Raw genomic sequence first — 57,671 nt, 5'->3', positions numbered from 1 at the left:
ATCTAAGCTTGGTTTTCAGAGATCATTTCACTAAATAATTGCTGAGATTCCTCCGGAATGACAAGTGCTGTAAAAATAAAAATAAATATTCAGTATATACTATTCAGGAATCCAAACACTTACATTACCAGCCGGAGCAGGAAAATCTGCCCAGCCGTCTTCTCTTATAATTATCTTTTCTTCAGATCTTCCTAAAACATCATAAAAAGTCTTACCGATATATTTTTCACCCATTTCCATAGGTTTTTCGTAAGCATCTTTATTGCTTAATACAACGGCACAACCCTGATGTTCATCATCCCCTTCACGGGTCCAGCCAAGACAATTGGCATCTTCAAAATAATCTTTTTGCACACCATAAGCATTTTCTTTTCTTGCTTTTAAAAGTTCTTCAATACCATCTACTTTGTCTAAAAATATTTCCTGCTCGTTGCCTTCGCGGTCATTGTCTTTGTAATGAGCACCAAATAAATCCGGATAAAAAACACAAGGGTAACCTTTTTCTCTCAGTAAAATCAAAGCATAAGCAATAGGTTTAAACCAATGTTCAACAGGTGCTTCCAGATCCTGTAAAGGCTGAGTATCATGGTTGTCGACAAGGCTTACAGAATGTTCGGGATCGGCTTCAGTTAAGGTCATATCAAATATTCTCCTCAGATCATAAGAACCGCCCTCTTTCGAAGCAGTATGGAAGTTATTTTGCAGCGAACTGTCAAAAAGACTCATGCAGCCTTCCGTTGCTTCAATATATTTCTGCAACAAATTTAATTGTCCGGGAGCCCAATATTCACCGACTGCAAAAATATTTTTCCCTGAATTGGATCGCAGGAGAGTCAGCCATTCTTTATAAAAGTCAAATGAAATATGCTTTAAAGCGTCTAATCGTACACCGTCAAAATTGGTTTCATCAAAATACCATTTTGCCCAGTTGTTGAGTTCTTCTCGTACGTGTGGATTTCTGTGTTCGACATCATTAAACATCAGGTAATCGTAATTTCCTTTTTCATCGTCGATCATTTCTTCCCAGTCGTTTCCGTATTCAGACTGTATTTTGTAGATGTGAGATTCTTTTCCTTCGGCATAATCTACACCGCTGAAACACGTAAAATTCCACTCAAAATCTGAATATTTTTTTCCTCTTCCCGGAAAAGTAAATTTTGTGTAAGATTGAATATCGGTGAATTCTGAGATGATTTTCTCACGGTTGTTTTCATCTACTTTTGCGGCTTTGAATGTTTCCAGTTCATCACCGCCAGCTTTGTGTCCCAAAACGACATCTACAATTACTTCGATATTTTGATTTTGTAAAGCTTTGATGGCATTCTTGTACTCTTCTTTGGTTCCGTATTTTGTGGGGATGCTGTTTTTCTGGTCAAATTCTCCTAAATCGTAGATATCATATGCATCATATCCTACGGAAGAAGCTCCGTCTGTTCCCTTGTAAGCCGGTGGAAACCAAACCGATGTTATTCCTAATTCTGATAAATATTTTGCCTGTTTTTCGGCTTCTTTCCATAGTTTCCCGTTTCCTTCGGTGTACCAGTGGAAATACTGAATCATTGTCTGGTTCATAGTTTATTGATTTAGTGTATACAATTTAATGAAAAATTGGCAAAGAATCATTCAAATTCCTGAAACGGGATTTTTAGTTGAACCGATACCTGCTTTTTTTCTTCTGTATTGAGATGAGAAAGTGATAATCCCAATAATCGTACCGCTTTATCAAAAGGACGGAGTTCCCAAAGTTTTTTTGAAGCCTTGAAAAACTCTTCCGGTGAAGCAAAATACTCTTCTTTTGTACTGCTCCGTGTGTATAGTGAAAAATCTTTGTATTTGATTTTTAAAGTTAAAGATCTTCCTGAAATGTTGTTTTTTTGAAGCCGCTGATGAAGTTCTTCGCTCAGACTGCTCAGTTTTTCATCGATCTGCTGCTCATCAGAAAGATCTTCGAAAAAAGTTCTTTCTACTGCAACACTTTTTTGAATTCTGTGAGGCTTCACTTCAGAATTGTGGATTCCGCGAACGACATTGTAATAATATCCTCCAGATTTTCCGAATAATCGGGTAAGATCTTCCAAGGTTCTTTTCTTTAAATCTTTTCCTTTGAAAATTCCAAAAGTGAACATCTTGTTGGCGGTCACTTTTCCGACTCCGTAGAATTTTTCTACCGGAAGTTCCTCCAGGAACTTTTCCATTTTGTCTGGATGAATGGTTTTCTGTCCGTTAGGTTTATTGATGTCAGAAGCGACTTTTGCCAAAAATTTATTGACGGCAATTCCCGCAGAAGCCGTCAAACCGGTCTGTTCAAAAATTTTCTGACGGATTTCTTTGGCAATCTGATTGGCAGATTCTATTCCTTTTTTGTTTTCGGTAACGTCGAGATAGGCTTCATCTAAAGAAAGCGGTTCTACAAGATCTGTGTATTCATAAAATATCTCCCTGATTTTTCTTGAAATTTCTTTGTAACGCGCAAATCGGGGAGGAACGAAAATAAGATGCGGACATTTTTCTCTTGCAGTTTTGCTGGGCATTGCAGAACGCACGCCAAATTTTCTGGCTTCATAACTTGCCGCTGAAACCACACCACGATGTCCGCCACCAACTGCAATTGCTTTTCCTTTCAGGTCTGGATTGTCGTGCTGTTCTACGGAAGCATAGAATGCATCCATATCGACATGAATTATTTTGCGAACCGGAAAAGAAGAATCCATATCACAAAGATATGGATTCTGTTATTTCTGTTTAAAATTTAATATTCAAGGTTTGAAGTTTTTAATCTAAAACTTATCTTCAGCCTACTTCAAAAGCTTGTTAATTGTTGCCTGAATTTCAGGGTCTTCCGGAGTAATGGCGTAGTATTTTGCAATTTTAGATTGTTGATCGATCACCATATATCTCGGAATCCAATTGAGTTCGATGTAATCGTTGAAATCGTTTTTCCAGCCTGTAGAGAACCAATAGTTTTCTTTTTCTTTCATGTTAAATTTCTCAAGACTTCTGTCAAAACCTTCCTTTGAACGGTCAAGAGAGAAGAACACAAAATCTACATTGGGATTATTTTTTTCCAGTTCAATAGCTTTTGGAAATGCTTTTAGACAATCTCTGCACCATCCCGCCCAAAAATCAATTACAACAACTTTTCCTTTATGCTGATTCAGAATTTCCTGAACGGTAATGGTTTTTCCCTCTTCATTTTCTAATTTCTGACTCAACGCTTCTTTTGAAAACTGACTTTTTGAGACTGCAGGAACTTCTTGTGAACATCCTAAAGTAAAAATACTCATCATAAGTATAGCAAATAGCTGTTTCATTTTCATTTTTTTACAAATTTAGACAATGGAACGTGATTTTAGGTTGAAATTATACAAATTAGAACAAATTTATCATATTGAAAAATTCTATCCTTTAGTATTAAGAAAAAAAATCCGCAGTTATCTGCGGATTCTGTTTTTATTTTTTGTTGACGTAGTCTAAAATCATCTGATTAAATTCTTCCTTTCTATCAATAATCACATTGATTGGCCAGTAATAAACCAAGTCACGCAGATAATCAAATGTTTTCAATCTTACGTAATCTTTTTCAGTCGTTAAGATCAGTTTGTATTCGCCTAATTTTTTGTATTCTGCAACGATATTTTTAATATCCGCATCTGAAAAATTATGATGATCTCTGAATTTTAAATGTTTTACTTTTTGGGAAAACTTCGCCAGGTGATCCAATAAAGGTTTAGGATTGGCAATTCCGGTAATCAGAAGAATGTCATAGTAATTCAGATTATTATCCGGAAGCATTTTGTCTCTTGCATACACATTTTCGTCATATCCGATTGATGAGAAAAATACCTTTTGCTTATAAGAAGGTTTGATTCTTGAAATGTAATATTGCTTGGTTTCTTCAGTCAGTTCATCCGGACATTTGCTAACCATGATAATGTCTGCACGGCTTGATCCCGCTCTGGATTCCCTCAAATCACCCGCTGGAAGCAGATGATCTTTAAAGTAAGGATCATTAAAGTCAGTCATCAAAATATTGAATCCTGCTTTTATTGCTCTGTGCTGCATCGCATCATCCAAAACCAAAACATCAAGATCCATATCATCAATTACTTTTCTGGCTCCGGGAACTCTTTGTTCGGAAACTGCAATAACAAAACGGTTTTTGAAACGCTCAAACAACTGCATTGCTTCATCACCTACAGTTTTATAATTACTGTCGTAGTTGGTTACATCATATCCCTTTGTCAATCTTCCGTAACCGCGGGAAAGTACTCCCGTTCTATAATATTTTGACAGAAAAGTTGCCAGATACATGACCATCGGAGATTTTCCGCTGCCGCCCACAGAGAGATTACCGACGTTGATGATCGGAGTTTTGAATTTTGTAGATTTAAAAATTCCCAGATCATACATACTGTTCCGGATGCCCGTAACCATGTGATAACCTAAAGAAAAAGGATAGAGATACCATCTTTTCATACGTTTGCAAAAATAGCAATTTTCATGTGTATTTTCCTGCATTTTAGGATGACTTTTCAACATTTATTGTTAAAATATCATTCTGTGGTATCATCAAATTAAAGTATTTTTGTAGGGAAATTTTACAATTTTGAGATATTTTATAGAGTTTTCGTATAACGGTAAAAATTATTTTGGTTATCAGATTCAGCCAAAAGATATTTCTGTACAGGAAGAACTGGAAAAAGCACTTTCCACAATTTTAAGAGAACAAATTAAGACAACCGGAGCGGGAAGAACCGATACTGGAGTTCACGCCAAAAAAATGTTTGCTCATTTTGAGACTGAGCAGGACTTGAGTGATCAGCTTACTTATAAAATGAACAGTTTTTTACCTTCAGATATTTCTATTAAAAGGATTTTTCCTGTTAAAAATGATTTTCATGCAAGATTTGATGCAACATTCAGGACTTATGAATATTATATTTCTTTAGAAAAAAATCCGTTTACAGAAGATTCTGCTTGGCAACTTTGGAAAAGAAATATTGACTTGAATAAAATGAACGAAGCCTGTAAAATTCTTTTTGAATATGAAGATTTTACAAGTTTTGCGAAACTCCATACCGACAACAAAACCAATCTCTGCAAAATGTACAAAGCTGAGTGGCAACAGATCGGAAGCGAACTGAAATTCACTATTTCAGCCAATCGGTTTTTACGAAATATGGTTAGAGCAATCGTAGGAACAATGGTTGAGGTTGGTTCAGGAAAAATACAACCTGAAGATCTCAGAAAAGTCATTGAAAATAAAAACAGAAACTCAGCCGGAACTTCAGCTCCCGCTCACGGACTTTTTTTGGTGGATGTGGGATATGAATTTTAATAAAACTAATTTAAAAACTAATAATTATGATAGGAATTTTTATTTTAATCGGAGCTTACAGATATTTCGCAGGTCTTGCTGAAAGGTATAGAAAAACAAAATGGCATTACGGAGTTTTAGCAATAGTGGTTTATTTTGGAACTCAATTGCTTTTCGGATTTTGTTATGGTATTTATGAAGCTATTTATAATCCTGATTCCTTGGAACGTCTCAGTTACACAGGATTTTCAGGAGTAAATATGATTGGTTGGCTATTATCGATTGCCGCAGTGTATGGCGTTTATAAACTTCTTGAAATGAAATTTTCAAAGGAGGATCTCAAAAAAACCTTCCCCGAAATTGAAGATATTGGAAATAAAGAATTGTGAAAATTTGCTGGTTATGCGTTCAGCATATCCCTTTCAAATAAAACTAAACAATGACTGAAATCGAAAAATTAGCTTTTGCTCTGAACCAATTTGCTGGTCTTACTGAAGAAGATTTTAAATTATCTTCAGATTTTTGGTTACCCAAAGAATACAGTAAAGGAGATTTTTTCAATCTTCGAGCCACGGTTTGTACCTATTTCGGGTTTATTGTAGACGGAGTTTTCCGTTCTTACACGATTGATGAAAAAACTGGAGAGGAAAAGAATGTTTTTCTGTATTCTGCAAACGGTTTCGTCGTTTCTTTTAAAAGTTTTATCAATCAGATTCCCTGTGATTATCATACTCAGGCTTTGACAGATGCTTCGATCATTTACATCCGATATACAGATTTGCATTCTCTGTATCGGCAATCGCATCAGTGGGAGAAGTTCGGGAGACTTTTGGCGCAGGAAGCTTTTAATGTAACGATGAGCAGAATCGAAGGTTTTATTTTAAAATCTCCGGAAGAACGATATTTAGATTTAATCAAACAGCATCCTGATATTTTTAATAACGTTCCTCTGTATCATATTTCTTCTTATCTGGGAATTCAGGGACCATCTTTGAGCAGGATAAGAAAAAGAATTTCAGGGAAGTAATTAAACTTTTTTAATATCTCGCAGATTTAGCTGATTATGCAGATTTATTTGGTGCAAAAAATCTGATAAATTTTTCAAATTTGCGAGAGAAATATCGTATTCTTCATTAGCCAAAATCTTTTTGAATAATACAATCTTAGCGCACTTTGCGTTAAAAATTCACATGCAGATAAATGATAAAATTTACATCAGTTTCTTACGATTTTAACCCAAGTTAAAATTATCCTCAATTTATCTGCGCAACTTTGTCTCATAATTTAAAACAATATTTATTATGAAAACAAAAACGATCGTATTGATTCACGGATTATTCGTTAACAATACAAGCTGGAAAAACTGGAAAACTTATTTTGAAGCTCAAGGTTATACCGTTCACACACCGTCAAACCCTGGACACGATGGGAATCCGATTGATTTAAAGAAAAACATTCCTTCAGAGCTGAAAAATGTAGGTTTTGATGACGCGGTAGAAAATTTAGTAAAATTCATCGACACGCTTCCTGAAAAACCCATCGTGATCGGACATTCATTTGGTGGATTGATGGTACAGAAACTGATTGACATGGGAAAAGCAGTTGCAGGAGTGAGTATCGATGGCGCACCTCCAAAAAATGTGATGGCTCCTTTTTCTACCGTGAAAATTGTTTGGCCTGTAGTGAATTTCTTTAAAGGAAACTCTGCATTTTTAGGAACCAAAGAATGGTATCATAAAGCATTTTTTAATAATTATTCTAAAGCCGAAAGTGATAAATTGTACGAAACTGTTGCCGCTCCTGAAAGCAGAAAATTAGCCAGAGATCCGCTTTTCAAATCTTCCGCAAAATTAGATTTAAACAAACCTCACGAACCGTTATTGTTTATCGCAGGCTCCAATGACCATATTTTTCCTGCAGCATTTTCAAGAAAAATTGCCAATGCTTATAAAGACAAAGATAGTATTGTTGATTTTAAAGAATTTGAAGGCAGAAGCCATTTTATTGCCGGTGAAAAAGGGTGGGAAGAAGTTGCAGGATATGTTTTAAACTGGTTACAAAAACTGCAATAATTTATTCTGTAAATAACAGGAATCAGAAACTTTCTATGACTATTTGATGGAGTTGTAAAGGCTGTAAAATTTTAAAGTCTTATTTTTGCAGAGAATTTTTTCAAATTAATTCTTTACGTCAATTTCGATAATGAAAAAACAAGATACTTGGGCAATAGTAAAGAGACTTTTCTTCATCGGCATGAAGTTTCGCTCCTGGTTTATTTTTACCCTGATTATTTCCATCATACTGTCCATAGTTTCTACTTACAGACCTTATCTTACCATGCAGATTGTAGATAATGATATTACGAAGCTGAAGGATAAAGCCTTGATGATGAAGCATATTTATGCTTTGGTAGGTTTGGTTTTTGCCGAAACGATATTAAATTTCTTTTTGGTTTATTTTTCGAATTATATTTCGCAGAATGTGATCAGAGATATTCGTGAAAGGCTTTACAATAAATTAATTTATTTCAGAACAGCTTTCTTTGATAAAACTCCAATCGGACAATTGGTAACTCGTGCCGTTGGTGATGTTGAAACCATTGCAACAGTTTACACGGACGGTTTTCTGATGGTTTTCGGTGATGTTTTGAGAATTATTTTTGTTCTGTTCATGATGTTTCAGGTGGATGTGCATCTGAGTTATATTTCTCTTGCTATTTTACCTTTGATGGTGGTGATTACAAGATTTTTCCAGAAAAGACTCAAAAAAGCTTTTGGTGATGAAAGATCATGGACTTCCAATCAAAACTCATTTGTGCAGGAAAGACTTGCCGGAATGCCGATTATTCAGGTTTTCAACAGACAACAGGCAGAATTTAAAAAATTTGACGACATCAATATTACTTTGAAAAGCGCTTTGCTGAGGACGGTTTTCATCTTCTCTCTGTTTTTTCCTGTTGTTGAATTGATTTCTTCACTTTTTATTGGTTTTGTCCTTTTCTATGGGGGTTACATTACGATCAGTGCGGGAGTTGTGATTGCTTTTATTCAGTTTATTTCAATGCTGATTCGTCCTTTGCGACAGATTGCAGATCGTTTTAATAATATTCAACGCGGAATTGTTGGTGCTGAAAGGGTTTTAGGCATTATGGATGAAGATTATGCCATGCCGAATAATGGAAAAGTTTCTAAAGATCATTTTGACGGAAAAATAGAATTTAAAAATGTGCGTTTTGCGTATGACGATAAGCAGGAAGTTTTAAAAGGAATTAATTTTAAAGTAAATCCCGGAGAAACTGTCGCAATTGTAGGAGCAACGGGAGCCGGAAAATCTACAATTATCAGTTTGATTACGAGATTATATGATATCAATTCAGGAGAAATTTTCATTGATGACGTTGAGTTGAAAGATTACGAACTGTATAATCTGAGAAGTCATATCGGAGTTGTTTTACAGGATGTTTTCCTTTTCCACGGTAGCATTTATGAAAACCTTGCTTTCGGAGATGACAGTGTGACTTTAGAAAAAATAAAAGCTGGAGCAAAAGAAATTGAAGTTGATGATTTCATTGAAAGTCTTCCAGGTGGATACGAATATGTGGTGAGTGAAAGAGGTTCTTCCATTTCACTTGGGCAAAGACAATTGCTGTCTTTTCTGAGAGCTTATCTGTCTGATCCTAAAATTCTTATTTTGGATGAAGCAACCTCATCAATCGATCACGAAAGTGAAAAACTAATTCAGAGGGCAACTGAAAAAATTACTAAAAACAGAACTTCAATCATTATTGCACACCGACTTTCAACTATTGAAAAGGCCGACAAAATCATTGTGATGGAACATGGTAAAATCGTTGAAGAAGGAAAGCACCTTGAACTTCTTGATAAAAACGGTTATTATGCGACTCTGTACAAAGCACAGTTGCGCCATGAGATCGAAGTGGAGGAAGAATTATAATCCGTAAGGGATAAATCCGAGATCTTTTTTCCAAACATCTCCATATTTTTCGGTGAGTTCTTTGGCAACCAATATATTGTTCTCTTTTGCTTTTTGGGATAGAAACTGACTGATTACACAGTTTTGGTAAATGACAGCAATCCCGTATTTTTTTCTGAATTCTTCATGATTTCTAGACATGATTCCGAATTGCATAAAGTGTGGAGAGTTTTCATCTGCCAAAACTATTGCATTGTTTTCTATACTTGGTTTGATTTTAAAAGATTTGTCTTTTGTGTTTTTTTGAGCGAAAATCAACGCTGAAATTGTCAATAAGGTCAAAATCAGAAGTGAGTTGAACGATTTCATGGCTTAAATATTTAATTATTTGATACTCATTTTTCACAAGAGTTAAATGCGGAAATCACTTTTAGTGGATTTTTATTTAATTTAAAAAGAAATTGTGACTAATTAATCTTGAGTCATTTATTCAATATCATATTCTTTTTCCAGTATTTTTTTTAATTCTTCTTTTGTAACACCTTGTTTTGAAGAAAAATCCAGGTCAATTAAATATTCGTCTACATAGTATTTTTCTTTGCCATAAACAACATCAAGAATGTCCTGAAGGTAAAATTGCTCTGCCTCAATTTTGTATACTTTATTGTCTTTAATATTCAATGAAATTTTTTGAGGCTCGCTCTGATAGAACAATATATTTTCCTCAATTTTCAAATTATAATTTTTAGTTTGATCTATAAATGGGTTGCTGAAAAGTAAAACGACGGAAGGTATTATCAGAACGGCAGTAAAATTCCATAATGCATGATAGAAAAATGCGTAATAGAAATTGATTCTTACACGAATGTAGCTCAGTAAAAACCCGCCCGACAACTGGCTTAACAGTATTAGCGGTGACAATATATAAAAAAGATAAGAGTCATTATAGTAATTGCTTGCATGTACGAGACCAAATAAAATACTCGTCGAATAAACCAAAAAAGGGAAATATTGATCCCATTTTTTTCGACTGATATATTTAGAAAATGTTGAATTATATCTTAGTACAGATCTGAAGATAATTTCTTCCAAAAAGGGAACCAGAAGTACCATCAATAATATAACTGCATAAATCGTATTGAATTCATAACCCAAGCTTTCACTTTTTACCGTCATCAAGCTACCAATTAAATGATCAACCGGTAAAACAATGATTACTGTAAATAACAATTCTAAAATCAAAAGCTTTATAATAACTAGAAGTCTGTCTTTTGTTGACAGGTTAACCTGTTGATCGTTGGGTTTCTTTAAAAAACTAAAAAAGTCTGATAAAATTGATTTCGTATTTACACTATACATTATTATTGTTTCTGACGAATTAGTGGTATAAATTCAAATTTTGTTACATTAAAAACTGTCTACTTCAAAGGGTTTGTTAACATTTAGTTCATATTAAATTCACTTTTAATTCATAACTATACGATTAGGTATAGTTTTTGTTATTTAGATTAATTGTAAAAAATATGGTAAACCCTATGGTTATTTCAAATGAAATTACTAAATTTATTAAAAATTCAACCATATGTTGAAATTAACAGGGGCTAAACAGAGAATTATTGATAAATTTTAACTTAAACCTAAAAATAAAGATGAATAATATCCAAGACGAATTTCAGGTCTTAAAAGAAGAATTGAAGAAACTAAACATTGACGTACAGAAAGTAGTAAAAGTAGGAAACGGAAGTATGGATTTCCATGAGGTCTTTTACAAATCTCCAAGATATGATGACGTAAGGACGGTATATGTACAGCGCCACACGCTCGATCATCTTATTGAGAAATTTAAAGATGCCTATAAATAAAACATACCGTTCACAAACCGTGAACGGTATGTTTTTTATGATAGAAAGATTAAAATCTGTAACCCAGTGAGAATCCGCTCCGGAAACCTGCCCAGGGTCCGTCAACCTTTATCCTAGCACCGTTAGAATTTGTCTCAACAGTGTAATCAACAAACGGAATATCTAAATTTTCAATCTCTCTTTTTAGCTCAGCCTGCATTTCAGGGGTGAGAATGATGTTGCTTGTCAAGTCAAAATCTCCTCTTGCTGAGCCGTAATGCGCTCCTGCAATCCAAAAATCTAAGATAAAACTGTGTTGTTTATTAAGGAAAAACTGTGCTCCCACCATCAGTCCGCCACTGTTTCCGTTTGCATCTCCCAAACCTTTTAGCGGAATAGGAATGGTAGTTCCGAATGCGCTGTAATCATAAGTGTAATCAAAAGTATTGGTAGAAACTTTTGAATATCGGTAATAAGGGGCAAAATAAAACCCTTTTCCGTAACCCTGACCGATGTAAAACCTGGGCTCGATGGTAAAGTTGGTTGCTTTTATTTTAAGATTCTGAAAATCTTTCTCATCTTCCTCACTCAAAAAAGCATTCATAAAAGGAACTTTTCCTTCAGCGACTGTTCCAAATCCTACATTGATGGCAAACCATCGGTTGATGGATCTTTCGTAAGAGAGATTGATGTTTCGGAATGCATAACCGGTAATATTGGTTTTAATGATATTCATTTTATCTTCAGGAACGGTATTCACTTCTGAAGTTGTTATTTCCTGTGCGTTGATTCCCGAAATTAGAAAGTACGGGACAAGGAAAAGTAGTTTTTTCATGGCGTAATATTTTGATTAAATTAATAAAAAAAGGTATTTGGTGTGATGAAATTTAAAAGAACAATAAATTACAATTCTGTTAAATCAAAAACCGTTCTAAAAACTTAAAACGGCTGGAAATATTTTTAAATAATTAAAGATAATTACTTTTTGATAAATTTTATGCTTTCAGATTGGGATTTGTTTCCAGAAACTTCAATAAAGTAAGTAGAGGGTGACAATTCTGAAACCTGTACTTTTCCGGACTTCAAATCTGATGTTTTAACTAGTTTTCCATCCAAGCTGTAGATATTAGCTTTAGAATATTTAGATAAGTCTCCTTTAAATTCTATAAAATCCTGTGCCGGATTTGGATAAATTTTAAATGCATCTTTTTTAACTAAATCGGATGCCGCCAAAAAAGTTTCACTCAGAGCTTGAGCGACATTGGTTGTCTGTGCAGTTCCCTGAACAGTAATCACGGCATTCGTTGTATTCAATAATGGGAATTTGTGAGCACTGTCATAATATGTATATGATGTATTGACTACAGTTCCTACAGGAAAGCCAAATACAGTTAAAGAAAAATTCTGTACAGATTTTACTCTTAAAACATTGGTATAGGTTTTTGGTCCGATAAGAAGTGTTCCCGATGCGTCTGCCGTAATGGCAATTGTACCACTGAAATTTCCTGAACCTGCCGTTGCAGAAAATGTACCTGATGCGGTATCATTTTCAGAATATCCGAATGCTGCAGGATAGCTGATGAATGTTCCGTTGTTGGTAGAAAAATTGAGGGTAGCATCGGGAGTTACCAATCCTGTGATTTCAAGTTTTGTAGCGGTTTGTTTATAATAAACCGTATTACTTCCTCCCACCATTTTGATTGTGGTTCCGGGAAAAGTTGAAATTTCGCTTGTCGTAGGAGCGGAGTAGGTAGTGACTGATGCAGAGCCTTGTGTCAAACTACTGTTGGAAAAGGTAGTATTGGCTCCGGTTGCTGAGTTATCAACTGTTCCGTTGACGTTTACGTTATTTACTGTTTCACCAGTGACTGGATCATTAAACGCTTTAGTAATGGTGGTCTGCGCTGAAAATGTTGTGGCAGATACAATTAAAAAGAATAAAGTTGTTTTCATATTTACTTTTTTGATAAAGATAATTAAAAAGTAAATTGCTTTATTTTATTTATTTGATAATGAGAAAAACGATTTATCTATCCCATATTTTTCGCATCAATTTTAATAATGGAAATTCGGACACTTCGCTCTTATTTTTCAAAGGGTTTTTATTATTTTGAGTCTCTTCAAGATTTGTTAAAGAATCACTTTTGCTCTTTTCATAGTGCTCCACCCCTAAATCAAATAGTTCGTCTTCACCAAATTGGTATACAAATGCTGAACTGCCTTTATGAGGGAATCGGAGATAATCTTTTGGGGGAATTGGTAATTTGCTTTCACATTCTTTTGAACAGAGATTTGTCAAAAGAGGTAAAATATCAGTTCCTACTAATAAAGAAATCCATAACTGGTTTGTCTGATCATAAGTGATTGCCTTATTGCAAACACTACAATTTACAGTGTCGCCAAAATATCTTACGGGATTATGAGCTAAATCTGGAAACCCCATTCTATTCTTATAATTGCCGTACAAAATTCTTGTGCTTACTCTGCTGTCTTTAAGATTTTTGCATTTTGTAATTTCATAAGGAAACCAATGTAAATTGTATGAAGTATAGGGATCAAAATATTCAAGTGCTTCCATTTCTCCGATTTCTGGAGGAATGCGTTTCAGTTTGCTTCCGTAAAGCCAAACTTTCTTAACCTTTTTTAATTTTGAAATTGTTTCCGGTAAGGTGTATATTTGAGAAAACAATTCTAATCCAAGCTCTTCTAAAGGTAAAAATTCATCAAGATTTTCGTTCGCAACTTTATCAATATACTCACAAAGTTTTTTCCAGGCAATAGAAGTTCTGTCTTGTACATCATTTTCTATTTTTGATATTCTTTTATTCATTTTATAGATTCCCCGTGCTATTATTTAAGAAATTTTATTCTTCTCTGCAGGCACATTCGTGATGCTTATTGATATATTCGATGGTAGTTTTACAAAGCTTTTCCAAAGTATCTAAATTAATATCAGACAACTTTTTTACATAAATACAAGCTTTGCCCATTTTGAATTTTCCTAATTCACCCAACAACGGTTTGCTTTCTTCGGTTGGTGAATAAACATAGAGAGAAAACTCTGCTTTACGTGGTGAAAAACCAATGAGGGGCATATCACCTTCGTGTCCGCTTGCATATTTGTAATGGTAACTGCCAAATCCGATGATTGTTGGTCCCCACATTTTTGGTTCAAATCCTGACCATTCACTCATCAATTTTATGAGCTGATAACTGTCTGCTTTCTTTTGTTCGTTCTCAACATAAGAATTGATGAAATCAGTAACGTTGACTTCTGTTTCTTTGGTTTTATTTGCTTTAGCCATAGTATTAAATTTCTTTAAAAATAATAAAATTACTATACTACTTTGATGACAAAATCAAGAGATCTTATTTTGGGATTTTTTTATTTAATTTTTTCTTAGCGATCATTTTGCCATTCTGATCCCACCTCAAATATTCTCCCGTAAAAATAAATGGATATGTTTTATCACTTAAATCGGAGTCATAAATATTACCATTTTCATTAAACAATAATTCGTGACTCTCTTTCTTTTTTAATTTTGGTATGTTTGGATTGTTTTCTACAAATTCTTTATTGTCATAATAAGTAATCAGTTTTACGGCAGTTCCATTTTTGTACTGTATCGAATAAATTTCGCCAGAGTCATTAGAATAAATTATTCCGTCAATTGGAACGATCTTCTCAATGCCGTTTTCCACGTCAGTATGATAATAATTCATGATCCGTTTTGTAACCAGCGTTGCTGAATCTGTAATTTTTTTATCAAAAAACTCACTTATGCCAAGGTTTACAGAATCATTTTCGTAAATTATTATTTGATTATTATTTTTGTCAAAGGTGTATTTTCCTCTGTATAAAAGTTCATTTTTCAAACTAAATACTTCTAATAAAGTTCGATTACAGCCATTTTCTATTTTATTGTATTGAAATTCGCCAGGAGTGTTCCCTTTAAATTTTACATAACCATTAAATGGCTTCATATCAGGTTTTGTATATAAACAATGGTTTGAGCTAAGCATATTTCGATACTCACGAGTAAACAGCTTATCCTGCGAAAAAGAAAATATCCAACAGGTACTTAATATCAAAGTGATTATAGATTTCATAATAATAAAGATTGACAATTAATCTTCAATGGCTTCAATGCCCTGTTCTTTCAGTTTTTCCAGATGATCCTTCATTGTTTTGAGCTGTTCAGGTGAATGTCCTTGCCAATCGGTAACTTCTCCTACTACCTTGAAAGGATGTTGCGAACGGTAAGATTTTGTAGGATTTCCGGGAAACTTTTTATCGGTTACATTGGGATCGTCTTCGATTTTGCCTGTTGGTTCTACAATGTATATTCTTTCTTTTCCGTCTCCGAATGCCAATTCTGCGCCCCACGTTGCCGCATCCAAAGTCTCAGACAGATAAATGTATTTAGATTTTCTCTTTGTCCCATAGTTTGAGACAAAGCCGACTTCGATGAGGTCGCCGGTTTTTAAATCTGCTTTCGTACCGTGGTAGTAGATTGGGGGTTGTTTTGGGCTCATTGTTTTAATTCATTTAAATAGTTGTCATTCATTTATGAACATTTAGTAAAAGTAATAAAAAAACCACTCTGCAAAAACAAAACGGTTTGTATTATAATTAAGATACTTTCTCTACACGATGGTGATCTTCAAGATCTTTCATTAATGAAAGCACTTCTTTTTTGATCAGAAAATATTTTCTGTGAAGGAAATAGGGTAAAGTATTGATTGCTTTCATCAGCAACTGTAAATTGGCTTCAAAATACTCTTCGTTGCGGAAATAGATATGCTCTTTCTCTATGTAATCTTTTAAATCTTTTACATCTTTCTCACTCAATTCTGAAATGAGACGAGGATTCTGAAGATGAAATCTTAATTCTTGTTTTAATTGGTCTTCAAGAGATTTAAGGGTAGTGAAATTATGTCTGATCTGCTCAAAAGGAGTTCGCGCACTGATAAAAGCTGTGGCATTTATAAGATCTGTATAAAGTTTGAATTTACCTTCATACTGCTTATCATAATCACAGAATGATTGATAAAGACCTGCAAATCCTGCTTTTCTTCCCTGCTTTTCTGAAATTTTAAGGAAATAATTATAGATATCAGAGTCGTTTTTTACAATCTGATTTTTAATTTCTACTATAGACTGATCAATTTCCGGGATGAGTTTTTTGGCTTCGGCAGCTTTATATTTTCTTCCGTCGTAATCGAAGGTTTTTAAGATAAATTCTTTATTGGCAATGGCTTCAACGGTTTTTTTATCACTTTCCAAAGCGATTAATGTATAAACAAGCTCCACTTTTTCGTTGTCAAAAAGATGATCGAATTGTATGTCTTCTGACAACAGATTTTCCTGAACTTCAGAATCAGGATTTTTATTATCGTAATAATTATTAAAAATTTTATCAAATGAATCTTTCTGATATTGCGTTTCAAATTCAGTTTTAAAAGTGTCGAATTCTAAATCTGTTCTGCCGTGTTCGTATTTTACATTTGAGAAAAGCTTAGCAGTTAGTTTTTCCTGTGTTTTTTCAAAATCTTTAAATAAATCTTTTGCAGGTTGATTGTCAGTATCTTTTACAATATTGAGATGTCTTAGTTTTGCCACCCGATCTTCAGTAGAAGGATGTGATGCCCATTGATTTTCTATATTCAATTTTGATTTGTTAAACAATCCCGATTCTGCAAGTTTTACGTACGGAAGATCATATTTGGTTTCCAATTCACTTTGTTCTGCAAGAAAATTCATCACAAAAAACTGTTCTCTGTAAATATTTTTGCTCGATTGGTTTTTTGAAATTCTCGCTTCATAAAAATTAAGAACATTATTGTAAGAATTGTTGGCAAGCTCTAATCTTAAAAGCGATTCTTCCAGAGAAATTGAACCCGCAATATTCGCAGCAACTTCATCAGCATGAAATTCCATTTCTCTGGAAAGTGCCATATGACGGATGTTTACGTAAGAATACATCTTTGCGAGAACCCATTGTATTTTTGAAGTAATAAAAATCGCAAGTGATGCGAAAATTGAAAAATAACCGCTGAAACTTGCAAACTTTTCAATAGAATTTCTATAAGACGCATCGTCATTCACCAGATTAAAAATAATCTGATTCACATTATACACATAGCTTCCGACCTTCATCGAGCGTTGTGAGAAATGCCCGAATTCGTGGGATAATATGGCTTTCAACTCCTGCTTTGTGGTTGTGTTGATAAGTCCGACTCCAATCGTAAGATTTTTCTGAATCGGGAAAAACATACTCCAGAAACTCGAATCGTAGAATACACTTGCGTTGACATCTGACGAGAGATACACTTTTTTCGGAAAGTTGGTTTCGGCTTCTTTTACGATTTCGTCGATCATTTTAAAAAGTTCAGGTTCGTCTGATCTTTTGATTTCGGTGAGATAACTTCTGTCGTTGATATGTTTTTTAAATAAAAATTTAATGATAAAAAAGAAAACAAAAATGCCTGTTCCAGCCAAACCAACTCCCAACATCAGTGTCAGAAACATCGGTTTTGCTACAATGAGCCAGATCCCACCACCAATACAAGCTAAAGCTAAAATGATAGTAAAAAGAAAAATAAGAATGTAGACAAAAATAAAAGTGACGATAGAAGAGACTGCTGCCTTGGTCTTTTTTCTAAAATCCTGTGAAATCTGAATGTGCATGGTTATATTTTTTTACAATAATACATACATCCTATTAATCGGGCAAGAAAAATCCTGTGGTACGGAGTTAAATTGTGTTGATCTTAAAAATTAAAATAACATAAGCTATACACATTTAATAACCGATTATTAAATTAACCTTGTCAAGGTTTTAAGCCTTGACAAGGTTAGCTCCTAGAATATAGAACTTACTTAGCAACCGCCTTTACGAGCAATTCTTTTAAAAATTACTTTGCCATCTCGTTGCAGATATCCGCAAGATATGATAGGATATGAGTACTTCGGCGCGTGAGCTACGTAATGGCTTTTTATCATTATTCTGTCGTTAATTTTCAGGCTTTTCAATTGCTCAAGTTGAGATTTTTCAGCGTCAAATGTTACGATATAATCGTCACCATTAATTCTCACCATTACTCCGTAACCTAATCTTGATCCTGGCGGAAGAGAAAGAGAGGTGACCACTCCTTCCATATTGGTGTAATCTGTAATGTGCTTCCAAATTTTAGCTTCGGCGGCATACACTTTTTTACCTCGGGGTGATTCTTCCCATTCTTTGAACTTTTTACCATCGGGGGTAGCTTCCCATTTCTTTTTTTCGGCATTCTTTTCAGCGGCAGAAAGTTGCTTTTGAACCGGCTTCTTAATAGTTTCATTTTTGATTTCTCGATTGGCAAATAATAGTCCGCTCACCACAATTAGTGGTAAAATCAGTGCATAAATTAATTTTCTCATAATTTTTTGGATTTTAAATTAAATATAAATTCTTTTGCTCGATCAAATCTGATAAGACCTGTTTTTTTATAGGCTATCAAAGTTGACTCAGCGAAAGTACTTTGATATTTTTCTGATTTTGGGATTTAGATTGTAAATAAAATTGTAAACTTTGTAAATAATAACTTGACATTATGCATCTTAGCCAAAATCTCCTCTCAGGAAAGCGTAAATACCTTTTAGGAATCATTTTGCTCTCATTAATCTTTGTCATCTTTGCTGCTTTCAGCACTGAGGATAAGGATGATTTTGATTTTGCCAAAAGGGAAGTGTTACTTCGCAGAATAGGACATGAACTGCTTTTACAATCAGGCGACCGTACATCAAGAGTGCTTCCGGTAAAAAAGATTGCAGATAATGAATATCAGATTAGTTTTGAGAATAACCTTACTTTTCAACCGGACTCTTTGGTGAATCTTACAAAGCGAGTGTTGGCAAAAGATCCGCTGGCAAGTGATTATATTGTTAATGTTCTGAATTGTGGCAACTCCAGTGTAGCTTACGGATATTCGGTTTCGAAGAGTAAAAAAGATGATATTGTAGCCTGTATAGGAAGAAAACAACCCAAAGCTTGCTACATGATCAACATCAAATTCAAACCAACTGGGATCAACACTACAAAGACTGCATATCTATTAGGGGGGCTTTCATTTTTAGCATTTGTCGGTTTTGTTTTTTTGAGGTCTAAATCTGTAAAATCACAAAAAGTTTTACCTGAAAATCAGGAAGCTGATCTTTTTACTTTGGGCTCTGTATTGTTTGATTCTAAAAACAGAAAGCTCATCATTGATGAAAAAACCATAGACCTTACCGCAACAGAAAGCCGAGTATTACTCATTTTCGCATCGTCTCCCAACGAAATCATCGAGAGAAGCCGACTGCAAAAAGAAATCTGGGAAGATGACGGTGTGATTGTAGGAAGAAGTCTGGATATGTTCATCTCAAAACTCAGAAAAAAACTGGAAATCGATCCAAATATTAATATTGTGGTGATCCGTGGGAAAGGATATAGGCTTGAAATTAATTCTTAAGAAAGCTTTTGTCAGCAAAGTGATTTTATTAGATGTCACTTTTTGGATGGGAATATTTTTTAACCTTGACAAGGTTAACCGCAGAAAATAGATTCTCAAAATGAGATTTTTCCGAAGATTGAAGATTTACTCTACAACACCCTCTCCTGTGATAATTGCTTCCTCCATCGAATCCACAATTTCAGAGACTGAAATTGAAAATACTCCCGCAATTCCCTGATCAAATTCTTTTTTCCAATACTCGTAGCCGTCAATTTTAGTGTGAAGTTTTACTTTATTGTTTTTCAAAACGGTAACACTTTTATCTAATGCTTCTTCAGTAATCGGAATGTGTGTCAATTCATTTGCAAAACCTTTTTCTACATCAGGATTTCCCACTTTTAAATTGCCAATCGATATATGAATGACCTTTCCCTCTTTTGGATACTCTTCTATTTTTAAAATTTTCAGGGTAGAGTTTTCTTCGCCTTTGCGGGTTTTGTAATTCCATTCCTGACCGACTTTGTATTTCATGGTTTCTGGGTTTTTGCAGTTGGTGAGGAAGAGAGATAGAAAGAGTGTTGTGAAAATTTGAAGTTTGGTCATAGGTAGAAATATTACTTTATGGAAGCCAGATGAAAGGATTCGTGCGGCAGCGAGGGGAAACCATCTCTGTGGGCATTGGTATAAGCTTTTGATTTAAATACATCTTCATTTGTTTATTTAGCGGAAAGTACTTCTTCGTTAATATCTGCAACCTGAATGCTTTTAATAGCTGATTTGGTTGAGGATGCTGTACTTCCACCCATGATGTATAATTTATTGTTATATATTTCTGCAGCAGCATGTCGTCTGGGAATCATATTGGATGATAACTGATGCAACGTATTGGTTTCTGTATCAAAGTAGGCTAAAAAATTTTGATTATTATAACCGCCTGCAATAAAAATCTTATTACCGGATACCGCTAATGAATGACCCGATATCGCAGCAGGCATGGTATATTGCTCAGTCCAAAGATTTTTGTTGAGATCATACACGTTAACCAGACGGGATGACGTACCGTTAAAACCTCCAATGACATAGAGCTTATTATTCACAATTTTGCCCCTTGCTTCTCTGGCATTAGGCATATTTGGTAACGGATGCCATGTATCTGAAGCAATGTCATAGTATTGGAATCTGTCAGAAAATACAGTGATTGCAGCATTGTTTAGTCCGCTGCCTCCGAACGTATATATTTTTCCGTTATGAATGGCAGAACCGGCATTTCCTGTGTAGGCACGATTAACAGCTCCTTTCGTTTTTTTATGAGTTTCAAGGTCTATAATTTCAAGATGGCTGTTTCCCCACCCGTTAAAAATATAAATTTTATTACCGTAAGTCTCCGAATTGGCGAATCTTTTAGGAACCAGATTAGAGTTGATGATACTCCAGCGGTTATCTTTAATACTGTATTTCTCAATAAAATTTGCATAACCATCCGTATCTTTATACCCATTGCTCACATAGATATTGTCACCTGCAATAGCACTGCTTATCGCTCCTCTGCGAACAGACATATCCGCAAGATATTTAAAATTTAAGGTTTGTGCACTGGCTAAACAAAAACCGAAAAGTGAAAGGAGTAATAATTTTGTTTTCAATGACGTTGAGGTTTGGTTTAATTGATTTTCTGTGTAGAAAAATATGTTTTAAATATAGGGAAAAGTGATGGGTTGGAAATTTGCGACATCGGATAATTCCTCAACACCATTTTCTTTGAGGATTGTTTCTTCCAATGAGTTTACAATTTTAGATACTGAGATTGAAAATAATGCTAGACATAGCCTTTTATCTTTTCAATTAATATTTTACTGATAAAAATTCGACTTGGTTGCCCACTTCTCTTATCAATTGGGATATTTAAATCTTTAAAAAGATATTCAATTTCTTCACCGTATGTAGAGTGTTTATTATATAATTTTTCAAATTGTTTAAAAGTTCTTGCAATATTTGTACTTTCAATTAATTTAATGAATGTAGTTAATGAATTTTCATCCCTATTTTTATTTATATAAATAAAGAAAAAGAGAAGAGCAAAATGACTATTATCAAAATCAGGTTTTTCATCAACTAATCTTGTAAAGAAAATATCCCAGAATCTAGAATCGAATTTCATATATGATGTAATGAAATATTCAAAATAAATATTTGGTTGGGATGACAAACTAACACAAATTGCTAATTCATTAGGTAAGTTTTTTATTACATCAAAATCTGGTATTTTAGGAGTTTGAGAAATATATTTAGCAGTTAAATATTCTTGTAAAGATTTGTGAGAAAATTGAAAATAATCATAACCAACTTGAGCTAATAACCCTGTGTGATTTTCGAGCTCTAATACAACTTTTTTTGCCTGTGATTTTGGTAAATCATGAGATATATATATGTTATTATAGCATTTTCTTATGTCATCGCTATTAAAAACATTTTTATTAAGATGGTAAGTCAGCCAAAAAGAAAGATGAGATAAAAAATCTTTCTTTTTTTCTATATAAAAGTTTGCGTAATTTGATGGTCTTGTAATATTTCTTTCTTGATCCCAATCCTCTAATAATAATTTAACTACAAAATCATAAACATATTTTGGTTTATCAGGAATATTTTTTTTCCTCTCATAGATAGCGCATAGATGTGATAATGTTAATGGTCGAATTGATGTATCATAGAATGGGGAAGATTTTATTTTTTGGAATAAATCATCAGCCTTAAGATTATTATTTAACCATTTTTTAATTAAAGATTTAATTTGTCTATCGTTCAAAGGACATATTTCAAAAGTATCAGTATTATTTAACTTCAAATTGAAATCATTACTTCTTGAAGTCATTATAAATTTTGAATTATTTAGAGATAATGATAGCTCTTCGAATTCTTTTTCAATCCTTTTCTTTAAATCTAAATCAGGAATTTCGTCAAATCCATCTGCTATCAGAAGAATATTAGTGTTGTTGAAAAAATTTAGAATTGTTTGTTTTAAACTATTATAATATTCGTATGGAAATGATTCAGTATATTTATTTGGAAAATTAACTTCTATTCCTAATATATCAATCAATATTTTGTATAGTCCAAAACTTTCATCTTTATAATGTTTATCATAATCAATTTCTCTAAATCGGATCATTAATGGACAAGAGAAATTATTACTATTTTTCGAATTCAAAAATTCAAGATAAAAGTTTTTTAATAATGTTGTTTTTCCTGCACCAGCACCGCCATAAATTATAATATTTTTGTAGATATTTTCGAAAATCTTCTTTGAACTAATCGTTTGTGTTTTTTCTTCTACGTCAAAACGATTTTTTAAAGGTGATAAATATAAATCAATATCTACAAATACCTTTTTTAAAGATTTAGATTTTAATGCAGTTCCAAAATTTATTTCGCTTGCCCAGTTTAAACTAGTTTCAATATTATATTTTATTTGATTAAGAACTTTTTCTTCTTCAATTTGAAAGTTATATATTTCTTTGAATTCTTCAAATTCATCATTTTTAAGCTTTTTTTTTGCGGCTTTCATTGTGGAACTATACAAAGTGTCAAATACTTTGCTAACATTTTTAATTCCATTTTCAATAATTATTTCAACAGTTTTTTCTGTAATAATATCAGTTAAATCCATAATTAAAATTCAAAATCTGGTTTTTAAGATTACGCCTGACTCCCAAATACGCATTGCATCAATATATAATATGTTTAATTGTGCTAATATTACTTTGGTTTTTAGCTATCTAATTGTCAATCAGTAAATATAAAACATAAATATACTATTTTCCTACAGAAAACCATATTCAAACAAAAACCGTCCTGCAAAAGCAGAACGGTTTTAAAAAATATTGTCTCAGCAACACGCTGTTACATCATTCCTGGCATTCCACCTCCCATTGGCATAGCAGGTTCTGTGCTCTTAATTTCAGTGATTACACATTCAGTTGTTAATAGCATTCCAGAAACTGAAGCTGCGTTTTCAAGAGCAACTCTTGTTACTTTCGTAGGGTCGATGATACCTGCTTCAAGCATGTTTACATACTCGTCAGTTTTAGCATTGTATCCGAAGTCTCCGCTGCCTTCAGCAACTTTAGCTACGATTACAGAACCTTCACCTCCTGCGTTGGCAACGATTTGTCTCAATGGCTCTTCGATCGCTCTTTTTACGATTTTGATACCGGTAGTTTCGTCAGCATTGATTCCTGTAAGATTTTTTAAAGCATCAATAGCTCTTACCAAAGCAACACCACCACCTGCAACGATACCTTCTTCAACAGCTGCTCTTGTAGCGTTTAATGCATCATCAACTCTGTCTTTTTTCTCTTTCATTTCAACCTCAGAAGCTGCACCTACGTACAATACGGCAACACCACCGGCTAATTTAGCCAATCTTTCCTGTAGTTTTTCTCTGTCGTAGTCAGAAGTTGTGGTTTCCATCTGAGCTTTGATCTGGTTTACTCTGCCTTTGATCTTGCTTTCTTCACCACCACCGTTTACAACTGTTGTGTTGTCTTTGTCGATAGATACTTTCTCAGCAGTTCCCAACATATCCAGAGAGATATTTTCCATTGTGAAACCTTGCTCTTCAGAAATTACCTGTCCACCAGTCAGGATAGCGATATCTTCCAACATTGCTTTTCTTCTGTCACCAAATCCTGGAGCTTTTACTGCAGCAATTTTAAGAGAACCTCTTAATTTGTTGACTACCAAAGTTGCCAAAGCTTCACCTTCAACTTCTTCAGAGATGATCAATAAAGATTTTCCGCTCTGTGCGATAGGCTCAAGAACAGGAAGCAATTCTTTCATTGAAGAGATTTTTTTCTCAACTAAAAGAATGTAAGGATTTTCCAATTCAGTAAGCATTTTCTCAGGATTTGTCACGAAGTAAGGTGACTGGTATCCTCTGTCAAACTGCATACCTTCTACAACATCTACTGTTGTATCGATACCTTTAGCTTCTTCTACAGTGATTACTCCTTCTTTACCTACTTTTCCGAAAGCTTCAGCGATCAAAGATCCGATTGTTTCATCGTTGTTTGCAGAAACTGAAGCAACCTGCTTCACCATTTCTGTAGAATCTCCAACTTCTTTAGACTGCTCTTTAAGGTTGGCAACAACAGCAGTTACTGCTTTGTCGATCCCTCTTTTCAAGTCCATTGGGTTTGCACCTGCAGCTACGTTCTTAAGACCTTCTCTTACGATAGCCTGTGCCAAAACAGTAGCGGTAGTAGTACCGTCTCCTGCGATATCATTGGTTTTGGAAGCCACTTCTTTTACCATTTGTGCTCCCATGTTTTCTACTCTGTCTTCAAGTTCGATTTCTTTTGCTACAGAAACACCATCTTTAGTAACGTGAGGTGCACCGAAAGATTTTTCGATTACTACGTTTCTACCTTTTGGTCCTAAAGTTACTTTTACTGCATTAGCCAATGCATCAACTCCTCTTTTTAGAGCGTCTCTTGACTCGATATCGAATTTTATTTCTTTTGCCATTTTGATTAGATATTAGATGTTAAATGTCAGAAGTTAGACATGTAACACTTGTTTTAATTTAATTTGAATTTGAATAGTCTGAAATCTGATGTCTTGTATCTGGAATCTTATCCGATTACACCCAATAAATCCCCCTCTTTTACGATTAAGAAATCTTTTCCGTCTAATTTTAATTCAGAACCTGAATATTTTCCATAAAGAACTTTGTCACCTACTTTTACAGTTGTAGGCTCGTCTACTTTACCGGGACCTACTGCTACTACTGTACCTTCCTGAGGTTTTTCTTTTGCAGTGTCCGGAATAATAATACCTGAAGCTGTTTTAGTTTCTGCAGCGATGGGCTCGATAAGCACTCTGTCTGCTAAGGGTTTAAAGTTTACTGACATAATATTTTTATTTTTTAATTATTTCTGTTTCGTAAATCTCTAAATGTGTGCCAATAGGTTTAATCGAGATTTTTGGCAGACTTTTTTTGAAGATGTGAAATTTTGGCAGAAAAAAAAGCTTCCAGATTTCAGGAAGCTTATCATTTATTTTTTGCATTTTTGCTCATATTCGTCCAAAAGATCTTTATAAGGCATACTTGCATATTCATAGTCAATTTTCATGGCGTCAAAACCTTCACCTCTGCTTTTAGCTAATTTTCTCAATTCTTTTTTCTTTTCATAGCCTTCTTTTCTTGAAGCTTTTACATCATCTTCGAATTGCTTTATTCTATCATCCAAATTATCAGCAAATGGAGCGCAGTCTTTAGTGACTTCATAGATCGCCATCTTCAGTTTGTCATCAATTTTACCTAAATTAAAAAAGTTAACTCTATTGAGATCTATTACTATATATCCATATTCTTCATCAGCCTTTTTCATGTAAGGAAGATAAATATTGTTGGTGTATCTATTGTTTTGTCTAAAAACAATGTTGATTCCATAAAGATTGGTTTTGCCTTCCTGTTCTAAAGGCAAAACAACGGTTTTTTTAACATCTATAATTTCACCTTTTACATTGATGGTTTTTAGCTTCATTTTATCATAAGCAAGCTTTTCTGAGCCATCTTTCCCGAGGATGATAATTCTTTTGAGATCATTGATGCTTATTTTTTCAACGGCAGATGATTGTTCTTCTTTAAATTTAAATTCATCAATCTCAAACCTTAGTTTTTTCTCAATATTTCCCAACAATAACATATCTGCATCGACGAATTTCGGATTCTGAAAATTTTGTAAAAATCCGGTTTTAATGTCTCCGTTCTCCATAATGATTTCGGCAGGAATAGATGCTTTTCTACCAAAGTATACCTCTTCCTGAGAGAATGCTAAAGAGAATAAAAATATAAATAGTAATGCAGAATTTTTTTTCATGTTTATTTTAATAGATGATTAGTTTTTCTTTCCTGCAGCCTGCATCGGATTTACTTTTCCTGTTCCGCCGCCTCTTACCGGGCCGTCTTGTTTCTGTTTAAATACCTGGAATTTTGAAGTCTCCGAAGAACTTCCGTCATTGCTCCAGAAATTGTTTGAAGTGTCGATATCTGCCGTTTCTTTCAACGGATCTAGCTGAATTGATTTTATTTTTTTGTCAAAATAAAACGTCTTCGAAACTTTCTTTTCGTTGTGTCTCCAGATCTGAGCAGAAGATTTGTCTTTTAATTTTGAGCCGTCTTCGAATGTAAACTCAAGAATAATCGGCATTACCAAACCGCCTTTGTTGAGGAAATCAATCTGATATGCAGTTATATTTTTCAGTCTGTCCTGATCTTTTTTATCTAAAGGGATACTTCCTTCAGTTTTAACAGTGTATTCTTTATTGACATCCACTTTTTCCTGACCTCTGTCGTACCGGTAATAAAAATCCTGAAGATCTTTATCTTTTTCTACTTCAAATGTGATGGTTTTATCTTCTTTATTTCTGATTTTTGAAATGTCTTCAAACTCGTTTTGTAAAGGTTTTTCAACTTTATATTTAGTTTCGCCTGCCTCTTTTGATGCATTAAAATCCGGAGTTGCCATTGTCACTTTATCAATGGCAATATCTACAGGATCGGTTCCGTAAAACCAGCCTCTCCAGAACCAATCTAAGTCTTCACCGCTTGCATCTTCCATTGTTCTGAAAAAATCTGCAGGTTCCGGATGCTTAAATGCCCATCTTTTCGAATAAGTTTTAAAAGCTTTATCAAAGAGATCTCTTCCCATAATGGTTTCACGAAGAATATTAAGACCTGTCGCAGGCTTAGAATAGGCATTTGGCCCAAACTGAATAATGTTTTCAGAATTACTCATAATCGGTTCCAGCTGATCTTTCGGAAGTTTCATGTAATCAACGATCGTCCACGCCGGACCACGTTTTGAAGGAAATTTATTATCCCATTTTTCTTCCGTTAAATATTCGGTAAATGTGTTTAAGCCTTCATCCATCCAGCTCCATTGTCTTTCGTCTGAATTGATGATCATCGGGAAAAAATTGTGTCCCACTTCATGGATGATAACACCGATCATTCCGTTTTTTGTTCCTTCAGAATAGGTTCCGTCTTTTTCTGTTCTTCCGAAGTTGAAACAGATCATCGGATATTCCATTCCGTTTGCAGCTTCCACAGATTGTGCGACCGGATAAGGATACGGAATCGTAAATTCCGAATAGGTTTTTATGGTATGTGCAACCGCTTTTGTTGAAAATTTTCTGTAAAGACCATAAGCTTCTTTCGGGTAGAAACTCATTGCCATTACTTTATTATTGTTTTCAGGAATTGTAACGCCCATTCCGTCCCAAACGAATTTTCTTGAAGAAGTCCACGCAAAATCTCTTACGTCTTTTGCTTCAAAAATCCACGTTTTTCTTTGCTTTGAATGATTTTTTTCTGCTTTTTTAGCTTCATCTAAAGTGACGATCTCTACAGGCTCGTTTGAAGTCTGGGCTTTCTTATATCTCAGTAATTGTTCGGAAGTTAAAACCTGTTCATAATTTTTACATTCCCCGGTTCCGCCGATAACATGATCTGCCGGAACATTCATAGAAACTTTATAATTTCCGAAAACCAAAGCAAATTCGCCTCTTCCTGTAAACTGGTGGTTTTGCCACCCTTGGAAATCGCTGTAAACACACATTCTCGGAAACCATTGTGTAATAGTGTAGAGGTCATTTCCATCTTCCGCAAAGTTTTCATAACCGCCGCGACCGCCCATTTTCATTCTGTTCGGAATATTATAATTCCAGTCAATTTTAAAGATGAATTTTTCTCCTTTTTTTAAGATTTTAGGAAGATCAATACGCATCATGGTTTTGTTGACGGTATATTTCAAAGGATTTCCTGAGGCATCGGTTACTTTTTCAAGATTCACACCGTAACCATTGTCTTTTACCGGAAGATCTGTAATCTTTAGCTGCTGGTCATTCAAAGATTTTGGCAGGGTAGAAGAAAACTGGTAATCAGCCTTTTTTACGGTGGATTGTTGATTTTCATCCAATTGAAGCCAGATGTAATCCAGGTCATCGGGTGAATTATTATAATAGGTAACGGTTTCCGAACCTTTTAGATTTCTTTTGTCTTCATCAAGATAGGCAGAAATGTCATAATCGGCTCTGTTTTGCCAATATGCCTGTCCCGGTGCTCCCGAAGCAGCTCTGTAAACGTTTGGTGTCGGTAAAATCGTTCCCAATTGCTCAAACCTGTTCCCGTGATTGCTTCCTGGGTTATTTTGAATGTTTTGAGCCGACAGACCCATATATAGAAGTACCGAAAGTGCTGTTACTTTAAGTTTCATACAATGATATTTATTTTAATGGTCAAATGCAATCACTTTTACTTTTTTAAGTATTATGCTTTCAGTGATGGTGATTTCATTTGAAAAAATTTAAGAATTATCAAATATAATAATAAGTAGTTGAAAATTTAGAAATGTTTCAGCCTAGAACGGAATTCTTTCTAAAGTCATTTTTAACGATAATGCGAAAACTCCGGAAGAAACAAAAAGAATCCAGTCTTTTTTGTTGATTTTGAATAAATTAAGTAAAATAAAAAGAACAATAAGTATTGCAAAAACAATCACAATCTGTCCCAGCTCCAGACCAATATTAAAGCCTAAAAGCGGAACGGCAATGCTCTGGCTTTTTGCAATCATTACTCTTGCTGTATTTGCAAAGCCAAGTCCGTGAATCAGTCCGAAGAATAAAGCCAGATAGTAATGTGTTTTATCGTGTGTTTGTTTTTTATTTTTCATTAAAATATTTCCCAAGGCGGTCAAAACAATCGTCAACGGAATTAAAAATTCAATCCAATTTGAAGGTAATCTTACAATATCTAAGATGCTTAAAGCCAAAGTTACAGAATGACCAATGGTAAATGCAGTAACAAGGATCAGAATTTTTTTCCATTCTTTAAACGTGTAAACAGCAATCAATGCCAGAACAAAAAGCTGATGATCAAGTGCATCCAACGAAATAATATGTTCCCAGCCGAGTTTTAGATAGAAAAGAAAATCCTGCATTTTTTAAAATTTTTTTGAAATGCGATGATACAAAATTTATTTTAACTTTGTTGAAAATTCAATGTCATGATTGTTAATATAGAATTAGAGAGCGGGGAAGAAACTTTATCCGAAAACATTTTAAAATGAAAAAAATATTTTTTCTTCTGATTTTTTCTCTGATTTGCTCATCTTTCAACAAAGATAAACATCCATATCACGTTGGTTCAGTAGAAATAAACTACAATTCAAAATCAAAAACGTTTGAAGTTACCGGACGTTTTTTTCTAGACGATCTTGAAAATGGTTTAGCCGAAAAATATAAAAAACCTTTTCATTTTAATGATGAAAAATATAAAACTCAACTTAATACAGCTTTAAAAAATTATTGTACAGAATATTTTAAACTAAAGACAAATAATCAGTTTTTACAGGTGAATTATGTCGGTTATGAAGAAGACAGCGAGTCTGTAAATGTTTTTCTTGAATCTGAAACGGTAAACAATCCTAAAAAAGTAGAAGCTGCGGTGAGTTTTCTGTATAATTTATTTGACGATCAGATCAATATTGTTCATATCATTGTCGATGGAAACCGCAAAAGTGAAAAGCTGAATTATCCGAACCGATATTTGTTTCAGCAATTTTAATCTGACTTATTTCTGAAGCTGTAAAAGGGCATTTTCTGCCTTTGTATGTGCTAAAAGATCTGGAAAAAAATCATCATAACATTTTTGCAAAACATCTTTATTATCCAAAAAAGCCTTAAAAACTGGAATATCTTTATTTAAATATTTCGCTTTATTCAAAACATTCTGGATGCTGAATTTGATACCCCAATCTTCACGGTAATTGTATAACCAGTCGTCATGCTCCATTTTCACAAGCATTTTTTTGAAATTTTCAGATAGAAATCTTTCATTTTCATTGAGAACTCTGTACACTTTCTGTGAATGTTCCTTCCAGCCTTGTAATGAGTTTAAAGAGAAGTCGGTAGCCAGAAAATAATCCATCGAAACATCTACGAAGGCTCCTGCATATAGTCTTACAAGCGGACTGAAAACCTTTTTCGCCTCATGAATTGCGGGATGCGAATCTGTAAACGTGTCAATCGCACGGTGAAGAGTAATCCCATCCTGAATATCTTTAGGAAAAGAGTATCGGTCTTTGTTCCTGATGAAATCTTCAAGAAACTGCCCGACAATTTGTCCGTCATTGAAAGTGAGAAAAGAGTGAGCAAGAAAGTTCATACTGCAAGTTAAGGCTATAAAATTAAAATCCTCCGAATAAATTTAAATTATCCGAAGGACTTTGATGTTATTTAGTGAAAATTATTTAATGATAAACTTTTTACTTCCCACCAGAGAACTTTTCTCTGTATAAATATTCAGGAAGTAATCACCTGAAGGTAAACCACGAAGATTAATGGTTTTTTTATCAGATGTCAGAACGATCTGACCTACGGTATTAATCACTTTAAAAGTGTATTGTTCATCATTTTTGATCCAGATATTGATCTCATCTTTAGCCGGATTTGGGAAAATAGTGAAATCTTTCACCTCACTGTAAAAATTTTCTGTTGTAGACAATAAAGCAGTCGGAGCAAATTGTGAAATGATGCATGCAAAACGTGCAAAACCAAAAGCTTCGTTAGAAGGATTTGGGTTTCCAATAGCAATTCCGGTGGGTTCAGAATTATAATTCACATTAGGATTTGCCCATCGGTTAATTCTTGAGCAGCCAATTCCTACAGAGGCGCACTCATCGTTATAAGCCATTATCGTTCTCCAACGCTGAGAATTGGTACTTAAAGTTCCTAAAGTCACAGCTGTCTGATTGCTATACCCATGATGATGACTGCAGGGAGCAGTTGACTGACTTACAAACCAATCGTGGTTTAGCCCCATATTATGACCCATCTCGTGAGCCAAAGTATAGTTGGAAACGACACAACTGTAAATTGAGACCGTAAACGCTGAATTTGCCGAGTAGTTAGTGGGATTTGAATTCAAATACCCAAGTCCGCACGTATTTGTGGGAGTTGAAGTAATAAGTGCACAAAGATCTGCACCATAAGTTGATCTCAGTACATGAACGTCGTCCATGACGCCGTCGCTGCTGTTTCTGAAGCTGGCAAGATCTGTATTTATATTTCCGGTTTCTGTATAAAGAATTTCACCAGCATATACTAAATTGATAGTAACATTTGAAACTCCTGAATTTTGAAGAGAGTTGTTAAAATTGGTGATCGCCGTTGCAACAAAAGAATTACTTTGTGCGATACCTCCCCAAGCAATTCTTGCTGCATTGGTGTAAACAACCAAAACATCAATCGTAGTTGCCGGACAAACGGGTGTGCTGTCTAAACAGATATTGGCATTTACTTTCTGGCTGATTGCCGATTCATTTAAAATAAAATCATTTTTAGAATCCTGATTTACCAGATTGCCCTCATTGACAAGAGAAACTGCAAAGATGCCGTTACTTGTCTGATGAAAAATTATTTTCTCACCATTATTCGAAGCATACATTCCCGTTATGATGTTGTCATATTTAGAAAATACAAGTTCAGATTTTGGTTCGTTTTCTATAGTGTATGAAGATGATTCGCTTTTATTACCGTAAGAAAATGATTTTGAGAATTTGGCTTTGATCTCTTTATTGTTTGGCAAAAGGATCTTAAAATCAGATTTCAGGTCAAAAGAAGACTGCGAATAATATTTGGTAAGTACATAAGTAGAAGCAAGATTTGCACTTATTTTTTGTTGATTATTTAGATTGTTTTCATTGATTGTATGTTCAAAAATTCTGTTCTGAGCCGACAAAAATGCAATACAAAAAATGAGAAGAAAGGTAAATCTTTTTTTCACGTTAGATTGGTTGAGGTTATTGATACACAAATATATACATTTGTCACTGATATTTTAAGATTTTTTTAAGACTAAAACAGTCTTTCGTGAAAATCCTCAACTTTGCTCACTTCTTCAATTTTAATTCCGAATTTTTTCTTTGGAAGCTTATTTAAATTTGAAATAAAAATCTTTTCGTAACCCAATTTTTCAGCTTCGGTAATCCGTTGCTCTGCCTGTGCGATCGGACGGATTTCTCCACTCAGCCCAATTTCTCCTGCAAAACAGTAATGTTCAGAAATTGCAATATCTTCGTTTGATGAAAGAATAGATGCTACAACCGCCAGATCTAAAGCGGGATCATCGGTTTTTATTCCTCCCGTAATATTAAGAAAAACATCTTTTGCGCCTAACTGGAAACCTGCTCTTTTTTCTAAAACTGCCAAAAGCATATTGAGTCTTTTTGAATCAAAACCTGTACAGCTTCTTTGCGGAGTTCCGTAAACTGCGGTACTTACCAAAGCCTGAATTTCCAAAAGCATCGGTCGGTTTCCTTCCAGAGTTACTGCAACAGAATTCCCTGACAGTTCTTCAAATTTTTTGGTGATTAAAATTTCTGAAGGATTTTTTATTTCTTTTAAACCTTGAGAAACCATTTCGTAAATTCCAATTTCTGCCGTTGAACCAAAACGGTTTTTATTGGCTCTCAATAATCTGAAAAGGTGATTTCTGTCGCCATCAAAGTTGAGAACTACGTCAACCATATGTTCCAAAACTTTCGGCCCTGCAATCTGACCGTCTTTGGTAATATGACCTACCAAGAAAACAGGAACATTGTATTCTTTAGCATATTTAATGATTTCATTGGAGCATTCTCTGATCTGGGAAACTGTTCCCGGCGAACTTTCAATTAATTGCGACTGCAAAGTTTGGATAGAATCAATGATGACAAAATCCGGCTCGAGTTTTTTAGCTTCGTGCAGGATTTTTTCTAAAGAAGTTTCGGTATACAAAAAACAGTTCGGGTTCTTTACATCTGCCAAACGGTCGGCTCTCATTTTAATTTGAGAAGCACTTTCTTCCCCTGAAACGTAGAAGATTTTTTTCTTCATCTTTAATGCAAGTTGAAGGAGTAGAGTAGATTTCCCGATTCCTGGTTCTCCACCAATCAAAGTGACCGAGCCTAAAACGATCCCGCCTCCTAAAACCCGGTTGAGCTCATCTGAAGGTGTTTTTATTCTCGGTTCTTCGATTGTTTCAACTTCAATGATGTTGATGACGCTTTGTTTGGTTTTTGAAGGAGATAAACTTTTTTGTGGTGTTTTTTCTACAATTTCTTCTACCAAAGTATTCCATTGTCCGCAGTTTTTACACTGTCCCATCCATTGTGAATACTGCGATCCGCAGTTTTGACAGAAATATGCTGTTCTCAGTTTTGCCATGTTGTAAAATTAAAAAAATAATATGTTAATTTTTACATCTTATCATAGGTCAATGATTCTTATTGAAACGATCTCTAAATTTGCAGTATAAATTTTAAGGAAAATGAAAAAATTAATACTAAGTTTTGTTTTTGCTTTTGTAAGCATGATCACTTTTGCACAATCTACCTGGACGGTTGATCCTATGCATTCATCTGTGAATTTTAATATCAAGCACATGGGAATCAGTTTCGTGCAAGGGAGATTTGATAAATTTGAAGGAACGGTTTCTACACCTGGAGCTACTTTAGATAACGCTAAATTTAATTTCTCAGTTCAAACCGAATCTATCAACACAGGAGTTGAGCCAAGAGATAAGCACTTGAAAAGCGCAGATTTCTTTGATGCTGAAAAATTCCCGACAATGAAGTTTGAAAGCACTTCTTTAGTTAAAGGAAAGAACAATACTTATACTTTAAAAGGTAAAATGACTGTAAAAGACGTTACAAAAGAAGTAAGTATTCCGGTAACTTTCGGTGGAGTTACAAAAAACCAACAGGGAAAAGACGTTGCAGGTTTGCAGGCGAAATTTACGGTTAACCGTTTAGATTACAACATTAAATATGATCCAACTGGTGCGGGTGTTGCAAAAGATGTTGAGGTTGTTTTGTTTTTTGAATTAGTGAAATAATAATTTTCATATATATAATTTGGTTTAGTAAAGGTTTCTCAGTTTTTGAGAAATCTTTTTTTTAGCGAAATTAAAGCCAATTTGTCATTGACTTTGTTGAATCTTCGATTTCAGCCTGAATCTCGACTATAATATTTAAGAAAAAACTTCAAATCTTTGCGTAGATTCCTCCGGAATGACAAAAATGAATGTTTTTTATTTCATTTAAATCATGTACCAAAATTAAAATTCTAAAATGCAATTGCTTTGCTTTTGTTTTTCCCCTAACTTTGCACAAACCTAATCTAATGAGTAAAAAGAATACAAAGTACATCTTTGTGACAGGAGGTGTAACTTCATCTTTGGGAAAGGGAATCGTTTCTGCTTCTCTGGGACTTCTACTAAAATCACGCGGCTTTAACGTAACGATCCAAAAACTAGATCCTTACATCAATATCGACCCGGGAACGCTGAACCCTTATGAACACGGAGAATGCTATGTAACTGAAGATGGTGCTGAAACGGATCTGGATTTAGGACACTACGAGCGTTACCTTGATGCTCCGACTTCTCAAAACAACAACGTTACCACAGGAAAAATCTACCAAACGGTAATCGAAAAAGAAAGAAAAGGAGACTTCCTTGGAAAAACAGTTCAGGTAATTCCTCACATTACCAACGAAATCAAACGAAGAATTAAAATTCTTTCTAAACAGAACTACGATATCATCATCACTGAGATCGGGGGAACTGTAGGAGATATCGAATCTTTACCTTACATCGAAACCGTCCGTCAGTTGAAATGGGAATTGGGTGAGAAAAATTCTATGGTGATTCACCTGACTTTATTGCCATATTTGGCTTCAAGTGGAGAATTGAAAACGAAACCTTCTCAACATTCTGTCCGTCAATTGATGGAAAGCGGAATCATGGCGGATGTTTTGGTTTGCAGAACCGAACATAAAATTCCAAAAGATCAGAGAGCAAAATTGGCTCAGTTTTGTAACGTTCCTCTAGATAATGTGATCGAATGTAAAGATCTTGAGACGATCTATGAAGTTCCGATGTATCTTCAAAAACAAAACTTTGATGATGTTGTTCTTAAAGGATTGGATCTGAAAAGTGATAAAGAAGCTGACCTTAAAGACTGGAAAACTTTTGTAAAGAAATTCCAGAATCCAAAGAGAACGGTTGAGATCGCTTTGGTTGGGAAATATATTTCGCTTCAGGATTCTTATATTTCAATCGCTGAAGCATTTAAACATGCCGGAGCTGATATTGAAACGGAAGTGAAAATCAGATGGGTTTACAGTGGTGATCTTACCAAAGAAAATATCAAGGAAACTTTAGATGGAGTTTGCGGGATCTTGGTTGCCCCAGGTTTTGGCGACAGAGGTATTGAAGGAAAAATCCTTACGGCTCAGTATGCAAGAGAAAATAAAGTTCCGATGTTGGGAATTTGTTTGGGAATGCAGATCATGACCATAGAGTTTGCTAGAAATGTTTTAGGTTATACCAAATCCAATTCAATGGAATTTGATACATCTACAGAACATCCTGTAATTTCATTAATGGAAGAACAGAAAAATGTAGTTGATAAAGGAGGTACAATGCGTCTTGGAGCGTGGAAGTGTGCTGTGAAAAACGGTTCAAAATTACATGAAATCTACGGAAGCAAACATATTTCTGAAAGACACCGTCACCGTTACGAGTTCAACAGTGATTACATTGAAGAATTTGAAGATAATGGTTTCCTGGCAACAGGTACAAACCCGGAAACAGGCTTGGTAGAAGCATTGGAAATGCCGGATCACCCATTCTATGTTGGCGTACAGTACCACCCGGAATACAAAAGTACGGTTGCGACACCACATCCATTGTTCAGAGCTTTCATCAAAGCTTGTGAAAAGGAAATAAAGTAATTGCAAAATTACAAACGTCATATAATATAATAAACTCAGATTGATTTTTGTCAGTCTGAGTTTATTATATAGTAACATATTATAGTATAGAGTTTTGATAAAAAAACAGTATTTTTGTCGACTCAAAAAGCATGGCATTGCCATGTTTGTTTAAATTTAAAAATTTTAATTAAAATAAAATGCAACAGAACAACGGACTCGATAAAAGCCAGATTATTAGTTTTGCAGTTTTATGTTTGGTACTCTTCGGATTTATGTTTTATTTCCAGAATAAACAGCAGAAAGAAGAAGCAGTAAAAGCCGAGCAACAGAAAACCGAACAGGCGAAAAACCCTGTAAAACCAACTCCGGCAGCTAATATCAATCCCAATGTAACTCCAAATTCGATTCAGACTGCAAATCTTGCAAACAACGAATTGAAACTTGAATTTTCAAGCTTAGGAGGACAGGTTTCAAAAGTGGAGCTTTTAAAATATAAAGCTTACGACCATAAAACCGATAAGGCAGATCTTCCCCTTAATCTGATTACTAAAAATAACTCAAACTACGGTTTTCAGTTTAAAGATAAAACAGGAAAAACAATCAATACCAAAGATTTGGTTTTCTCTCCTGTTGTGAATGGAAACACCGCTACTTTAACTGCCAATTATAACGGAGCAGCTATTCAGTTTATTTATACTTTAAATAACAATCCTAAAGCTGAACTGAAAGATCAGTATACTTTAGATTTTAAAGTAAGAACTCAAGGTTTAGCAAAAATCACTTCAGATACCAAAGCAGATTTTATTTGGGATTACCAAGTTAGAAATCTTGAAAAAGGTAGAGCACAAGAGCAGTCTCACTCTGAGTTTTCTTACGCGTTTAATAATTATGAAGATTACGACTATGACGGGAGAACCACAATGGAAGAAGAAAATGAGACGCTTAACTGGATTGGTGTAAAACAACAGTTCTTTACTTCTGTGATTGAGTCTAAAACTGGTTTTACTCAAAGTAAAGGAAATCAGGAAGCTTTTGAAGAAGGTGAATATTTAAAAAAATTAAATTTCGAAGGTTTTGTTCAAATGCAGGGAAGTGAATTAAATCAGGACTTTACCTGGTATTTCATGCCTTTGGATTTACCATTACTAAAAACGTATGATAAAAACTTCGACGAGATTTTACCTTTGGGTTGGTCATTTATCGGAGGAATGAACCGTTATTTCTTCATGCCGATGTACAATCTTATTGCATCATGGGGAATCACAGCAGGTTGGGTAATTTTCTTAATGACCATTATTGTTAAACTGATCTTATCGCCAATTATGTACAAGCAGCATAAATTGAGTGCGATGATGAAAGTGATTCGTCCGGAGATTGACGAAGCGACAGCAAAATTCAAGGATGCAGATCCGATGAAAAAGCAACAGGCAACAATGGAAATCTACCGAAAAGCAGGAGTAAATCAGATGGCGGGATGTTTGCCGGCTTTGGTACAGATTCCTATTTTCTACGCTTTATTCAGATTCTTTCCTAACTTTATAGATTTGAGAGGACAGGGATTCTGGTTTGCAAAAGATTTGACAGCCTATGATGATTTGATTAAGTTGCCATTTAAAATACCTTTCTTAGGTGATCATTTAAGTGTTTTTGCGATTGCATGTACGATTGTAATCTTAATTTATACGGTAATGACTTCAGGAAATATGCAGCAGCCACAACAGGAAGGTATGCCGAATATGAAAGTATTGATGTATATTTTTCCTATTACATTCTTATTCTTCCTGAACACTTCAGCATCAGGTTTATCCTGGTATTATTTTGTGTCGAATGCGATTAATATTTTAATTATTCTTGTCATAAAATACTTGATTTTGGATGAGAAAAAAATTCATGCACAGATTCAGGCAAATAAAGAAAAGCCTAAGGCTGAAGGTAAGTTCCAGAAAAGAATGAGAGAGATGATGGAAAAAGCACAGGAACAGCAGAAAACACAGGAGCAGACGAGAGGTAAAAAGAAATAACCCACTATAACAGAAAAGAGAAGCAATTTATTGCTTCTCTTTTTTATTTAGAATGATTTTAAATTTAAAATGGTGATGTTTCAGATATTATAATTCACACATAGGTTTAATTAATCGTATTTTAACCTGAAAGATTGTCTGTGATATTTCGTTATACCATGCTTTATCAGGGCTTGCTGATGTTTTTTTGTTGCATAGCCGAAGTTGGTGTCCCATCCATACTCGGGATGTTCTTCGTGCAGTTTCATCATTAATCTGTCCCTGTAATTTTTAGCTAAAATGGAAGCGGCTGCAATTGATAAGATTTTTGAATCTCCTTTGATGATACATTGATGGGGTATGAAATTATAAGGGTGGAATTTATTTCCGTCCACCAATATCAGTTCCGGACGTATCGCTAATTTGTCTAAAGCCTTGTGCATTGCATGAATACTGGCATTCAGAATGTTATGTTCATCAATAAATACCGGCGGAAGTTCTGCGATTGCATAACTTTTTACATTGTCTTTGATATAAAAATCAAGTTCCATTCTTGTTTCAAAATTCAATTTTTTTGAATCATTTACTAGATTCTGTTCAAAATTTTCATCAAGAATAACTGCCGCCGCCACAACCGGACCGCTTAGACATCCTCTTTCAACTTCATCACATCCGGCTTCAATATAAAAATTTGACCATTTTTTTAATAATTCCATAAAAATTAATACTTAAAACTCAACAAAATTATAAAAAATAAAATTAGAAAAAATTGTTAATATTTTTTTTGATTTTTAACGGTTTCTTAACGAAAAGTTTCACAACTTTGCGAACACAAAATTAATGTATAAATGAATAAATTAACTGCAAGTATTTTAACTTTGGTTCTTACATCATCATTAGTGATGATTAATGCTCAAGAAACACAAGGTGATTCACTGAGAACTCAGGATATCCGTGAAGTAGTTGTAACTGGTGCGTTAGGTCTTAAAAAAAGACAGGATGCCGTAACATCTACTAATCAAGTAGTGAACAGTGCTGAAATTACTCAAGCTAACAATCCAAATGCGGTTCAAGCGTTAACAGGTAAAGTTTCTGGTTTACAGATTAATACTACTAATAATTCTGTTAACTCATCAACCAGAGTGGTGTTAAGAGGACCAAGATCTATTTCAGGAAATAATCAGGCGTTAGTTGTTATTGATGGGGTAATATCTACATTAGATATTTTGCAAAATATTCCACCAGAAATTATTGATAATATGAATATTATCAAGGGGATGCAGGGTGCTGCTTTATATGGAGAAAGAGGAAGCAATGGTGTTATTGTTGTAACAACAAAAAGAGGAACTAAGTCAGAAAAACTACAGTTTAATCTGACAAGTTCTATTGATTTCTCAAACGTATATAAGCTTCCTATCAGACAGAGTGTTTACGGACAAGGCTATCCGGGTGATACCTTTGATACTACTGATTACGGTGGAGCAAACTGGACTCCATACGAAAACACAAATTGGGGACCGGCGTATTCATCAGTCTTGGGTGGTCAGTCATTACTTGTTGGGATGCCACAGGCAGATAATTCTTGGTTGAAAGAAACTTTTAATTATAAAAAGGATGGAATGTCAAACTTCTTTAAAACAGGGGTTTTAATGCAGAATGGATTATCCGTTACCGCGGGGGGATCAGATGCTTACGTTTTTTTATCTGTTAATAGAGCAGAAAATGACTTCGTTGTTGAAAAAGATAATCTAAAAAGAAATAATTTTATCTTAAAAGCCGGAAAGCAATTAGGTAAATTTAGAATTGATGGAAATGTGAATTATTTAGATAGAAGAACATCAACCACTGACTCTGGTCTTTATGGTCAATTGCTTCAAACTCCTACCAACGTTGATGTAAGACAGTTCAGAAATTCTCTTCCAGATGCTAGCTACAGTATATATACTGTCAATCCATATTGGACTATTGATAATGATAGAGCAGATACTAAGCAAAGAACATTTACAGGATTAGTTAATATGGAGTATAAGTTAAATGACCATATTTCATTTACTTATGCAGGAACTGCCGTTTCTGGTTCATCAGTTCAGGAAAGTCATCTCAATGCTTTTGCTTTTGATAGAATATATGACAGAACTGGAACTCCTATCGATGGAACATCACCTGTAGATTATGGTCTTGATCCAATCGTTTCAAATTATTATAAAACTGTCTCATCGAGTTTTAGATATTATGGTGATTTGATGGCAAATTTTGATTATAATTTCACAGATGACTTGAATTTCAGGCTTAATGTAGGTCATAATATTCAAGATGCATCCACCTCAACAACACAAGTGGGTGGTGAAAACCTTAAGATACCAGGATGGTATCATATCAATAACGTATTACAGCCAGATTTATTTTCCAGACTTGATAATACCAATACGAGACAGAGGTCTTTTGCTTGGTTTGCCAATTTAGATTTAGGTTATAAAGATTTCCTATATTTTAACTCTACATTTAGATATGAGAAAAGTTCTCTCACAAGCGTTAATCCTGTAACTATACAAGGGGTTCAGTTACCATTTAGTAACAAAGGCTATCCCTATTATTCTTTTGGAACGTCATTTATTCCAACAAAAGCATTCGAAAGTATAAAAGGAAATGTATTAAACTACGCCAAAATAAGCTTAAACTATAGTAGAGTGGGAAATAGCTCGACCATTGATTTATATGGATTAGATAGAGTTGGTGCATTTCCAACAGGATATCCTTTTGGATCGCTTTCTTCTTATTTACCAACAACAACAGTATTTGCTGAAGATATTGAACCTGAATTCTATTTGTCGAAAGAAGCTTCATTACAGCTAGGCTTCTTCAAAGATAGAATCACCTTTGATGGGTCTATATTTAGAAATGATAATAAAAACTTTATTACAACAATTTCTACTTCTTCTGCTTCAGGTATTACAAATTTTCAAGATAATATTGGAAACAGCAGAAATAAAGGATATGAATTAGATTTAGGCTTTACCCCTATCAAAACAAAAGATTTTGAATGGAAAATTAGAGGATCTTATTCAACGTATGATACAGAAATTTTATCGTTGGCTGACGGTGCCGATGAAGTAGTTTTATATAATTCTGGTACAACAAATGTTGGTATTTTTGCTGTCAAAGGTGAAAACTTCCCTGTTATTAAGGGAACAAAATATCAAAGAGATCCAAATGGGAATATTATTGTAAATGCAAATGGTAATCCTTTATCTACAACAAAATTTGAAGTTCTGGGAAATGTTAATCCAGATTATATTTTAGGATTTAGTACTTCATTTAAGTTCAAAGGTATCACGTTAAGTGCTACCGCAGATTATAGAACAGGAAACAGCTTTGTGTCATTGGCGAAAGCAAGTTTAGGCTCTACCGGGGCATCTGAAAAAACAGCTGAATTTGACAGATCCAAGGGATATATAGTTCCAAATTCAGTACAATTAGTTAATGGGCAGTATGTTACCAATAATACGCCTGTAGGAAATGATGATAGTTATTTTGGAGTCATGAATTATTTCACTACAGCGGCTTATTCCTCTGTAGGTGAGGAATTTGTGGTAGATGGGACTGCTTTAAAAGTGAGAGAAATTGCTTTAACTTATGACTTGCCAAAATCAATTTTAAGAAGCACATTTGTTAACTCATTATCAATAGGTGTATATGCAAGAAATCCATTCTTTATTTACGCAAAAGATAATAGAAACTTTAACGATCCGGAAACAGCTAATACAACTGGTAATGCTGCTGGGGTTGCTGTAACAGGACAGTACCCTAGTATGAGAACATTTGGTTTTAACCTTAATGCAACTTTTTAATTAAACAAAAATGAAAAACAATAAATTTTTAGTAACAATTCTAGCTGCCGCTTTAAGTTTTACTTCAACATCTTGTACCAACGAGTTTTTAGATGTAAACGATAATCCAAATGCAATACAAGCGGAACAAATAACTCCTGAGCTTATGCTTCCGGGTGCTATTAGCCAAGCTTACAGAACACAGTCGGGTACTATGATGCAGTTTGGAAATCTTATGATGAATAGCTGGGCAGGAAATTCATATACAATTGCTGGTCCATATTCAAGAGAATTTAGTTTGTCTAGTGTTGATAATACTTTTTACAGAGGAATTTGGGAAGGTTTATATCCTCGAGTTGCTAATTTCGACCAAATGGAAAAGTTTATAAATACAAATCATCAACAAGATTATTATATAGCTATTGCCAAAATTATGAAGGCATATTATATGCAGTATATTGTAGATTTATATGGAGATGCTCCTTATAGCGAAGCATTTATGGGACAGCAGAATACAACTCCAAAATATGATAATGATGCGGATATTTACAAGGTTTTAATTTCTAAATTAGAAGAAGCTAATGCTTTAATTGATCAAGCAGATGAGCATGCACTAGAACCAACTTCTGATATCGTTTTTTCGGGAGATATGGATAAATGGAAAGCACTTTCTAATACTATCAAACTTAGAATGTTAATTAGAATGTCTAAGGTCACAGGTGAATTGGCTACTTACAGAAATACGAAACTTCAGACCTTAGCAAATGCGACATTTACAAATGAGGATGTAACAATCAATCCCGGATATTCTGCATCTAGTGATGATCAGATGAATCCATATATTCTAAATTGGGCTAGAAACGCTTCAGGACAACAAGTGTCAAACTATTCTGTTGTTGTTGTTTCTGAGCATATGGCTAATGCACTTGAAAGGAATAGAATTTTAAATGATGCTAATTATTCTAAATTTAATAATATTACAGATCCAAGAAAATCAAGGTTGTTCACTAATGTAGCTTCTATTGATTCAAATGGTGTTGCATTTACTGGTTTAAAAGGGGTGAGACAAGGTAATGTTCCAGGTCAGCCAGGAGTTCCTGTGACTAATGTAAATACTTCAAAATTAGGAATAGGTAATTTTGCAGGTGCTGCTGTTGTTGGTACTTGGATTGATGTACTCAATGAAAACAATCTAAGAGGGGGGGTGCTTTTTTCAAAAGCTGAAAGTAATCTTTTGCAGGCTGAAGCAGCTCTTAGATGGCCTACAATATTTAACTTTGACCCTTCAGAGAATTTTAATAGTGCTATAACTGCAAATTGTGCATGGCTGGGTGTAACTACGACTGCTACTGCAAGTTATCTTTCTCAAATCGCTACAAGACCAGGATTGGGTTGGGCTGGAACTGATTTGCAGAAGATTGAAGCAATTATGACTCAAAAATGGATTGCTTTGACAAATATTAACCCAACTGAAATGTTTATTGAGTACAATAGGACAGGTTATCCGTTTACTCCGATGGCTACAACGGCGCAGTTTCCAAACAAACCTTACAGGCTAGTGTATCCGAACTCTGAATATGCTGCCAACTCTGCTAATGTACCAAGTATTTCTAGTGCACAGGTATTTGTTAAAAATCAATATACCCCATTCTGGAATCAAAACTAATTAATAATAATCATCTTATAAAACAGGTCTGATTTAAATAAGCTTATTAAAAGTTAAAGTTTTATCAGCTAGCTAGACAGATGTGGATAAATTTTTAATGTATTTAATAATAAGAAAGGGAATAAAGTAACCCATTATAACAGAAAAGAGAAGCAATTTATTGCTTCTCTTTTTTATTTAGAATAGTTTTAAATTTAAAATGATGATGTTTCAGATATTATAATTCACACATAGGTTTAATTAATCGTATTTTAACCTGAAAGATTGTCTGTGATATTTCGTTATACCATGCTTTATCAGGGCTTGCTGATGTTTTTTTGTTGCATAGCCGAAGTTGGTGTCCCATCCATACTCGGGATGTTCTTCGTGCAGTTTCATCATTAATCTGTCCCTGTAATTTTTAGCTAAAATGGAAGCGGCTGCAATTGATAAGATTTTTGAATCTCCTTTGATGATACATTGATGGGGTATGAAATTATAAGGGTGGAATTTATTTCCGTCCACCAATATCAGTTCCGGACGTATCGCTAATTTGTCTAAAGCCTTGTGCATTGCATGAATACTGGCATTCAGAATGTTATGTTCATCAATAAATTCCGGCGGAAGTTCTGCGATTGCATAACTTTTTACATTGTCTTTGATATAAAAATCAAGTTCCATTCTTGTTTTAAAATTCAATTTTTTTGAATCATTTACTAGATTCTGTTCAAAATTTTCATCAAGAATAACTGCTGCCGCCACAACCGGACCGCTTAGACATCCTCTTCCAACCTCATCACATCCGGCTTCAATATAAAAATTTGACCATTTTTTTAATAATTCCATAAAAATTAACATTTCAAAGTGTTCAAAATTAGAAAAATTAAAACTATTATGAAATAAATAGCAATTTTTTTTCTTTTTAACAGTTTTTTAAGAAAAAGTTTTACAACTTTGTTAACACAAAATTAATGTATAGATATGAAGAAATTAACATCAGGTATATTACTTGTAGTAATGTCCTCTTCTTTTATTGTTGCCAACGCCCAACAAACAAAGCCGAGTGATACCTTAAAAACACAGGAAATTGAGGGTGTGGTGGTTACTGCACTTGGTATTAAGAGAGAAAAAAAATCCTTAGGCTATTCTTCGCAGCAACTAAATGCGAATCAGGTAAATTCATCTCCAACTAATAATTTTTTAAACAATCTATCGGGTAAAGTTGCCGGATTAGATGTTAAAATGAATTCCAATTTTGGAGGATCTACTAATATCGTTATGAGAGGAATCAAGTCTATAACGGGTAATAATCAGGCATTGATTGTTGTAGATGGTATTCCTATTAGCAATGCTAATCTTAATACCAACGACGCTAAAAATGGTCGTGATGGATTTGACTTTGGTAATGCAGCATCGGATATTGATCCAAATAATATTGAATCTGTAAACGTACTAAAAGGTGCAGCGGCAACAGCTCTGTATGGTAGTTTGGCAGCAAACGGAGCCATAATGATTACCACTAAAAAAGGAAAAAAGAATTCTGGACTGGGGATTTCTTACAGCTCAACCGTTTCCGTAGGAACTTTTGATAAATCAACATTTGCAGAATATCAAAAAGAGTACGGGCAGGGCTATGGAGGAGAGGACAGCTCTTACGTAGGAGATATTAATGGCGATGGTATTGATGATGGTTTAATTGCATCTACAGGAGATGATGCTTCGTACGGTAATGCATTTAATCCTAATGTCTTAGTATACAACTGGGATGCTTTTATTGAAGGTCATCCAAATTATCAAAAAGCCACCCCTTGGGTTGCTGCAAAAAATGATCCAACTAAATTTTTTAAAAAGGCATATTCCGTTATTAATAGCATAGCCCTGAACGGAGGTACTGAAAGGTCAGCATATAATTTCGGATATACAAATAATTACGAAACAGGTATTCTGCCTAATAGTTCTTTAAATAAAAATACAATTACTGGAAATTACTCTTACGATCTTTCGGATAAGATAAAAACCAATGCTTTTGTTACTTTTACTAATCAAAGTACTATCGGACGAAATAATGTAGGGTATGGTGATAATATTATTGGTGGCTTCAGACAGTGGTGGGCAACAAATGTTGACGTTTTAGATTTAAGAGAGCAATACTTCAGAACGAAAAAAAATGCAACATGGAATATGATAAGTCCAACGGGAGGAAATTTAGCACCAAATTTTTGGGATAATCCTTACTGGAGCAGATATGAAAACTATGAATCTGATACGAGAAGAAGATTTTTGACTGGAGGTTCGATAAGCTATGACATTACAAAGAATCTTAATTTATTAGCCAGAGTCGGGATAGATTATACGAGAGACAAACAGGAAATAAGAAAAGCTGTGGGGAGTCATGCAGAGGAATTCGGTCTTTCACAAACCAATCAGTCTTCAGGATATGAGATTTATACAAGAGATTTCATGCAGCAGAATTATGATTTTATTGCCACTTATGACTTGAAGCTCGATGGAAAATTCAATGGAAAATTAACTGGCGGATATAATTTTATCAAGAGAGACATTGAAGCTTTTAATGCATCTACTACCGGTGGATTATTAAAACCAAATTTCTATGCCTTGCAAAATTCTAAAACTTTTATTGCACCCATAGAGACAGACGTTAAATATAAAAAATCTGGTGTTTACGGACAAGCATCATTCGATTACGATAGAACAATATTTTTAGAAGGATCTTACCGTTATGACAAATCTACTGCATTACCTTCATCAAATGGAGGTTATGGCTACTGGGCGTTAGGAACAAGTTTTATATTCTCAGAATTAATTAAACAACCTTGGCTTAATTTAGGTAAGTTAAGATTGAATTATGCAGAAGTTGGTAACGATCCTGAACCGGGCAGATTTGGTTGGTTGAATAATAGAGGAGCTATAACTGATGCTGCTTTGTTTGACCTTTCAACAACCTATCTGGATTTTTCACAACTTAGACCGGAAATTACAAAATCTTGGGAAGCCGGGGTAGAATTGCAAATGTTTAAGAATAGATTAGGTCTAGATTTTTCAGTTTACAAAACCAATAGTACGGATCAAATTTTCTCTGTTCCAACTTCGGGAGCATCACAGTATTTATTTAAAATGATTAATGCCGGTGATTTAGAAAATAAAGGTATTGAGGTGGCTTTAAGTGGAACTCCTATCAAAACCGAGAATTTCGCTTGGAATATTAATGTGAATTGGTCTAGAAACAGAAATAAACTGGTCTATTTAGATGAAGGCAGAACCAATCTCCAATTGGCAAATTTCCAGCATACATCGTTAAATGCGACAGTAGGAGAAGCTTATGGAACTATACGTGGAACCGACTACGTTTATGATGGAAACGGTAACAAAGTAGTAGGAGATGACGGGTATTATTTGATAAATAACGATCAGGTTCTTGGTAATATTCAGGCTGACTGGTTAGGTGGAATTTCGAATACTTTTAAATATAAAAACTTTTCAGTAGGCTTTTTAATTGATGTGCGAAAAGGAGGCGATGTCTTTTCATTAGATCAGATTTATGGTCAGGAAACCGGTCTATATCCAAATACAGTAGGCTTAAATGATTTAGGAAACCCAATCAGAAATACTTTAGATCAGGGTGGTGGAGTGATTTTGCCGGGAGTAAAAGAAGATGGAACTCCTAACGATATCAGAATCGATGGTAGCTATTCTACAGGTATTTTTGGTTCAGTTAATCCTGAGAAAGCTTTTGTATATGATGGTTCGTATGTAAAATTAAGAGAAGCTTCCATTACTTATACTCTTCCTAATGAAGTTTTTAGAGGGACGGTTATAAGATCTGCTTCATTCAGCCTATTGGGTAATAACCTTTGGATTATTCATAAAAACCTTCCTATGGCAGATCCTGAAGCCGGATCTTCAGGTGGTAATGTTCAGGGTTATCAGTCAGGAGTAATGCCTACTGTAAGAACCATATCGTTTAATGTAAAAGTTAATTTTTAATATTATGAAAAAGTTTTTCTTATCAATATTTGCAATTTCTGCTTTAGTAACTTCTTGTGCCAGTGAAGATGATATTTACAATGATGATTCTCTTAAAGCCTATGATGCATCCGGAGAATATTTCTTTGCCAATGCACAGAAAGAATTAGTAGACCAGCTTACTACACCAAGTGTGAATTTAAATGTATTCCGTTATTTTTCACAATATTGGGCGGCAACCACTTATCGGGCTGAATCTCGTTATGATTTAACTACCAGAAATATCCCTGATAATCATTGGAATAATCTTTATACGGAAGTTCTTGGGAACCTTAAGAAAGCAAAAGAAAATATCCTGCTGGAAAGCAAACCTGCCGCAATGTCTGAAACCGATTGGGGCAAAATGCAGCAAAACAGAGTTGCGATCATAGAAGTTTTAATGGTTTATACCTATCAGGTTTTGGTAGATAGTTTTGGAGATGTTCCTTATTCTCAATCATTAGACATTGTAAATACGCCATTGCCAAAATATGATGATGATGCTGCAATTTATCCTCAGCTTCTTATAAGATTAAATGCAGCAATTGCTAAGTTAGATGCGGGGTACGGGTCAATAACTCCTAATCAGGATTTGGTATATGCTGGAGATGTTTCTAAATGGAAATTGTTTGCAAATTCATTGAAAGCGAAAATTGCTATTAATTTAGCTGATGTTAACAATAGCCTTGCAAAATCAAGTATAGAAGAAGCATATGCAGCTGGAGTAATTGAAAGTAATACAAATAATGCTTTACTTGCATACAATTCTTTTGCACCAAATTATAATCTTATCCATGAAGAATTAGTACAAAGCAACAGAAATGATTTTGTTCCTGCTTCAGTTTTTGTAAATAGGCTTAATTCTTTGAGTGATCCTAGAAGACCAATATATTTTACTCCCTTGAAAGGGACTACAAATACCTTCGTAGGAGGAAATTATGGATATCAAAATTTGTTGCCTTATGATGACTCTTATTCCCATATTGGTGACAGAATAAAAGAAGCAAATCTTCCGGGAGTTTTAATTGATGCTGCAGAAATTAATTTTATATTAGCAGAAGCCTCAGAAAGAGGATATTCTGTAGGTTCAGCTGCTACTCATTATGAAAATGCTGTTAAAGCGTCACTGAATTTTTGGGGGGCTACCAATACTGACGCAATCGCATACTATAACCAAGCAGAAGTTAATTATACTACCGCTCCCGGTACTTGGAAACAAAAAATAGGGAATCAGGCTTGGATTGCTATGTATAATAGAGGATTTGAATCCTGGACATTTTTTAGACGCTTAGATTTTCCTGCTATTGTTGCACCTCCGAGTGCATATCCTGTAGCAGAAGGAAAAATTCCTGTGAGATTAACGTATCCATCTACAGAGCCTAATATTAATGGGGCTAGTTACCAAGCTGCTGTTACTGCCATCGGTGGTGATAAGCTGACAACCAAAGTTTTCTGGGATGTAAATTAAAACATATTCAAGTCAGATCAAAACCGCCTTAGGGCGGTTTTTTTATTTCCGTATATTTGTATTTCAAATTAGAATAATGAATATTAAAAATATTATAGAACACAAACTGGCAGAAGTTATTCTTAATGTCTATCAGCTTAAAGATATACAGCTGGAAATTCAGGAGAATAAAACTGAGTTTGAAGGTGATTTTACAATTGTTACTTTTCCTTTGGTTAAACAATTGAAGAAAAATCCTGAAAGCATTGGTGTTGAGTTGGGAGAAGCTTTAACTGAGCAGACTGAATTGCTTGAAAGTTTCAATGTGGTAAAAGGTTTTTTAAATGTAAAAGTTAAAAATCAGTTTTTCGTTGACCAGTTTAAAACGGTAAGCGATCAATTTTCGACTATAGAAAAGAAGAACGAAACCGTTATGGTTGAGTATTCTTCTCCAAATACCAACAAACCACTTCATTTAGGACACGTAAGAAACAATCTTTTAGGATTTTCTGTAGCTCAGATTCTTGAAGAAGCCGGTTATGATGTGATCAAAAGTCAGATTATCAACGACAGAGGAATTCATATCTGTAAATCAATGTTGGCTTGGGAGAAGTTTGGGAAAGGCGAAACTCCGGAAACCGATCATGTGAAAGGAGATAAATTTGTTGGAAATTATTACGTGAAATTTGATCAGGAATATAAAAAAGAAATTGCTGAACTAGTAGAACAAGGGATTTCAGAAGATCAGGCTAAAAAAGATGCCCCTTTAATGAAAGAAGCTCAGCAAATGCTTCTCGATTGGGAAAATGGTGACGAAAAAATACGAGCACTTTGGAATGAAATGAACTCATGGGTGTACAAAGGTTTCGGCGAAACTTACAAAAGATTAGGGGTAAATTTCGATCAGGTGCAGTACGAAAGCAATACTTATATTTTAGGAAAAGACCTTATTCAGGAAGGTTTGGATAAGGGAGTTTTATATCAGAAAGAAGATGGTTCGGTTTGGTGTGACCTTACGGATGAAGGTTTAGATCAGAAACTTTTGCTTCGGTCAGACGGAACTTCTGTGTATATGACTCAGGATTTGGGAACGGCTGTACAGCGTTTTAAAGAAAATAATCTTCAGAAATTAATTTACACCGTAGGAAACGAGCAGGATTACCATTTTCAGGTTTTATTTAAAATTTTAAAGAAACTGGGTTACGAATGGGCAGACCAATTGTTTCACTTATCGTATGGAATGGTTGAACTTCCGAATGGTAAAATGAAATCCCGTGAAGGAACTGTAGTAGATGCTGATGAATTGATGCAGGATATGTTTGATATTGCAAAGTCCAAATCTGAAGAATTAGGAAAATTAGAAAACTTTACTGAAGAAGAAAAAAATCATAATTACGAAAGTATAGGAATCGGGGCTTTAAAATATTTCATGCTGAAAGTTGATCCGAAGAAGAAAATGCTTTTCAATCCTGAAGAAAGTATTGATTTTAACGGAAATACAGGACCGTTTATTCAGTATACTTTTGCACGTATTCAATCATTGCTGACAAAAGCAGATTTCGAAGCTAAAGAAACTGAGACCATAGAATTAAGTCAGTCTGAAAAAGAACTGATCATGCAGCTTGCCAATTATAAAGCGGTAGTCGAAAGAGCGGCAGAAAATTTAAGCCCGGCTTTGGTTGCAAATTATTTGTATGATTTGGTTAAATCTTACAATTCATTCTATCAAAACAACCCGATTTTGATTCAGGAAGATGAGAATATTAAACAGTATCGACTCAATCTGTCAGATCTTACGGCAAAAACCATTCAAAAATCATTACGATTATTGGGAATAGAAACCGTAAACAGAATGTAAAAATTAAATCCTCCTGAAATTTCAGGAGGATTTTTTATGATTAAATCTGAGGAATTTCATTTTTAAGCTGGCTGTCTCTGTACAGTTTTGCGCTGCTCCATTTTGCGTGTTTTGAAGGGATGATTTTGTATCCCTTTTTATAGGTATACACTTTTGTAAACTCAGCTCCGAAGAAGACCAGCATACAGGAATAGTTGATCCACATCATAATCAAAATCACGGTTCCGGCTGTTCCAAATGCTGAAGTTGGTTTAAACTGTCCAAAGTAAAGACTCAATAAAAATTTACCTAAAGTAAAGAGTACAGCAGTAAGTAAAGCTCCTTTCCATACCGATTTCCAACTGATTTCGACATCGGGAAGCACTTTAAACATCAAGGCAAAAAGCACAACAACAATTCCGAAACCAATTACAAAATTGATAAGCTCAACGATGATATAGGTTTCCAGACCGAAATATCTGGTGATAAAATCATTAAACAATCCGATCAGTGAAGATAAAACCATCGTGATCATTAATAAAAATCCTAAAATTAAAATCATTCCTAAGGAATTGGCTCTGTCTAAAAGAAATTTAACCAAAGCTTTCTTCGGCGCAGCTTCTACATCCCAAAGATTATTCAAAGATTTTTGTAACTGGAAAAATAGAGTAGTAGAACCATACACTAATGAGCCGATCCCTATCATCTTCATAAAAATATTTTCTTTGTCAATCAATGCTCCGGCAATCATATCCTGAATACTTTTAGCAACATCCTGCCCCATCAATCCGCTGATCTGGGAGCTGATCTGTCCACGAATTGCTTCTTCACCAAAGACATATCCTGCTATCCAGATAATAATAATCAATAAACCCGGAATTGAGAAAATAGCATAATATGCAAGGCTTGCAGAATCATTTGATGCAGAAGAATTATTCCATTCCGTAAAAGTTTCTTTGGCGGTTTCCCAGAAAAATTTTAGTTCTTTTAGCATTGTTTTTAGAAATTATTAATATCATTATGATTGTTGGCAATTATTTTAGAAAAATAAATTTTATAGTCTTTGTCATCGATTCTGTCGAATCTTCGATTTCCTATGGAATGACAAACTTTTATATTTATTTAAATCGTTTTTAGATAAACCAATTGTCAATAAGCATTTAAAAAGGATATCCGATCGCAATATTTAAAATAAGATTGTCTTTTCTCCAGCTTGAATCTCCAAAGTTGATTCTATCGAAAGCCCATCTTTCACCTTTTTCATAATAGGGAACCCTTAAAGGCATTGCCAGATCAAGTCTCAGAATAAGGATTGAAAAATCGAGTCTCAAACCAACACCTGCACCTACAGCAATCTCGCTCAAAAAATCTTTCGAAAATTTTCCACCCGGTCTTGTATTGATTCCATTTTCGTCCAGATCATCGTTGATGAGCCAGATATTCCCGGCATCTGCAAACACGGCGACATTTAAGAATTTATATAGATTGGCCCGGTATTCTGCATTCAGTTCCAATTTTATATCTCCTGCCTGATCAAATACAAAACCACCGTTCTGTTGTTGCGGTCTCGGGTCATAACTTCCAGGTCCCAAAGTTCTTGCACGGAAAGCTCTGACACTGTTACTTCCTCCTACAAAAAACTGTCTTGAAAACGGAATATGTTCCGAGTTTCCATAGGGTACGGCCACTCCTGCAATAAATCTTGAGGCGAATGATGTCTTTTCTGTAAACTTATGATAGAATCTTACGTCGTTTTCAATCTTTGCGTACTGACTGAAAGGAACTCCGAATATCGTTTTCTCTTTTCCTTCTTTTACATTAGCTCCGGTTACCAAACCTGTAATATTTCCTGCCAAATCGAGCATCCCTTTATAATAGAACGTGTTTTTTCGGGGAAGCATTGTGGTGGAGTAGGTATAGGAATAAGTTGGACCAAAGATCAACTGTTGATCTACAACTCTTTTCAGATAAGGGTTCTGCTGATATTTTGCCGTATACTTGGGAGTTACGTTCGCAGGATCGATTAATGAAATGTCAATTAACTTAAGCTCATGCTCTTTCCTTACATTTTCTTTCCATTGATAGCCGAATGAGGCATTGAATGTATTTAAAGTATATAAAGTTGTACGGTTCTGAAATTCATAACCGATCTGAATATTGGTTCTCGGTACAAACGCACTGGATGAATTAAAATTGAACGGTGCCACAATTCTCGGAATCGATAATTGCGCATTTGCTCCCGCTCTGAAAATATTTTCAGCGTCTGCAGGACCACCAACCTGAACGTCAAAAGCACCGTAAACGGAAGCTTTAAACTGCTCTGCACCACGGAAGAAATTTCTTTGAGTCCAGTTTAAGTTTAATTCACTTCCCGCATAATTCGCAGAATTGGTTCTTCCCAAAGCTTCTAAACGTAACGATTGCAATTCTCTCGGAGTCAGAATATAATAGGCATCAAACTTATGGTTTAAAGAATCTGAAACTACAAATTCATTTTTTACAAATTTAAAAACACCAAGACTGATCAATCGGTTAAGTGACAAATTATGATCTTTTCTGTTATAAATATCGCCTTTGTCGAAATATAAAGCGCGGTCAAAAATTCTCGGCTTAAATTTTTTATCGGGATCAACAACATAGATATCATTGTATTCATATCCTTTCAGCGAATCAGGATTCATCGGGATATCATATTTTCCGCGTTTTGCATCACGAAGATTATAATTCGGGAAAACAACCACCTTATCAATGGTAAACTGCTCAGTTGCCAATTTCGGAGTATTGTCTTTCAGTTTGACGATCATCTCAACTTTATGGTCTTTACTCACCGTACTGTCTGCCTGAACGATAATATTATCAGGGTTGAAATAATAAAAACCTTTGTCTTTCAAGCCATCATCAATTCGCTGTCTTTCAGCTTTAATAACATCAAGGTCAAAAGGATTTCCTGCTTTTAATAGAGTTTTTTCTTTTAAATTCTGTATTTCCTGATTGATAAGACTTGAATCCTGCACAAAATTGACATTGCTGATCAGGTATTGCGCTCCGGGATTTAAAGTATAAATTACTCTTGCCTTTTTATTTTTTGAAACCGTATCATACTTAGCTTTTGCATTGAAATATCCTTTGTTTTCAGAATAATTGACAATAATATCTTTATTAAATTCTCTGTCGACATCACCCAATAAAACAGGTTCTTCACCAAATTTATATTTCAGCCAATATCTTAAACCCTTTTCTTTTTTCGGTTCTTTTGTAGCATTATATGCATACAGTTTTGGTCTTAAACCTAAAAATGATGAATTGGGTTTTGGCGTTAAATTTTCTTCAAGAGCAGCTTTCAGTTCATTTTTCTTCTTTTTGGGAAGCGTGTCATTTTCAATTTTTACTTCAGCTCCTGTGTAAAGCATTTGTCCTTCCTTCAGAAATTTGGTGTTGCTGCACGAGACAGCCGCCGCAGTCACTCCCGATGCCAAAAAATATTTACAGTATCTATTAAATTTACTTTTCATTTACTTAAATTCTACGACTTGGTTATCTGTTTTTTTCTTATTCTCTCTGTTTTCCCTGTTTCGGCTGTTTCTCGACTTTCTGAAAATATCTCTGAATTTGTCATAATCCAAGGTGATGATAAATCCGACTCCCGTTTCTACGATTTGCCCCTGCAAAGCAACCTGATAATCGTTTTTACGATACGCACGAAGCATGTATCTTCCATCTCGTGAAAGACTGTAATCTACTGTAACATCTCCTGCAATATTGGTGGTGTTTTCATTTTGTCGGGCTTCACCTTCCAGTCCGAAATTACTTCCCACCGAAACTTTCAGTCTATCATTCAATAATCTTTTGCTCAGACCGATATTCAGGTCCGTTCTTGTATTTTGTGTGCCGGTAGAGTAGTCTTCAGTCGATTCCAGATCAAAATTAAGATCAACTCCTTTTATTAAATCTGCAGCAAGATTATTCAGCTGCTGAGAAAGAATTTTACTTACACTCTGTCTTGCCATCGTCTCTGCAGATACTCCGGAATTACTCTGGAACGGATTTTCACCAATAAAACGGTTCAATAAAAGTAAAGCAAAAACCTGCTTGTTCATTTCATTTTCGTCCTGTCTTAGCTGGGCGAGCTTTCCTTCAATAGTTTCTGTTACTGTAGAAGATACCGCATTGTTTTTTTCATCTGTTGTAATGTCAAATGAAATCTGGGGTTTCAGAAGTTCACCTTTAAGGATAAGCAATGTATTGAACGGAATTCTCTGTTTATATTGATTTAAATCTGCATCGGCAACTTGCTGTTCCACAAGGTCGATGGGTGCAGTTTCGGTTTTATAGATTGCGGTAATATCGAGATTGGCAGTTGTAGGTTCACCGGTCCATGTGATTGTGCTTCCTTTTTGGATGTCAAATTTTCTTTTCAGAACACTTACAGACATTTCATAACTTCCTTTTTCCACCTGATAAACTCCTACTAAAGTTGTTTTTCCGGAAGGATCAATTCCACCTGTTAGATCTGCCTCACCCTGAAGTTTTACAAAATCTCCGGCTGCTTTATCTATAACGATCGACATTTTTGCTTCTTTATCCACTTCAATGTTTACGTTCAGATTCATTCCTTTTATCGGGCTTTGTGTATCGATAGAATCTGCTTTGATTGTTTTATTCAAAGCTACCTGATCCTGATCAATAAATTCTACAATTCCGTCTCTTTCCTGTAGAGAAGGGCTTGATTGTGGTAAGACAAAAGTAAAATCGGTGTCTTTGGAAATTGCAAGCCTTCCGTCAACTTTTGGAAGATCAAGATTTCCACGAACCTTCAGTGCTGCATCAATAGAAAGAATTCCGTACATCATTGCATCATTTGATTTCTCAGAATTTACCACTTTAAAATCTTTAGCATCCACATCAAGATTAAATGCAAAATCTCGGTACGTCTGAGTAAGAACCTGTCCGTCGATGTTCAGAGAATTTCCGTCTTTATCGTTGATTTTGAAGTTATCAAATTCAATTCCTCTGTTAGTAAATCCTATTTTATCGTTGATATTTCTAAAATCACTTCCAGTCTGCGAAATCATCAACCCAACATTATTCAACTTCAAATCTCCCAAAATCTTAGGTGCAGATGTTGTTCCGGTAATTTTTAAATCCCCGGAAAGATAGCCTTCCGTATTGGTAATGGCATTCATAGAAAAACCTTGTAAAGTTTTCATCTGAAGCTGATTCATATTTAAATCTAGATCAAATGTACTCGAAGCAGTATTGTAATTTCCTAAAATTTTCACATCATTACTGTTCCCTGAAAGCGCTATATCAGCATTCAGAAGATTGGCAGATTGATTATTGACTTTAATGGCTAAATTCCCTACCGGACTTCCGTAAACAATCAGATCAGAAACATTAATGTCTGAAGTGAATGTCATATTTTTGGTTAAATCTCTCAGTTGCGCCGTTCCGTTGATCGTTCCTTTTGCTAAAAGTGAATCTTTTTTAATGATCTCGGTGATTGTTTCAATTTTAAAATCTTTTAACGAAACATTTAAAGGACTGCTCGGAGAATTGCTTTCAGATTGCAAAGAAATCTCAGCTCCTGCATTGGAAAGTGTAAAATTATCCGCAACAATTCCCTGACTGAAAATCTGGATCTTGTTGTTTTCGGCAACCGTCCAATCCATATAATTTAATTTTAAACCATTTGGATTTAATGAAATTTCGGTAATGTCATTCATTGATTTTGCATTTCCTGCAATTAAAAACTGGGTGACATCTTTATCATCTTTTGTGGTGATATTGTAATTGATGATATTGTTGGCAACATCTCCGTTGATATTGACTTTATTTAAAGCAAAACTCTCACTTTTTAAAGCCGCAACACTCAAATCGTACTGCAAAGCCTGATTTTCATTCGTTATTTTGAGTGAGGTGCTTTCGAGGGTATTTGTTCCATATAAAACCTGTGGGATTTGTGCATCAATCAGAATCTGTTGAGAATCTGCATTGTAATTTCCATTGATATTGATGGTCTCAAAACTTTTCAACTCAGGAACAAATTTTCTGATCAGATCATCATTTTTGATTTTTGCATTAAAAGTAAAATACTGTCCTGCATCAATCTTCTGGGTTTTCCCTGGCTTCTGAAATTGATAATACTGATTGATTGTTTGCTGTAAAGCTCCGAAAATTTGAGTCAGTTTATATTTTCCATTCAATTCTACATCTGCAATCTGAGAATTGAATTTGATCTTTGTGGAATCTGCTGTTGAAACTGCCAATAAATTAACTTCCTGAATCGGATAAACTTCTTTTGTATCAGAAATAGCAAAATCTTTAAGATTAAGATAACCATTTAAATTATCAGGATCAAGGCTTTTAAAATCACCGTCAATTGATCCTGCGATGATCATCGGTGAACTGTAAAATCCTAATTTATTTAAATCTAATTTATTGATATTTCCATTGACTTTTACAGTAGGATTTTTATCGTTATAAACTCCTGAAGCTGTCAATTGTA

At 34.6% G+C, this 57,671-nt stretch carries 46 protein-coding genes (1 of these 46 running past the window's edge); 16 read left to right on the top strand and 30 right to left on the bottom strand.

Going from position 1 to position 57,671, the window contains the following annotated elements:
- Positions 1-99: 99 nt before the first annotated feature.
- The 4 genes from AC4FQ5_RS08100 to lpxK form a co-directional block, all read right to left on the bottom strand.
- Positions 100-1,572: an alpha-amylase gene (locus AC4FQ5_RS08100; protein WP_491142285.1), complete on the bottom strand. Its 1,473-nt coding sequence runs from the start codon at positions 1,570-1,572 to the stop codon at positions 100-102.
- A gap of 47 nt (positions 1,573-1,619) precedes the next feature.
- A complete protein-coding gene (gene dinB / locus AC4FQ5_RS08095) occupies positions 1,620-2,711 on the bottom strand; it encodes a DNA polymerase IV (RefSeq protein ID WP_491142283.1) in 1,092 nt (363 codons plus the stop codon).
- A gap of 84 nt (positions 2,712-2,795) precedes the next feature.
- Positions 2,796-3,311: a TlpA family protein disulfide reductase gene (locus tag AC4FQ5_RS08090; RefSeq protein ID WP_491142281.1), complete on the bottom strand. Its 516-nt coding sequence runs from the start codon at positions 3,309-3,311 to the stop codon at positions 2,796-2,798.
- Between the two features lie 139 nt (positions 3,312-3,450).
- Positions 3,451-4,476, bottom strand: a complete 1,026-nt coding sequence (gene lpxK, locus AC4FQ5_RS08085; protein ID WP_491142279.1) for a tetraacyldisaccharide 4'-kinase — start codon at positions 4,474-4,476, stop codon at positions 3,451-3,453.
- Between the two features lie 127 nt (positions 4,477-4,603).
- Here lpxK and truA point away from each other — a divergent pair, with 127 nt between their 5' ends.
- From truA to AC4FQ5_RS08060, 5 genes are all read left to right on the top strand, one after another.
- Entirely contained in the window at positions 4,604-5,338 is a 735-nt protein-coding gene (gene truA / locus AC4FQ5_RS08080) for a tRNA pseudouridine(38-40) synthase TruA (RefSeq protein ID WP_491142301.1), read from the top strand.
- 26 nt (positions 5,339-5,364) lie between these two features.
- A complete protein-coding gene (locus tag AC4FQ5_RS08075) occupies positions 5,365-5,706 on the top strand; it encodes a hypothetical protein (protein WP_491142277.1) in 342 nt (113 codons plus the stop codon).
- Positions 5,707-5,756: 50 nt separating this feature from the next.
- Entirely contained in the window at positions 5,757-6,344 is a 588-nt protein-coding gene (locus tag AC4FQ5_RS08070; RefSeq protein ID WP_491142276.1) for a Crp/Fnr family transcriptional regulator, read from the top strand.
- Between the two features lie 274 nt (positions 6,345-6,618).
- A complete protein-coding gene (locus tag AC4FQ5_RS08065) occupies positions 6,619-7,389 on the top strand; it encodes an alpha/beta hydrolase (RefSeq protein ID WP_491142274.1) in 771 nt (256 codons plus the stop codon).
- 130 nt (positions 7,390-7,519) lie between these two features.
- Positions 7,520-9,271, top strand: a complete 1,752-nt coding sequence (locus tag AC4FQ5_RS08060) for an ABC transporter ATP-binding protein (protein WP_491142273.1) — start codon at positions 7,520-7,522, stop codon at positions 9,269-9,271.
- Here the strand turns inward: AC4FQ5_RS08060 and AC4FQ5_RS08055 are convergent.
- Both AC4FQ5_RS08055 and AC4FQ5_RS08050 read right to left on the bottom strand, forming a co-directional pair.
- On the bottom strand, positions 9,266-9,619 hold the full coding sequence (locus tag AC4FQ5_RS08055) for an FEKKY domain-containing protein (protein WP_491142271.1): 354 nt from the start codon (positions 9,617-9,619) through the stop codon (positions 9,266-9,268). The two genes, AC4FQ5_RS08060 and AC4FQ5_RS08055, sit on opposite strands and share 6 nt — an antisense overlap.
- Before the next feature lie 117 nt (positions 9,620-9,736).
- Positions 9,737-10,609 carry a CPBP family intramembrane glutamic endopeptidase gene (locus tag AC4FQ5_RS08050; RefSeq protein ID WP_491142269.1) on the bottom strand — a complete coding sequence of 291 codons (873 nt, stop codon included), beginning with the start codon at positions 10,607-10,609 and terminating at the stop codon, positions 9,737-9,739.
- Positions 10,610-10,899: 290 nt separating this feature from the next.
- Between AC4FQ5_RS08050 and AC4FQ5_RS08045 the strand changes: the two genes are divergently transcribed.
- The gene (locus AC4FQ5_RS08045) at positions 10,900-11,112 is read left to right on the top strand and encodes a hypothetical protein (RefSeq protein ID WP_300352032.1); all 213 of its coding nucleotides are present in this window, start codon (positions 10,900-10,902) and stop codon (positions 11,110-11,112) included.
- 49 nt (positions 11,113-11,161) lie between these two features.
- Here AC4FQ5_RS08045 and AC4FQ5_RS08040 read toward each other — a convergent pair whose 3' ends face one another.
- The 8 genes from AC4FQ5_RS08040 to AC4FQ5_RS08005 form a co-directional block, all read right to left on the bottom strand.
- Positions 11,162-11,926, bottom strand: a complete 765-nt coding sequence (locus tag AC4FQ5_RS08040; RefSeq protein WP_491142267.1) for a DUF3575 domain-containing protein — start codon at positions 11,924-11,926, stop codon at positions 11,162-11,164.
- Between the two features lie 143 nt (positions 11,927-12,069).
- Positions 12,070-13,044 carry a T9SS type A sorting domain-containing protein gene (locus tag AC4FQ5_RS08035; RefSeq protein ID WP_491142265.1) on the bottom strand — a complete coding sequence of 325 codons (975 nt, stop codon included), beginning with the start codon at positions 13,042-13,044 and terminating at the stop codon, positions 12,070-12,072.
- Positions 13,045-13,117: 73 nt separating this feature from the next.
- Positions 13,118-13,921 (bottom strand): hypothetical protein, encoded by an 804-nt coding sequence (locus AC4FQ5_RS08030; protein ID WP_491142263.1) that lies wholly within the window; start codon positions 13,919-13,921, stop codon positions 13,118-13,120.
- A gap of 34 nt (positions 13,922-13,955) precedes the next feature.
- On the bottom strand, positions 13,956-14,396 hold the full coding sequence (locus tag AC4FQ5_RS08025) for a DUF1801 domain-containing protein (RefSeq protein ID WP_491142261.1): 441 nt from the start codon (positions 14,394-14,396) through the stop codon (positions 13,956-13,958).
- Between the two features lie 64 nt (positions 14,397-14,460).
- On the bottom strand, positions 14,461-15,075 hold the full coding sequence (locus AC4FQ5_RS08020) for a hypothetical protein (RefSeq protein WP_491142259.1): 615 nt from the start codon (positions 15,073-15,075) through the stop codon (positions 14,461-14,463).
- 144 nt (positions 15,076-15,219) lie between these two features.
- Complete coding sequence (gene arr, locus AC4FQ5_RS08015; RefSeq protein WP_491142257.1) at positions 15,220-15,627, bottom strand: NAD(+)--rifampin ADP-ribosyltransferase; 408 nt, start codon at positions 15,625-15,627, stop codon at positions 15,220-15,222.
- Between the two features lie 97 nt (positions 15,628-15,724).
- A complete protein-coding gene (locus tag AC4FQ5_RS08010; RefSeq protein ID WP_491142255.1) occupies positions 15,725-17,782 on the bottom strand; it encodes a M48 family metalloprotease in 2,058 nt (685 codons plus the stop codon).
- Positions 17,783-17,974: 192 nt separating this feature from the next.
- Positions 17,975-18,514, bottom strand: coding sequence for a hypothetical protein (locus AC4FQ5_RS08005; protein ID WP_491142253.1), 540 nt, complete (start codon positions 18,512-18,514; stop codon positions 17,975-17,977).
- A 173-nt stretch (positions 18,515-18,687) separates the two neighbouring features.
- Between AC4FQ5_RS08005 and AC4FQ5_RS08000 the strand changes: the two genes are divergently transcribed.
- Positions 18,688-19,584: a winged helix-turn-helix domain-containing protein gene (locus AC4FQ5_RS08000; protein ID WP_491142251.1), complete on the top strand. Its 897-nt coding sequence runs from the start codon at positions 18,688-18,690 to the stop codon at positions 19,582-19,584.
- A gap of 126 nt (positions 19,585-19,710) precedes the next feature.
- Here AC4FQ5_RS08000 and AC4FQ5_RS07995 read toward each other — a convergent pair whose 3' ends face one another.
- The 8 genes from AC4FQ5_RS07995 to AC4FQ5_RS07960 form a co-directional block, all read right to left on the bottom strand.
- Positions 19,711-20,097, bottom strand: coding sequence for a hypothetical protein (locus tag AC4FQ5_RS07995; protein ID WP_491142249.1), 387 nt, complete (start codon positions 20,095-20,097; stop codon positions 19,711-19,713).
- A gap of 185 nt (positions 20,098-20,282) precedes the next feature.
- Positions 20,283-21,125, bottom strand: coding sequence for a Kelch repeat-containing protein (locus tag AC4FQ5_RS07990; protein WP_491142247.1), 843 nt, complete (start codon positions 21,123-21,125; stop codon positions 20,283-20,285).
- Positions 21,126-21,382: 257 nt separating this feature from the next.
- Positions 21,383-23,230, bottom strand: a complete 1,848-nt coding sequence (locus AC4FQ5_RS07985) for an NACHT domain-containing protein (RefSeq protein ID WP_491142246.1) — start codon at positions 23,228-23,230, stop codon at positions 21,383-21,385.
- Between the two features lie 233 nt (positions 23,231-23,463).
- Positions 23,464-25,089: a chaperonin GroEL gene (groL, locus tag AC4FQ5_RS07980; RefSeq protein ID WP_491142244.1), complete on the bottom strand. Its 1,626-nt coding sequence runs from the start codon at positions 25,087-25,089 to the stop codon at positions 23,464-23,466.
- 107 nt (positions 25,090-25,196) lie between these two features.
- Positions 25,197-25,475 (bottom strand): co-chaperone GroES, encoded by a 279-nt coding sequence (locus AC4FQ5_RS07975; protein ID WP_047444781.1) that lies wholly within the window; start codon positions 25,473-25,475, stop codon positions 25,197-25,199.
- A 144-nt stretch (positions 25,476-25,619) separates the two neighbouring features.
- Positions 25,620-26,447, bottom strand: a complete 828-nt coding sequence (locus AC4FQ5_RS07970; RefSeq protein WP_491142241.1) for a hypothetical protein — start codon at positions 26,445-26,447, stop codon at positions 25,620-25,622.
- Between the two features lie 18 nt (positions 26,448-26,465).
- A complete protein-coding gene (locus tag AC4FQ5_RS07965; RefSeq protein WP_491142239.1) occupies positions 26,466-28,844 on the bottom strand; it encodes a M1 family metallopeptidase in 2,379 nt (792 codons plus the stop codon).
- 144 nt (positions 28,845-28,988) lie between these two features.
- Positions 28,989-29,567, bottom strand: coding sequence for a HupE/UreJ family protein (locus AC4FQ5_RS07960; RefSeq protein ID WP_491142237.1), 579 nt, complete (start codon positions 29,565-29,567; stop codon positions 28,989-28,991).
- Between the two features lie 125 nt (positions 29,568-29,692).
- Here AC4FQ5_RS07960 and AC4FQ5_RS07955 point away from each other — a divergent pair, with 125 nt between their 5' ends.
- Positions 29,693-30,193 carry a DUF6702 family protein gene (locus AC4FQ5_RS07955; RefSeq protein WP_491142235.1) on the top strand — a complete coding sequence of 167 codons (501 nt, stop codon included), beginning with the start codon at positions 29,693-29,695 and terminating at the stop codon, positions 30,191-30,193.
- 6 nt (positions 30,194-30,199) lie between these two features.
- Here the strand turns inward: AC4FQ5_RS07955 and AC4FQ5_RS07950 are convergent, their stop codons facing one another.
- The 3 genes from AC4FQ5_RS07950 to radA form a co-directional block, all read right to left on the bottom strand.
- Positions 30,200-30,793 carry an acyl carrier protein phosphodiesterase gene (locus AC4FQ5_RS07950; RefSeq protein WP_491142234.1) on the bottom strand — a complete coding sequence of 198 codons (594 nt, stop codon included), beginning with the start codon at positions 30,791-30,793 and terminating at the stop codon, positions 30,200-30,202.
- A gap of 81 nt (positions 30,794-30,874) precedes the next feature.
- Positions 30,875-32,413, bottom strand: a complete 1,539-nt coding sequence (locus tag AC4FQ5_RS07945) for a M12 family metallo-peptidase (protein ID WP_491142232.1) — start codon at positions 32,411-32,413, stop codon at positions 30,875-30,877.
- A 71-nt stretch (positions 32,414-32,484) separates the two neighbouring features.
- On the bottom strand, positions 32,485-33,834 hold the full coding sequence (gene radA / locus AC4FQ5_RS07940) for a DNA repair protein RadA (protein ID WP_491142230.1): 1,350 nt from the start codon (positions 33,832-33,834) through the stop codon (positions 32,485-32,487).
- A 103-nt stretch (positions 33,835-33,937) separates the two neighbouring features.
- Here radA and AC4FQ5_RS07935 point away from each other — a divergent pair, with 103 nt between their 5' ends.
- The 3 genes from AC4FQ5_RS07935 (at position 33,938) to yidC (ending at position 38,408) form a co-directional block, all read left to right on the top strand.
- Entirely contained in the window at positions 33,938-34,504 is a 567-nt protein-coding gene (locus AC4FQ5_RS07935) for a YceI family protein (protein ID WP_491142228.1), read from the top strand.
- A gap of 287 nt (positions 34,505-34,791) precedes the next feature.
- Positions 34,792-36,405 (top strand): CTP synthase, encoded by a 1,614-nt coding sequence (gene pyrG / locus AC4FQ5_RS07930; RefSeq protein WP_491142226.1) that lies wholly within the window; start codon positions 34,792-34,794, stop codon positions 36,403-36,405.
- Positions 36,406-36,584: 179 nt separating this feature from the next.
- Positions 36,585-38,408: a membrane protein insertase YidC gene (yidC, locus tag AC4FQ5_RS07925; protein ID WP_491142224.1), complete on the top strand. Its 1,824-nt coding sequence runs from the start codon at positions 36,585-36,587 to the stop codon at positions 38,406-38,408.
- A gap of 110 nt (positions 38,409-38,518) precedes the next feature.
- Here the strand turns inward: yidC and rnhB (AC4FQ5_RS07920) are convergent, their stop codons facing one another.
- Positions 38,519-39,103: a ribonuclease HII gene (gene rnhB / locus AC4FQ5_RS07920; RefSeq protein ID WP_491142222.1), complete on the bottom strand. Its 585-nt coding sequence runs from the start codon at positions 39,101-39,103 to the stop codon at positions 38,519-38,521.
- A 132-nt stretch (positions 39,104-39,235) separates the two neighbouring features.
- Here rnhB (AC4FQ5_RS07920) and AC4FQ5_RS07915 point away from each other — a divergent pair, with 132 nt between their 5' ends.
- Both AC4FQ5_RS07915 and AC4FQ5_RS07910 read left to right on the top strand, forming a co-directional pair.
- A complete protein-coding gene (locus AC4FQ5_RS07915; protein WP_491142220.1) occupies positions 39,236-42,235 on the top strand; it encodes a SusC/RagA family TonB-linked outer membrane protein in 3,000 nt (999 codons plus the stop codon).
- A gap of 10 nt (positions 42,236-42,245) precedes the next feature.
- Positions 42,246-43,880 (top strand): SusD/RagB family nutrient-binding outer membrane lipoprotein, encoded by a 1,635-nt coding sequence (locus tag AC4FQ5_RS07910; protein ID WP_491142218.1) that lies wholly within the window; start codon positions 42,246-42,248, stop codon positions 43,878-43,880.
- 240 nt (positions 43,881-44,120) lie between these two features.
- Here AC4FQ5_RS07910 and rnhB (AC4FQ5_RS07905) read toward each other — a convergent pair whose 3' ends face one another.
- Positions 44,121-44,705, bottom strand: coding sequence for a ribonuclease HII (gene rnhB, locus AC4FQ5_RS07905; protein ID WP_491142216.1), 585 nt, complete (start codon positions 44,703-44,705; stop codon positions 44,121-44,123).
- 135 nt (positions 44,706-44,840) lie between these two features.
- On the opposite strand from rnhB (AC4FQ5_RS07905), the gene AC4FQ5_RS07900 reads away from it, so the two are divergent.
- From AC4FQ5_RS07900 to argS, 3 genes are all read left to right on the top strand, one after another.
- Entirely contained in the window at positions 44,841-47,864 is a 3,024-nt protein-coding gene (locus tag AC4FQ5_RS07900) for a SusC/RagA family TonB-linked outer membrane protein (RefSeq protein ID WP_491142214.1), read from the top strand.
- A gap of 4 nt (positions 47,865-47,868) precedes the next feature.
- Positions 47,869-49,350: a SusD/RagB family nutrient-binding outer membrane lipoprotein gene (locus AC4FQ5_RS07895; RefSeq protein WP_491142212.1), complete on the top strand. Its 1,482-nt coding sequence runs from the start codon at positions 47,869-47,871 to the stop codon at positions 49,348-49,350.
- Positions 49,351-49,426: 76 nt separating this feature from the next.
- Positions 49,427-51,187 (top strand): arginine--tRNA ligase, encoded by a 1,761-nt coding sequence (gene argS, locus AC4FQ5_RS07890; RefSeq protein ID WP_491142210.1) that lies wholly within the window; start codon positions 49,427-49,429, stop codon positions 51,185-51,187.
- 40 nt (positions 51,188-51,227) lie between these two features.
- Here argS and AC4FQ5_RS07885 read toward each other — a convergent pair whose 3' ends face one another.
- The 3 genes from AC4FQ5_RS07885 to AC4FQ5_RS07875 all read right to left on the bottom strand — a co-directional run.
- Positions 51,228-52,160, bottom strand: coding sequence for a YihY/virulence factor BrkB family protein (locus tag AC4FQ5_RS07885; RefSeq protein WP_491142208.1), 933 nt, complete (start codon positions 52,158-52,160; stop codon positions 51,228-51,230).
- Positions 52,161-52,326: 166 nt separating this feature from the next.
- The gene (gene tamL, locus AC4FQ5_RS07880) at positions 52,327-54,678 is read right to left on the bottom strand and encodes a translocation and assembly module lipoprotein TamL (RefSeq protein ID WP_491142206.1); all 2,352 of its coding nucleotides are present in this window, start codon (positions 54,676-54,678) and stop codon (positions 52,327-52,329) included.
- Positions 54,679-57,671, bottom strand: the 3' portion of a protein-coding gene (locus AC4FQ5_RS07875; protein WP_491142204.1) for a translocation/assembly module TamB domain-containing protein. Its footprint extends 2,047 nt past the window's final position; the window shows 2,993 of its 5,040 coding nt (coding positions 2,048-5,040); the start codon falls outside the window, past its right edge — the gene reads right to left on this strand; it ends in the stop codon at positions 54,679-54,681.

The sequence above is a fragment of the Chryseobacterium sp. DT-167 genome, assembly GCF_058310155.1.
This window is presented reverse-complemented; position numbering and strand designations above follow the sequence as displayed.

What these genes read in the sequence shown, in the direction of transcription:
- AC4FQ5_RS08100 (WP_491142285.1), bottom strand. Translation starts at nt 1,572, where the DNA reads ATGAACCAGACAATGATTCAGTATTTCCACTGGTACACCGAAGGAAAC.
- dinB (WP_491142283.1), bottom strand. Translation starts at nt 2,711, where the DNA reads ATGGATTCTTCTTTTCCGGTTCGCAAAATAATTCATGTCGATATGGAT.
- AC4FQ5_RS08090 (WP_491142281.1), bottom strand. Translation starts at nt 3,311, where the DNA reads ATGAAACAGCTATTTGCTATACTTATGATGAGTATTTTTACTTTAGGA.
- lpxK (WP_491142279.1), bottom strand. Translation starts at nt 4,476, where the DNA reads ATGAAAAGATGGTATCTCTATCCTTTTTCTTTAGGTTATCACATGGTT.
- AC4FQ5_RS08075 (WP_491142277.1), top strand. Translation starts at nt 5,365, where the DNA reads ATGATAGGAATTTTTATTTTAATCGGAGCTTACAGATATTTCGCAGGT.
- AC4FQ5_RS08070 (WP_491142276.1), top strand. Translation starts at nt 5,757, where the DNA reads ATGACTGAAATCGAAAAATTAGCTTTTGCTCTGAACCAATTTGCTGGT.
- AC4FQ5_RS08065 (WP_491142274.1), top strand. Translation starts at nt 6,619, where the DNA reads ATGAAAACAAAAACGATCGTATTGATTCACGGATTATTCGTTAACAAT.
- AC4FQ5_RS08060 (WP_491142273.1), top strand. Translation starts at nt 7,520, where the DNA reads ATGAAAAAACAAGATACTTGGGCAATAGTAAAGAGACTTTTCTTCATC.
- AC4FQ5_RS08055 (WP_491142271.1), bottom strand. Translation starts at nt 9,619, where the DNA reads ATGAAATCGTTCAACTCACTTCTGATTTTGACCTTATTGACAATTTCA.
- AC4FQ5_RS08050 (WP_491142269.1), bottom strand. Translation starts at nt 10,609, where the DNA reads ATGTATAGTGTAAATACGAAATCAATTTTATCAGACTTTTTTAGTTTT.
- AC4FQ5_RS08045 (WP_300352032.1), top strand. Translation starts at nt 10,900, where the DNA reads ATGAATAATATCCAAGACGAATTTCAGGTCTTAAAAGAAGAATTGAAG.
- AC4FQ5_RS08040 (WP_491142267.1), bottom strand. Translation starts at nt 11,926, where the DNA reads ATGAAAAAACTACTTTTCCTTGTCCCGTACTTTCTAATTTCGGGAATC.
- AC4FQ5_RS08035 (WP_491142265.1), bottom strand. Translation starts at nt 13,044, where the DNA reads ATGAAAACAACTTTATTCTTTTTAATTGTATCTGCCACAACATTTTCA.
- AC4FQ5_RS08030 (WP_491142263.1), bottom strand. Translation starts at nt 13,921, where the DNA reads ATGAATAAAAGAATATCAAAAATAGAAAATGATGTACAAGACAGAACT.
- AC4FQ5_RS08025 (WP_491142261.1), bottom strand. Translation starts at nt 14,396, where the DNA reads ATGGCTAAAGCAAATAAAACCAAAGAAACAGAAGTCAACGTTACTGAT.
- AC4FQ5_RS08020 (WP_491142259.1), bottom strand. Translation starts at nt 15,075, where the DNA reads ATGAAGCCATTTAATGGTTATGTAAAATTTAAAGGGAACACTCCTGGC.
- arr (WP_491142257.1), bottom strand. Translation starts at nt 15,627, where the DNA reads ATGAGCCCAAAACAACCCCCAATCTACTACCACGGTACGAAAGCAGAT.
- AC4FQ5_RS08010 (WP_491142255.1), bottom strand. Translation starts at nt 17,782, where the DNA reads ATGCACATTCAGATTTCACAGGATTTTAGAAAAAAGACCAAGGCAGCA.
- AC4FQ5_RS08005 (WP_491142253.1), bottom strand. Translation starts at nt 18,514, where the DNA reads ATGAGAAAATTAATTTATGCACTGATTTTACCACTAATTGTGGTGAGC.
- AC4FQ5_RS08000 (WP_491142251.1), top strand. Translation starts at nt 18,688, where the DNA reads ATGCATCTTAGCCAAAATCTCCTCTCAGGAAAGCGTAAATACCTTTTA.
- AC4FQ5_RS07995 (WP_491142249.1), bottom strand. Translation starts at nt 20,097, where the DNA reads ATGAAATACAAAGTCGGTCAGGAATGGAATTACAAAACCCGCAAAGGC.
- AC4FQ5_RS07990 (WP_491142247.1), bottom strand. Translation starts at nt 21,125, where the DNA reads ATGTCTGTTCGCAGAGGAGCGATAAGCAGTGCTATTGCAGGTGACAAT.
- AC4FQ5_RS07985 (WP_491142246.1), bottom strand. Translation starts at nt 23,230, where the DNA reads ATGGATTTAACTGATATTATTACAGAAAAAACTGTTGAAATAATTATT.
- groL (WP_491142244.1), bottom strand. Translation starts at nt 25,089, where the DNA reads ATGGCAAAAGAAATAAAATTCGATATCGAGTCAAGAGACGCTCTAAAA.
- AC4FQ5_RS07975 (WP_047444781.1), bottom strand. Translation starts at nt 25,475, where the DNA reads ATGTCAGTAAACTTTAAACCCTTAGCAGACAGAGTGCTTATCGAGCCC.
- AC4FQ5_RS07970 (WP_491142241.1), bottom strand. Translation starts at nt 26,447, where the DNA reads ATGAAAAAAAATTCTGCATTACTATTTATATTTTTATTCTCTTTAGCA.
- AC4FQ5_RS07965 (WP_491142239.1), bottom strand. Translation starts at nt 28,844, where the DNA reads ATGAAACTTAAAGTAACAGCACTTTCGGTACTTCTATATATGGGTCTG.
- AC4FQ5_RS07960 (WP_491142237.1), bottom strand. Translation starts at nt 29,567, where the DNA reads ATGCAGGATTTTCTTTTCTATCTAAAACTCGGCTGGGAACATATTATT.
- AC4FQ5_RS07955 (WP_491142235.1), top strand. Translation starts at nt 29,693, where the DNA reads ATGAAAAAAATATTTTTTCTTCTGATTTTTTCTCTGATTTGCTCATCT.
- AC4FQ5_RS07950 (WP_491142234.1), bottom strand. Translation starts at nt 30,793, where the DNA reads ATGAACTTTCTTGCTCACTCTTTTCTCACTTTCAATGACGGACAAATT.
- radA (WP_491142230.1), bottom strand. Translation starts at nt 33,834, where the DNA reads ATGGCAAAACTGAGAACAGCATATTTCTGTCAAAACTGCGGATCGCAG.
- AC4FQ5_RS07935 (WP_491142228.1), top strand. Translation starts at nt 33,938, where the DNA reads ATGAAAAAATTAATACTAAGTTTTGTTTTTGCTTTTGTAAGCATGATC.
- pyrG (WP_491142226.1), top strand. Translation starts at nt 34,792, where the DNA reads ATGAGTAAAAAGAATACAAAGTACATCTTTGTGACAGGAGGTGTAACT.
- yidC (WP_491142224.1), top strand. Translation starts at nt 36,585, where the DNA reads ATGCAACAGAACAACGGACTCGATAAAAGCCAGATTATTAGTTTTGCA.
- rnhB (WP_491142222.1), bottom strand. Translation starts at nt 39,103, where the DNA reads ATGGAATTATTAAAAAAATGGTCAAATTTTTATATTGAAGCCGGATGT.
- AC4FQ5_RS07915 (WP_491142220.1), top strand. Translation starts at nt 39,236, where the DNA reads ATGAATAAATTAACTGCAAGTATTTTAACTTTGGTTCTTACATCATCA.
- AC4FQ5_RS07910 (WP_491142218.1), top strand. Translation starts at nt 42,246, where the DNA reads ATGAAAAACAATAAATTTTTAGTAACAATTCTAGCTGCCGCTTTAAGT.
- rnhB (WP_491142216.1), bottom strand. Translation starts at nt 44,705, where the DNA reads ATGGAATTATTAAAAAAATGGTCAAATTTTTATATTGAAGCCGGATGT.
- AC4FQ5_RS07900 (WP_491142214.1), top strand. Translation starts at nt 44,841, where the DNA reads ATGAAGAAATTAACATCAGGTATATTACTTGTAGTAATGTCCTCTTCT.
- AC4FQ5_RS07895 (WP_491142212.1), top strand. Translation starts at nt 47,869, where the DNA reads ATGAAAAAGTTTTTCTTATCAATATTTGCAATTTCTGCTTTAGTAACT.
- argS (WP_491142210.1), top strand. Translation starts at nt 49,427, where the DNA reads ATGAATATTAAAAATATTATAGAACACAAACTGGCAGAAGTTATTCTT.
- AC4FQ5_RS07885 (WP_491142208.1), bottom strand. Translation starts at nt 52,160, where the DNA reads ATGCTAAAAGAACTAAAATTTTTCTGGGAAACCGCCAAAGAAACTTTT.
- tamL (WP_491142206.1), bottom strand. Translation starts at nt 54,678, where the DNA reads ATGAAAAGTAAATTTAATAGATACTGTAAATATTTTTTGGCATCGGGA.